Below are 57671 nucleotides of genomic sequence, written 5' to 3' on the forward strand. Positions count from 1 at the left end.
GCCGTCTTTTTTTCAAAGCCCGCCGTCTTTTTTTCAAAGCCCGCCGTCTTTTTTTCAAAGCCCGCCGTCTTTTTTTCAAAGCCCGCCGTCTTTTTTTCAAAGCCCGCCGTCTTTTTTACAGGCGGCCCTTATATATCCGTGCCATTGCTTTTTGGTATTGGTTTTCCAATTGCAGCAGATTTTGGCGGCTTTGGTAAATCACCGAAACTTCTACGAAGTATTCGATCATGTTGATCTGCCCGCCCGTTACAGCCTGCTTCAACAAATCCAAATTCCTGCCCGACTCAAAAGTGTTTTGATACTCTTGCATCGAGCGGTAGAGCGTTTCCGCCTCCCGGTACAGGCGCATTAATTCCGCCTCCGCCTGCAGGGTTGCGTTTTCTTTCTGCAAGTCTATGTCGAGCGCTTGGGCTTTGGCGGCCTTTACTTTGTGGCGGTTTTCGAAAAGGGGGAATGAGAATCCTACCACCAGCCCGTTGAACGGAGTGCCCGACTCTGTGTTTCGCCGGTATCCCAGCTCGAACTTGGGCAACCATTGCGAACGGTTCACCGTTACTTGCTTGTGCGCCGTCAGGCTTTCCTTTTCAAACGCCGCCAATGTGTGGTCCGATGCCATCACCTCCGCCTTCAGCGCCTGATAGTCTGCGGGGAAAGCTACGTCGGGATAACGGTCGTCGTCGAAGTCGACCGGGAGGTTGGCATTCAGCGCGGTGAGCTTTTGCAGCAGGTTGTTCAGGGCGGCCTTGTTCATCGACACCTCTGTGCGCGCGTTGAGCAGCTCCAATTTAATCTTGTTCATTTCCAATATGTTGGCATCGCCCGCCTCCAGACGCCGGGCGTACATTTCCGAAAGCTCTTCGGCATTCCGCAGCCGTTCGTCCAGCAGCTTCTTCTGCCGGCGCAGCAGGATGATGTCGAGACACGTTTCTTTGGCCTGCAACAACAGCTCCTCGCGGAAAAGGAGTGCGCGGTTGTCGTAAACTCCGGCTTTCAGTCGGTTCAGTTGCCGGCGTGTGGCATACAGGCTCGGGAAGTCGAAACTCTGCGACACCACCAGTTCGCCGATGGTTTCGCTTTTGTCTTTCGATTTCCACAGATGGGCGTACGAGAGCGACGGGTCCGCGAGGTTATTCTCTGTCCGGTCTTCCAGCTTTTGCGCCGCCGTCCACTGCGCTTTGGCGCGCAGCTCTTTGTTGTTCGCTTCGATCGAACGAAGCACCCGGTCGATATTTCCGCCTCCATCGTTCCCTCTTCCATACGAAAAGGAAAGCATGCCGGTGAGTGCGAGTAGGAGTGTTTTCTTATACATAGTCTTCTTTTTCTTTTAAATGCGTGGTATCTGCGGAAAGCAGCAGATAGACCACGGGAATGATGAAACCGTTTAAAAACGTAGAGGTGAGCAATCCGCCCAATATCACTTTTGCCATCGGACTCTGAATCTCGTTGCCGGGCAAATCGCCGCCCAGAGCCAGCGGAATCAGGGCCAGAGCCGAAGAGAGGGCCGTCATGAGAATAGGATTCAGACGGTCGAGCGAACCGCGGATGACGCTTTCGTACACGTTCATTCCCTCTTCCTGTTGCAGATGTTTGTAATGACTGATGAGCAACATCCCGTTCCGGGTGGCGATTCCGAACAGTGAAATGAATCCGATGATGGCGGGAATACTGAGCTCGCCGGTAGTGGCAAGCAGCACGAATACGCCTCCTATCAGCGCCAACGGCAGGTTCAGCAGGATGACTCCGGCTTCTTTCGGGCTACGGAACTCATGATACAGCAGCAGGAAAATGATGGCGATACTGATGACGGAGGTCAGCGTGAGTGTCCGACTGGCTGCCTGTTCGCTTTCGAACTGGCCGCCGTATTCGATGTGGTATCCTTCGGGCAGGCGAACGGCACGGTCGATACGTTCGCGGATGTCGTTCACCACACTGCGCAGGTCGCGTCCCGAAACGTTGGCGGAGATCACGATTTTCCGTTTCACGTTTTCGCGGTTGATGGTGTTCGGCCCCATGCCCGACACCACTTCCGCGACGTAGCTCAGCGGGATTTTCTTTCCGTCGCCCGTGTCGATGGACAAGTCGCGTATGGCTTCCATTTCGTCGCGGGCATGATCGTTTATCTTTACCGTCAGGTCGAAACTTTTGCCCCGTTCGTACACCTGCGACACCGCTTTTCCCGCCAGAGCCACCGTGATGTATTCCGAAAACTCCGGCAGCGTGATGCCGTATCGTGCCAGCATTTCCCGTTTGGGGTGTATTTTCAGCTGCGGCCGTTCGATTTGTTGCTCCACGTTCAGGTCGGCAATGCCGGGAATGTCACCGGTGATTTCTTTAATCTGTTTGCCGAGCGAGAACATCCGGTTCAGGTCGTCGCCGAACAGTTTGATGGCGATGTTGGCCCTTGTGCCCGAAAGCATGGCATCGATGCGGTGACTGATGGGTTGTCCGATTTCAATGTTCGCGCCGCTGATGCCGCCCAGCTTTTCACGCACGTCGGCCATTAATTCATGGCGGGAACGGTCCTTCAACTCGAAAGGAGCTTCGAGTTCCGATACGTTCACTCCCAAAGCATGTTCGTCCAGTTCGGCGCGTCCTGTCTTCCGGGCTACGGTTTGTATCTCGGGAATCTGCAATAACAGCTCTTCGGCTTTGCGTCCCATGCGGTCGCTTTCTTCCAACGAAACGCCCGGCAGCGTGCTGAGATTGATCGTGAACGAACCTTCGTTGAAAGAAGGCAGGAAACTGTGTCCGAGCGTGAAGAAACATCCCAGCGCGATGAGGAATAAGACGATGGTGCTTCCCAGCGTCACCCGCTTGTGTTTCAGCACCCATACCAGCGATGTCTTATACACTCCTTTCAGCCGGCTCGCCACAAACGATTCTTTCATCTCGCCGCTTGTATGTTTCTGCCCGAGCAGGTAGGAGCAGAGTACGGGAGTGAGCGTGAGCGCCACCACGGTGGAGGCGAAGAGGGCAACGATGAAAGCGATTCCGAGCGGCGCCAGCATCCGTCCTTCCAGCCCGCTGAGGAAGAAGAGAGGAACAAAGCTCACAACGATGATAAGCGTGGAGTTCAGTATCGGCATGCGCACCTCTTTCGACGCGTTGAACACCACCTCCCGCGTGGAGAGCCGTTCGTTTGCCGGTTTCTGCCTGTTCTCCCGCAGACGCTTGTACACGTTTTCCACATCCACGATGGCGTCGTCCACCAGCGATCCGATGGCTATGGCCATGCCTCCCAGACTCATGGTGTTGATGGTCAGCCCCATGTAGTGAAGCGTCAGTATCGAAACAATCAGGGAGATGGGAAGAGTGACCAGAGAGATGAGCGTGGTGCGTACATTGGTCAGAAAGAGAAACAGCACGATGACCACGAAAAATCCTCCCTCGAGCAGAGCGTTCCTCACGTTACGGATGGAATTTTCGATGAACCGGCTCTGGCGGAAGATGTCCGTAGAGACTTTTACGTCCGGCGGCAGATTTTTCTGAAGCTCTTTCAATGAAACCTCCAGCTTGTCCGTCAGTTCGAGCGTACTGGTGGCGGGCTGCTTGGTGACCGTCATCAACACGGCTGCCTTTCCCCGTTCGGACGCCGTGCCGAGCTTGGGAACTTTCGGGCCGATCTTCACATCGGCTATATCGGCGAGGGTGACGGGAAATCCGTCGGCCGTCTTGACGACAGCTTTCTCCAGCTCTCCGGTACGGTCGGTCGAAAGCATACCGCGGATGATGTATTCGTTTCCGAATTCGTATAACACCCCTCCGTTGGCGTTCAGGTTCATGTCTTGCACGGCGCGCATGGTTTCGTCCATCGATACGTTGTAATGGCGCATCCTCTCCGGCTCCAGCAGAATCTGGTACTCCTTTATTTCTCCGCCCAGCACGGATACCTGAGCCACCCCGCCGATGGAGAGCAAGCGCGGGCGGATTGTCCAGTCGGCCAGCGTGCGCAGATCGAGCATCGAAGTGGAATCGGCAGTCAGCCCGATGATCATCATTTCGCCGAGTATGGAAGATTGCGGACCCAGCGTCGGTTTGCCCACAGAGGGCGGCAGCGATTCGTTGACTACGGCGAGTTTCTCGCTAACGATCTGGCGGGCGAGATAAATGTCGGTTCCCCAGTCGAATTCTACCCAGATGACGGAAAATCCGTTGGTGGAAGAAGAGCGTACGCGGCGTACTCCGGTGGCTCCGTTCACAGCGGTTTCCACCGGGAATGTGACGAGTTGCTCCACCTCTTCGGCGGCCATCCCGTTGGCTTCGGTCATCACTACCACCGTGGGGGCGTTCAGATCGGGAAACACATCCACTTCGGTGTGCATGGCCGTGTAGGTTCCTCCGATGAGCAGGAGGATTGCGGCAGAGAGCACCACCAGCCGGTTGTGCAGCGACTTGTATATGATTTTGTTCAGCATGATGTGTCTCCTCGTTTTAGTGATTGTGCGTATGTCCCGGGATGGCTGTGCTTATGCCTGCCAGACGAACTTGGTTGGCTCCTTCGACAACGACGCGGTCGCCGGCTTTCAGTCCCGAAAGAATCTGTACGTTTTTCCCGTTGTCGGCGCCTAAAGTCACTTCCTGCTTGCGGTAGCCCTCTTCGTCCACGTTCAGGTACACAAAGAAAGAACCCTGTTCTTCCGTGAGCGCCGTTCGGGGGAGCGAAAGCACGTTCTCCATGTCCGACGATAACAGGTAGACCTCGACAAATGAGCCGGGAAGAACATCGACCGTATTGTCGAACTCGAAAGTCACAGGCACGTAAAACGACTGGCTGCCGGAAGATTTTCCGAAAGAAAGAAGTCTTCCGTTGAGCTGCTTCAGCTCATACACCCGGTTGTGGTAGGGGGTGCGGAAATTGGCGGAGCGGATGTTGCGCAGGTGGGAGTAGTATTTCTCCGACACTTCGGCGCGCAAGAAAAGGCGGCGGTTCTGAGTGACACTCATTAACGGCTGTCCCACAGATACATAATCGCCTTCCCGTATCAGGATGTTTTTGACGTATCCGCCAAGCGGGGATGATATTTCCTGTCCCTTGGGCGAATAATTTTTGGAAAGCGCCTCATAGGCAATGTGCGCGTTGTCGTGGTTCAGTTTGGCTTGCTCGTATTCTTTCTTCGATACGATCCGGCTCTCCACCAGCGCTTTTACGCGTTCGTATTCTTTTTTGGCGCTTTCATGAACGATGAGGGCACGTTGTGCGGCATCGCCTTCGGCGGTCTTGCTCGACGAGATGTTGACCAGAGGCTTACCCCGGTTAACCGCCATCCCTTCGGTGATTTGCCCGTGGAAAGAAACGATTCCCGACACTGTGGCTACAATGACGGACTCGTCTCCCTGCGCTGCTGAAATTTGCCCGCTGGTTTTAATGACTTGCCGGAAAGGGGCGGGTTCGACGATGCTGCATTTCACGCCTGCCGCTTCGGCTTTTGCGGCAGAGAGAATGATTTCGTCTTCATTTCCGCCGCAGGTACTTTCTTTTTCATGATTGTGGCCTTCTTCCTCATGGTTGTGGCCTACTTCTTTCTCATGGTCGTGTTCATCTCCCTCTTCATGTGTATGGTTGTCGCCGATGGCATGAGTATGGGTGCTTCCGCACGTTCCCTCTTTGTGTTTATGGGTGCATGATCCCAGAATAAACAATCCGAGGAATGCGATATAAATTAGTTTTTTCATAAATATATTCTCCTTGTTGAATAAAGCCCGGAGGCTTGAATTTTTGAATGGATTTTGCCGTATGCGTCAAAGGTGCCGATGTGTGGAAGAACGCTGATGAATGCGGGTTGACGTGCATAACGAACCGACTTCGTACAGGTTTCTGTGAATCGGACTTCAGATACGCTTTGGCTTTGAGCCGTATAATCCTTTCCGGAACAGACGGATTATGCGGGAATCGTGCAAGGAGGGGCACGAAGAGAGAAGGTACGGGCAATATTCGTACCGTGCAGGGATTCTCGATATACGGAATAGTCTTTCAGTTGTTTCTCCTGCGGATGGAATAATCGCTCGATGATTTGATGCGTAAACAGAGTGGTAACGAACAGGTAATGCGGTCCGCTATCCGTTTGTCTCGCCGGAGTGGGAGAGTGGAAGCGAGTCATGCACTCGCTGTCGCAGCAAGAGTCTTGTCCGGGATGGTGGTGATGTGCGGGACAGCCGGGTACTTCGGACAGGTCTTGCTTCATGCAAATCATTTTGTCGGGATGATGGTGATGGGGAATAACGGGAATCACCAACATGAAAATGTTGATTATAAGCAATATGGTTACTGTTATCCGCTTTCTCCTTATCATCCTGCTTTTATGTTATGATTGGGCAAAGATATGATATTTGTTTGAATTTAAAAAGTCTGTTTGGGTTGAATCTGAGAAAACGTCCGGGTTTGCTTTAATTTTCATTTCGGAACAGATCGTTTCATCGTTATTTTAACAGGTTGGTTTTTATATTTTCCGGTTCATTTGCATATATTTGTCGGGAGGAACTGTGTTTTCATGTATATAATCAGAGAATGATGAAAAATACCGGTTTGTATTGGTATGTCATGACGGGGGCATGGTGTGTGCACAATCTGGAAGAAGCGTTAACAATGCCGGCATGGATGCGGGAACACTATGACATTTTTTTTGCTTGCCTGCCGGTTTCCGAAAAAATGCTGATTGGAGGGTTTCCTTATGCGATCGTTATTGTAACGGCTTTATTGATGATTTTCGCATATATGGTGGCGGGACGCGAGTGGGACAATCGCATTCTGGCTGTGGCTTTGGGAGCTTTTGCTTTAAACTCCATTCAGCATGTGGCTGTTTCGGTAATTGTCCGGGGGTATTCTCCCGGGGTAGTTACAGCATTGTTCGTAAATCTTCCGCTCTCTTTCTATATTCTTAAGAGACTTTTCAGGCATAAGCTTCTTAAGAATTTTACTTGGTTGGGAGTATTTCTTTACGGGGCGTTGGCTTTGCTCGCCGCACTCTCGGTGGTCTGGCTGTTGGCCTTGGGGCTTTATGCTCTTTTTCGTCCACAGTGATTACTCCTGTTTAAGGCTTTTCGGGCAGAGCTCCATCATTCCTTCTTTGTTTCCTTTCCGCCATGGCAGTAATTTGCTTCCGGACTGCTTGCTTTCCGTCGGACTTGTGCTTATCACCTTTCCGGTCCTACAAGCTCGACGAAAAACCTGTTCAACCGACAGTCAGCCTTGTGCCTATTTCCTTTCCAGCTCTTGCAGCGAATCCATCTTCTTCTTTTCGAGAAATTCGTAGATGCCGCACAAGTGTTCGGTGACTTTTTTGTTTCCGAATTCGTAAACCTTGCTCACCAGACCGTCGAGAAAGTCTCGGTCGTGCGAAACGACGATAAGCGTCCCGTCGAAATCTGCCAGCGCTTGCTTCAAGATATCTTTGGTTTTCATGTCCAGATGGTTGGTGGGCTCATCGAGAATGAGCAGGTTCACCGGTTCGAGCAGCAGTTTGATCATGGCAAGCCGGGTACGTTCGCCGCCCGAAAGCACTTTTACTTTTTTCATCGACTCTTCCGGTCCGCCGAACATGAAAGCGCCGAGCAGATCGCGTATCTTGTTTCTGATTTCTCCCTTTGCCACATCGTCGATAGTCTGGAACACCGTCAGGTTTTCGTCCATCAATGACGCCTGATTCTGCGCAAAATAGCCGATTTGTACGTTGTGTCCCAGTGTCAGCGTGCCGGTGTGCTCTATTTCGTTCATGATACATTTCACAAGCGTGGACTTGCCCTCGCCGTTTTTCCCTACAAAAGCTACTTTATCTCCCCGTTCGATGGTCAGGGTGGCGTTTTGAAACACAATATGGTCACCATACGATTTTCCCACTCCTTCCATCGTCACCGGATAACTCCCCGAGCGGGGAGAAGGAGGAAACTTCAAACGCAGGGCGGAAGTGTCTTCCTCGTCCACTTCGAGCAGTTCGAGCTTTTCGAGCATCTTCACCCGGCTTTGCACTTGCAGTGTTTTAGAGTAGGTTCCCTTGAAGCGTTCGATGAACTCTTTGGTTTCGGCTATGAACTTCTGCTGCTCGTCGTAAGCTTTCTGCTGTTGTTCGCGCCGTTCCTTGCGCAGTTGCAGATACTGCGAGTAATTCACCTTGTAGTCGTATATCCGTCCCATGGTCACTTCAATGGTGCGGGTGGTGATATTGTCCACGAATTTCCGGTCGTGGCTGATGACGACGACCGCTTTTCCGTTGTTTATCAGAAACTCTTCGAGCCATTGGATAGATTCGATATCCAGATGATTGGTGGGTTCGTCGAGCAAAAGCACATCCGGTTTCTGCAACAACAGCTTGGCCAGCTCTATGCGCATGCGCCAACCGCCGCTGAAATCGCTCGTCTGGCGTCCGAAATCTTCTCTGGCAAAGCCCAGTCCGAGCAATGCTTTCTCCACATCTTCTTCATAGTTGGTGGCGTCGATGGAATAAAACTTCTCGCTCAGAGCCGAAACCTCTTCGATTAGTGCCATATAACTGTCGCTTTCGTAGTCGGTGCGGGTCTCGAGTTCTTTGTTCAGCCTGTCTATCTGTGCTTCCATCTCATGGAGATGAGCAAAGGCCTGCGCCGTTTCTTCAAACACCGTGCGTCCGTCTTCGGTCATCAGGTGTTGCGGCAGATAGACCACGACGCAATCTTTGGGCGCCGACACTTTACCGCGCGTAGGCTGCCTCACTCCGGCAAGAATCTTGAGCAAGGTACTTTTTCCCGCTCCGTTTTTCCCCATGAGGGCGATGCGGTCTTTTTCGTTGATTACGAAGGAAATGTCGCTAAATAAAGTCGTGCCGCCAAATTCTACGGCCAGTCCGTCTACAGAAATCATATGTTTTTTAAAATTTGAGGCGCAAAGATAGCAGTTTTTATTGTTTTTTGTTATATACAGAAGAGATAAACAGGAACATACGAATATAAAACTGTCATTTAAGCCTGTATATAAAGGGGAAGATAACAATAGACGAAAAACCTCTTGTTTTAGTTGCCGGAGACAATGAGAACAGTTTTAAACTGAAAAAGCCATTATAGAGAAAAAGTGTGAGCTGCATTGGGGCAGACGGACGAAGAAACGCTCAACGCAGGAGCCGATGAGATGTTGGTGAAGCCTGTCTCATTGGAACTCCTGCGTGGCACGTTGAGCAAATATATTCCGGCAATAGCCAGGTGAATCTCTGTTTATGCCGTCTTTGTATCGGTTTGGAACTTACGGCTAACCTTCATCAGGTTGATTACATAGTTTACCACATTCTGTGCTTCTTGTATCATGGTGAGGTAGACGATGCTGACACGAATACTGCCGGTCTGGTCTTGAATCCTTTGCAACTCTTTATGTTTCAGCTGTAAGAGCTGTTCGTTCAAATTGCCGGCGCGTCCGATCTCCTCCTCCAGATTGCCGTAATCGTTGTTTTCCAGTTGTCGTCGGCACTGCTGAATGAGGTAAGTGATATCTTCTGCCACATCTCCGAATTCTCCTTTCTGAATAGCGTCCAGCGGATTGAAGTTGTTGTCGATATGTTCAAGGCAAGGTTCGCAGAGTCGGGAGATACTGTATACCAGCTCGCTGGCAAAATCATTCCCCTGATAGTAATACAATCCTTTTTCGAGCGCAACGGCGTTGTCGAGCCGGTACATGGCTACCGCTCCGGTACGTTTCATCTGTTTGATCAGTTGCTTTTGGAATTTCGAGGCCCCCATTGCCCGGCGGAGTCCGCGCAGGTTTTCATGAATGAACGATGTAACTGCCAGCTCGAAGTTGTTTTCGGCGTATTGCAATACTTTGCCTAATTCTTCGCGCGTGTGCCGGCGCATCAGTTGCAGAGCTTCCTTGCTGTCGGTAGATTTCATCAGCTGTTTCAGCGTAGTGTTGTCGTTTTCTTTCGCTTTGCGTTTCTTGTATACTATTTGGCTGCGTATCAAGATAAACACTGCCAGCCCGATGAGTATGAAGATGGAAGTATTGCCTCCGTAATAGAGAATCAAAGCTACGAAAAAGCTGATGGTGAAGGCTGCTCCCGCTGTGATGAACCACCCGCCGATAACACTCAGTACACCGGTGATGCGGTAAACGGCTGAGTCGCGTCCCCATGCCCGGTCGGCCAATGAAGTACCCATGGCTACCATGAAGGTGACGTATGTAGTAGAGAGCGGAAGTTTCAACGAAGTTCCCAAGGCGATAAGCAAACCTGCCAGCACAAGGTTGACGGAAGCTCGCACCAAATCGAATGCCGCCCCGTCGGCTATAATCGCTTCGTCTTTTCGGAAGCGGGTTTCGACCCACTTTTTGGTTCTTTCGGGTGCGATGCGGGCCATCCCGTTGGCAAGTCCCATGCTGAAACGTACAAGCGTACGTGCCATCGGTGTGCTTCCGAAGTTTTCTTCGCCTTCATCCTGTCGGGAGAGGTCGACCGATGTTTTAATTACAGCATGTGCTTTTTTTGAGGTCGACAGGGCGTACACCATGATGGCGCCGGCTCCGACCAGAAAATACCAGGGCGTTTTGGCAGGCCCCAACAGCGAACTCATCAGGAAACCGTCTGCTCCGGCTTCGGTGCCGTTGGCGGTATAATCCATGAAAGACGAGAAGCCTGCCAGCGGCACGCCGATAAAGTTGACAAGGTCATTGCCCGCGAAAGCGAGGGCGAGCGCGAAGGTTCCCATCAGCACCACTACTTTGAATACATTCACTTTGAGCCAATGGAGTATTTGCATCAATATGGTGAAAAACGCGAAGAAAGAAGTAATCAGCAGGAAAGTGTTACGGTGTATCCATTCTTTATTTTCTGGAGTCATGAACGAGCTGTCTTTCAATCCTTTTATCAGCATGAAGTAAATGATGGAGGTTGCCGCTACGCCCCCGAAGAGGGCGATGCTGTATTTCATCTTCTTTGTGTAGTTGAACGTGAAGATTACGCGGGCAAGCCATTGCACAATCATTCCGAAGAAGAAAGCAAGAGCTACCGACACAAAGATACCCATGATAACGGAAAGGGCTTTGTCGGTATTGATCAGATCGCCCAAACCGAGCGTGTCGTTGTTGTGTACTTTGATAAGCGATAGGGCGAACGTACCTCCCAATAGCTCGAATACCAGTGAAACGGTGGTGGAGGTGGGCATGCCCATTGAGTTGAACACGTCGAGCAGCACTACGTCGGTAAGCATCACAGCCAACAGAATGCACATCAGCTCGGCGAAATAAAAATGCTGGGGCTGATAAATTCCGTGCCGGGCAATATCCATCATGCCGTTCGAGAGAGAAGCGCCGATAAAGATACCGACTCCGGCGATGAACAGAATGGTTTTGAAAGAAGCGGCTTTGGCTCCTACCGCAGAATTGAGAAAGTTTACTGCGTCATTGCTTACTCCGACCATTAAGTCGAATATGGCGAGGGCAAACAGAAAAATGATAATACATAAGTAAATTGTCTCCATAAAATAATGTGTATGTTATTTTTTGGAGCAAAGGACGAGTTTTGACGTTGCAACAGAATGTCATACTTGTTACATTTGTATTACCGTGTCCGTTGTGTCGGTGTTTTTTCGGGGGACACGGGCCTTTTGCGCAAGCAGTTCGGCAAATGTATATTGCGCTCTCACGGCGGGCTGGCTCGATAAGCGTTTTTTGAAAATATTTCGCAACTGACCGTCCACCCAACAAGCTTTCTGATTGTCGGCCAACTGGATGTCGAGCATTTCGATCAGGCTGTCGCGCAAATCATCATCGAGTACGGGAGTAACGGCTTCGATGCGCCGGTAGAGGTTGCGTCTCATCCAGTCGGGAGAGCCCAGAAACAGCAGCGGATTGCCTTCATTGCCGAAGTACCAGATGCGGGCATGCTCCAGAAAACTGTCTACAATTCTTGTGATACGGATGTTGCGGCTGTAAGGCTGTTCGGGCATCAGGCAGCAGATACCCCGGACGATCAGGTCGATTTGCACGCCTGCTTCTGAAGCTTCATAGAGGCGATCTATCATTGTGGTATCCTGAAGCGCGTTCATCTTAAGAATGATTCGTCCTGCTTTTCCTGCTCTGGCAAGCGCTATTTCCCGGTCGATCAGCCGGTTCAATTCCGGAATCAGGTTGAAGCGGGTGACCAGGAGGGTAGAGAACGCCAAGTCTTTTTCTCCGCGCAGCGTACGGAAAAGATTGTGCAGGTCGTTCACTATTCCCGGGTGGCAGGTGAATAATCCGCAATCGGCATAAAGGGTGGCGGTTTTCTCATTGAAGTTACCCGTACTAACGTAAGCATAACTCGGAACGGCTTCTCCGTGAGTGCTTTCCCGGCGGATAAGTGCTACTTTGGCATGTACTTTCAGTCCCGGCAGGCTGTAGATGATTTTGATTCCCGCCGCCTGCATCATCTCTGCCGTTGCCAGATTGTGCTCTTCGTCGAACCGTGCCTTCAGTTCTACGAAAACGGTTACTTCCTTTCCGTTCCGGGCGGCGGCTATCAACGTATTTATCACTGCCGAATTTTCGGCAACCCGGTATTGGGTTACCATGATTTCTCTGGTATCCGGATCGTGAACCGCTTCATACAGAAAGTGGATGAAGTGTTCGAATGAATGGTACGGGTAATACAACAGCAGGTCTTTCTTTTCTACATATCGGAAGATCGACTCTTTCTCACCGAAAATATTGAGTTTCACCGGTTTCGGTTTCTCCATTTGTGGGAGAGAACGATTGGGGTTTGGCAAGCGGCTCAGGTCTTCCATGTTCAGATGCTTGTCTCCCGGTACGAGTTCTTCGCGATGAATTCCGAATGCGTCCACCAGAAAGTCGAGGAAGTCTTTCGGCATGCTTCGGTTGTATACGAACCGGCAGACGGCTCCTATCTTGCGCTTCTTCACCTTTTCTTTCATCTGCTTTACGAGCGATGCGCTGTCTATGTCGTCGTCGATCAAAATATCCGCGTCGCGCGATATCTTGATGCTGTAGCTCGAATCGATGTCATAACCGGGGAAGATAAGAGGGAGGTTTGCTTTGATGATATCTTCTATGAACATGAGGTAGTAGTTCGTGCCGTCTGACGGAAGCTCGATGAAGCGGGGAACCTTGGCATACGGTTGCTTCATCACGAAATAATGAGCTTCGCGGCAGGAGGATTCATTGTTTTCACCCTCTGTGGGTGTTGCGTGTCCTTCATTGTCTTTTCTGTTTTCTTTAAGATAAAGCCGGATGGCCAGATAAATCCGGTTATCTCGCAGAAAAGAAACTATTCTATTTTTGACTACGGGAACAGGCTGGAGATAAGGGAAAATCTCTTCCTTGAAATAATCTCTGATAAATGATTTGTGAAAATCTTCTATGTGATGGCTGTCCTGATAAAAGATGATATGATTGCGCCGGAGCGCAGGAAGTATTTTCTGCTCGTAGATGAAGACGCGGTCGTCCAACTGGCGGGTTACTTCCCGGTTGATCTCTTCTACCAGCTCACGTGCCGAATGCACGGTTTCTTCATCGTTTTGGGTTACGCCCGATGCCACCGCTTTATGATCGGCTACCCGTATTTTGTAGAACTCTTCGAGATTCGACGAATAGATAGATATAAAGTTAATTCGTTCGTACAGAGGCAACTGTTCGTCAAGGGCCTCCAACAACACCCGGTAGTTGAAAGAGAGCCAACTGATATCCCGTTTGAAATAACTATATTTGCTTTTCATGTAAGTTAAGATTTGCCCAAATATAGTATCTTTGCAGGACTAAACAAAGGATTTATGACAAGAATTGGTCTCTTATCGGATACCCACGCTTATTGGGACGAAAAGTATCTGGAGTATTTCAAACCGTGTGATGAAATCTGGCACGCAGGAGACATCGGTTCGCTGGAAGTAGCCGAAAGGCTGGCGGCTTTCAGACCGTTGCGGGCCGTGTATGGAAACATCGACGGGCAGGATATCCGCAGGCGTTTTCCACAAGTCAACCGTTTTACCGTCGACGGAGCGGAAATCTTGATGAAACATATCGGAGGCTATCCGGGGAAATATGACCCTTCGATTGTCGGCAGCCTGATGACGCGTCCGCCGAAGCTTTTCATTAGCGGACACTCTCATATATTAAAGGTGAAATACGATAAGACGCTGGATATGCTGCACATCAATCCCGGTGCGGCGGGCATGTCCGGCTTCCATAAAGTACGTACATTGGTTCGTTTCGCGATCGATCAGGGAGTGTTTAAAGATTTGGAAATCATTGAACTAGTGGGGTAGAAAGCTTTCTCATTCTTTGGAAAGGTTGCAGGGTGACGACATAACCGCTTCGGGTTATATTGTCATGGTTATAATCAGATGGCAGGCTAGAGACTGTAATTTAAACTGCGTCAGTAAGGAAAATTAATTATCTTTACTAACACAGTTTTTTATTATGTATCCTCAATGATGCATTAGAGGGCGAGATGGATGCCCACTTGGATGTTGAAGAACGTTATAGTGGCAATCGTCGCAATGGCAAAATGCAAAAACAAGTCCAAACTCCCTTTGGTGCGGTAACGGTTTCAACTCCTCGTGACCGTAATGCTTCATTCGATCCTCAATTTATCAAGAAACGTGAAACCATCCTAGCTGAAGGCGTTGTTGACCGTATTATCGGATTATATGCAATGGGCAACAGTACTCGTCAGATTAGTGATTGGATGGAGGAGAATCTAGGAAATCGTGTGTCTGCCGAAACCATCAGTTCCATTACCGACCGTGTGCTTCCTGAGATAAAAGCTTGGCGATCTCGCGCTCTAGATGCTGTTTACCCTATTGTTTGGATGGACGCCATTCATTATAAAGTGATGGATGATTCGGGGCGTGCTGTCTCACGTGCCATTTATAATGTACTTGGCATAGATAAGGAGGGACACAAGGATGTTCTAGGTATGTACATTGCTAAAAGTGAAGGTGCTAACTTCTGGCTATCCGTTCTTACAGACTTCCAAAATCGTGGTGTACAAGATATTCTTATCGCTTGTATTGATAACCTCAAAGGCTTCTCTGATGCCATCGCAAGTGTTTTTCCGGCAACAACAACCCAGCTTTGTGTAGTACATCAAATTAGAAATAGCTACAAATATGTGGGCAGCAAGCACCAAAAAGAGTTTCTTAAGGATTTGAAGCGCGTTTATCAAGCGGTCAATCGAGAAACTGCTGAAGATTTTTGGACGATTTAGAACTCAAATGGGGCGAACAATACCCTATTGTTATTAAGTCCTGGCGTGACAATTGGATACTGCTTTCTGCCTATTTTGAGTTCACAGAGGGCATCAGGCGCATGATTTACACCACTAACACGGTAGAGGGATATCATAGGCAGCTACGAAAGGTTACCAAAAACAAAGGAGTTTTCCCAAGCGACACAGCACTGAAAAACTCGTTTATTTGGCCTACCGTAATATCCGCAAGAAATGGAGTATGCCATTGTCTAATTGAGGAACGACGGCTCAGCAACTTGCCATTAAGTTTGGAGACCGATTCAAAATACTATAACTTTACGCTCGTCGGGACGGGTGCTCCCGCCCCTTGCCGCTAGGCGCTCCCCGAGCGATGAGTATAGAGTAAAAAGAGCATTGACACAGTTTATTTTACGCTCCCGAAAATATTCCATAGGCATCCGATAAACCAGAAAATGCTTATAAATAATACTATTGGTGCATCAGTCAACCATTTGAAAATCCTATTCATTGTATCGAAGATTTATTACAAATAACACTTGGGCAGTTAATGGATTTTAACCGACCCAAGTGCCATTTGCGGGTAATAGATTATCTGCAGAACTATGTTCTTATAGATTAATGTTTAGAGAATTTATTTGAAAGGCATTGTTGAAGCATGTCCTCCTTGTTGCATTACCATTTCTGTATGCTTTTCCCATACGTATTTAACTCCTCTTCCAATAGGAACCTACACCATATGCAACCCAATACCACAGGGATTCACCTCCATTACATTCAACAATTTCATTGAGAGTGAGTTCTTCAATCCGTTCATTTCGGAATTTTCAAATAAATCTAGTTTTGCCATAATATTCTTTGTTTTTAATACCTTTGTCTTTAAACCTATTTCTTAGAGAAAACACTAATGATTCCTCGAACAATATCAGGACCGTAAATAATTATCACATAAGCCAAAAGTCCTACGACTACAGCGACCCCAAAAGAGATGAAAGACATCATTTTTTTTCTTCTGTTCTTAGTGTCTTGGTTTCCGTCCTGCATAGCCATCACTAAGTCCTTCTCTAACATCTTTAAACTCCGTTATGAAAGTGCCTACCGCTACTGCGATCAACACAATAGCAAATGGCCCTATACCTCCATACACAGACTTAACTTCTTCTTCGTGCAAGGGTTCCAAGCCCGCTACGTTTAATTCAAATTCTTTCATTGCATTTAATTTAAACCGGTTAAACTTAAAAATACCATCTTCTTCCTGCAATAATATTACAGAGAAAAATCGAGAACGCCAAAACTTTCATGATATATTTTTGTGATTCTTAAAATTTCCCCACTCTTCCTACGAAATCCTTGGCTTGTAAAAACTCCGATTTCTACTTATATATTTGCTGTTCGATAGCGATTTGTTCATCTTAAACATAAAGAATTATGGAGTTGAACAACAATAACAACTATGTATTGGTTTTAGAAGATCGCACAGATGTGAAGAACGGACAGGAGGCAGGTAAGCTCTCCGTCGTTTTCGGGATTGACGAGAAGGACTATTTCAAAACCACAGAAGCCGAAGCGACAAATCAGACTTTGTTCTTGAAGTTCAATAGCAGGGACGGACTGCAGAAGAACTACATGAGCAATTCCCTCAAACAGTTCAACGACCCGACCCGTTTTGGACTGTACAAGGTCTTGTCCAGCAATGTGGAGTAAGGCGTGGATAATCTCCGCATCATGCTCCAAAGCCGAGAGAAGCCCGAAACGCAGGAACAACTGGCAAAGATGGGCGTATCGTTTGAGGACTTTCTGCCCCGGCAGAAGAACGCTACTGCCATCGATCCCGAAAAGGTGGATTGCTGTCCCGTCGGTGATACCACCATCTATACCGAAGCCCGCCTCGCTTTTCGTACAGACGACAATGGCAACATCGGCTTGGCAGTCCACTCTATGCGTAAAGAGTCATAACTTGACTATCCCTATATGGGTTACAAGTTCTCTCCTGAAGAGAAGGGTAACTCCTCACTACGGATAATCTGGGCAAGACCATTGACGTGACTCCCAAGAACGGAGAACCTTTCTCTGCCTGTGTCTCCATTGACCCGCAGACAAATGAAATCATCGTCTTGCGTGCCGACCGAGTGAACATTCCCACAGAGATTAAGGGCGTAACGCTCTCTGATGCCCAGTACAAAGACCTTGTGGAAGGCAAAGTCGTGAAAGTGGAAGGTATGATCGCCAAGAGCGATAAGTCTTTCTTTTTATCAAGTTGCAGGAATATAGAGGGGGCCTCAGCCTGGATATGGCATTGATAATACAATGTCAGATGTGAATTTATTACAGCTTTTTGTAACATCAATCATAGAAAGTAGCAGATATATCAGTTCTGAAGTATAGCCAGACTTCTTTGAAGCTACTAATGTTCGGTTGGAAGAGTTAAATATGGGCTAATTTAATACTGCCGATAGGTTATATTAGCCGTTTGGTATTAACAGATAATTCGTCTTTCGGTTGTGTTTTATTCGTCTGCCGAACGGGAGACGAATAAAACACAACCGAAAGACGAATGCGACACGAACGGCAGACGAATAGATTTTGCTAAAAAACAGGCTAAAGTATGCGGTGCGGGAGGTTAGAATATAATTATTACTGTTCGCTAAACCATAATTATCTACTCCCAACTCGTTAACTATTACGTGTTTGAAGTATTTCTGCTTGGGGACAAGTCCCCTTATGTCAGATTCTCTTCTTCCGGAGGTTCTTCCGCTGCTTGTTTTAGGAGTAATTTCAAGCCTTCGTCAGGTCGTTCGAAGAATGTATCCATATTGATGTCGTACATCAGAACGATTCTTACCATCGTGGCTAATCCCGAGAAGCTCCAAGGGCGTGTCAGCCGTCTTTGCAGAAGTGTCATAAGCCGGTTAGCAATGAGTGTCACCCAAACCTGTATCTTGATAGCATTGGCACTTTCTCCATAAAAGTATCTGAGTGGAAAATTCTGCTTGATTTGCTTGAAGAGTGATTCTATGAGCCATCGTTTGCGGTATATTTCCACGATGGTTTGAAGTGGCATGTCAAAATCGTTGGTCAGCAAGCTCACAAGTTTAGGCTGCCTGCCCTTTTTGATATCCACGTATGTAACGATACGCGCCTTATGCCGGGTGTTCCCCTTGTTGAACACCACCGTTTGTTCCCGATACTCCATCACTCCTTGCCGGGTCATATACATACGGTCAGAAAGTAATTTGTAGGTGAGATTTTTCTTCATCTTGGTGACATACTTCAGCCTGCATAGAAGCCTCTATCTCATGCAGGGAGTCGAAACGCATAATGACAGCATAAAGCATTGTGAGCAGATGATGCCAACCGTCGAACGATTTTACATAGCGTTCACCACCCTGTGTCCGACTCATTTGAACTATTTTATCACGATCAAGCGATTTTATCAACTGACCATACACCGGCTGTCCGAAGAAATGTGTACTTTTACCCATGGTTATACTTTTTTGTTTTGCAACTCAAAGATAGCCAACAGGGCTGATACCTCGTGAGAAGTGTCAGCCCTGTTTTTTTATGAACTCAAAAGGTTTACCGGACAGCAATAATATTTTATTTTCCAATGGTTTTTCCGCCAAGATAAAATAAAATTTTCAGTATAATTTAAATTTATAAGGAACGACTATATATAAAAATGCGAATGAGCACCGATTTCCACTACCGAATTTGATTCGTTTCGTGTCAATCTGCGTTCATCCGCATTGCGTTGTCTTATCCGCTACTATATATAATGTATAGCCGATAGACCTGTGTTGTCTGCGCCGGTTTCTTACAGTGCGCCTACTTCTTTCAAAGCTGCGTTTGTAGCATGAACAGCTTTTGCGCTGGCTTCGAATTTGGCTTTTTCGTCAGCGTTCAGTTCCAGCTTGACGATCTTTTCGATGCCGTTTCTGCCAAGGATTACAGGAACACCGATGCAAATGTCTGATTCGCCGTATTCGCCTTCCAGATATACTGAGCATGGAATCATCTTTTTTTGGTTGTGAAGGATGGATTCTACAACGAATGCTGCGGCAGCTCCCGGTGCGTACCATGCTGAAGTGCCCAGCAATTTGGTCAAAGTTGCACCTCCAACCATTGTAGCGGAAGCTACTTCGTTCAGCTTTTCTTCAGACAGGAAGTTGGTTACGGGCAACCCTTTGTAAGTAGCGAAACGGGTCAACGGAATCATGGTCGTATCGCCATGCCCGCCGATGACCATGCCTTCTACTTCGTTGGCATTGCATCCCAAAGCCTGAGAAAGGAAGTATTTGAAGCGAGAGCTGTCAAGAGCGCCACCCATGCCGATGATGCGGTTTTTCGGCAATCCCAGAGATTTCAATGACAAATAAGTCATGGTATCCATCGGGTTGGAAACTACGATGAGGATGGCATTGGGAGAATGCTTCAGGATGTTTTGAGCCACTGATTTTACGATGCCGGCATTCACCCCGATCAACTCTTCGCGGGTCATACCCGGTTTGCGGGGAATACCTGAAGTGATGACCACTACGTCCGAGTTGGCTGTTTGAGCATAATCGTTCGTGCAGCCCACTAAGGTAGTGTCGAAGCCCAATAGTTGAGCTGTCTGCATCATATCCATTGCTTTACCCTCTGAAACGCCTTCTTTTACGTCCAGCATTACTACTTCGTCTGCTACTTCATTGAAAGCAAGCACATTTGCACATGTAGCGCCTACGTTACCTGCGCCTACTACGGTTACTTTTGACATAATACGATTTATTTAAAAGTTGATAATTGGTTTTTCTTCTCGTATCCGCAAAATTACAATGTTATTCCTGATTAAAGAAATTTTTCCACAATAATTTTCGTTAAAGAAAGAACTCCTTTCCGGATGAGCCGAGTAGAGGGCTCGTCAGAGGTAATAACGCAGTCCTCCGATGAATGCTATTTTTTTTATGCCATACGATTCGTCTTTGTCGATTTGGAAGTGCTTCGGCTTTTTTAAGGCGCAGATTAATAACGAGAATTCTCCACCTATGCCTATGTGTTTGGAGATCATATATTCCCATCCGACGGAGGTGCTGAACACAGGGCCGTTTTGCTGCTCGTACGAGTTGTTGAAACTGCTGTATCCCAAACCTAAATCTGCTTTTACCATCCATTTGGGGGCTAATTTGGCTCGGGCTACGAATGTAGGGGTAATTATTTTTTCCTGAAAACTGTCGTCTGAGATAGTGGTGCTTGAGCTGAAGAATTTCAATCCGAATCCCAGTCCCGATTTGAATATGCAGTTGTACTCTGCCTGCCATTGTGTCATCATTTTGCGTTTGTATCTTCTTGTTGGTGTTTCTATCGTGCTGGTGATTAACCCGGCTCCTGCGTTGACAGCCATTGTATGGCGGGGCACTTGCTTTTTTCGTGTTTTCCTTGCCCCTTTTTCTGCGAATGCCGTAGCAGTTGAGGTTTGAGTCTGTCCGGCGGAACTGAAAGCGTTTTCATCCGAATTGCACACATTGACCGAATCGGTCCGGAGTAAAGGAGGCATGTTGGTTGTTTGAGCGGCGATGTATGGGCTGCAAACCATAAGTGTGGCCGTCAGGCCTGAGAGGAGGCAATGTTTAATGTGTTTCATGTTTTTTGTTTGATTTGGTCATAATTCTTAAATAGGTCGCAATACTTAAAATGTCGCAAAAGTAATTTTTTTTTGGAAATAGAATGATAGAGCATTCGCAAAATGAACTGAAATGCTTATTTTTGCGTTTGTTATCCGTTTAATTATTAGATTTATGAATAAAAAGGGCTTTCTGGTTGCCGCTGTAGCTGTGCTGGTAATAGCAATGATCGGCATTACATATTTATTGATCACTGAAAAGCGTGCGAATCGTGAGTTGGTGCAGGAGTTTCAGTTGGATAAGGAAGATTTGGAAAAAGAATATACCCGGTTTTCACAGCAATATGACGAACTGAAGATGACGGTTTCGAACGATTCGCTTGCCCAATTGCTGGAACAAGAGCAACTCAAGACCCAACGTCTGCTGGAAGAGTTGCGTACGGTGAAAAGTTCGAATGCTTCCGAAATCCGGCGGTTGAAGAACGAACTGGCCACGTTGCGTAAGATAATGGTTGGGTATATCAATCAGATCGACTCGTTGAACAGGCTTACCGCAGAACAGAAAGAAGTGATTGCCGAAGTGACCCGGAAATACAACGATGCTTCGCGCCAGATCAGCAACCTTTCGGAAGAAAAAAAGAATCTGGATAAAAAAGTGACGCTTGCCGCACAGCTGGATGCTACGAATATCCGTGTAGAGGCGCGAAACAAAAGGGGAAAGGTGGCGAAAAGAGTGAAGGATGTGGTGAAAATGGCGGTCAGTTTTACCATTGTAAAGAACATTACGGCGGAGAACGGCGAGCGAACCCTTTATATCCGCATAGCCAAGCCCGACAACGATGTGTTGACGAAGAATCCCTCCAATACGTTTCCCTATGAGAACCGCGAATTGGGGTATTCCATTAAAAAATACATAGAATACGATGGTGAAGAACAGAATATCACCGTCTATTGGGATGTGGAAGAGTTTTTGTATGCCGGAACCTACCGGGTGGATATTTTCGAGGGCGGTAATCTGATCGGTTCCCGGAAATTCGAATTGGAATGAAAAGTGACTCGTCAGTTCCTTCCGTCAGCTCCCCACATCATCTTACTGCGAAGTGTATCGAAAAATACATGCTTGAAGCGTTTCACAACTTTGATGCTGTAATCTGCTTTCCGAATAGTAAGCCGGGTGGTCTCTTTGCACGATTCGCTTCTTCCGTCCACAGCTACGAGAAAATTGTGGCTGCGGCTTTCTACCTCCAATGATAGCTCCCAGTCGTCGCGAATGACGATAGGTCGTACGTTGAGGCTATGCGGAGCTACCGGGGTGATGGCAATGGTGTTGGAGTGGGGGACGATGATCGGGCCGCCTACGCTCAGCGAATAGGCGGTGGAGCCTGTAGGAGTGGCTATCACCAGTCCGTCCGCCTGATACGTGTTCAGGTACGCTCCGTTGATGGCGGTGTGTATGCTGATCATCGAAGAACTGTCTCGTTTGAGCACCGCTATGTCATTCAACGCATAAGGCGAAGATTGCAGTTGCTTGTCGTTGCAGATGAGTTGCAGTACGCTTCGTTCTTCTATCCTGTATCTGTGGGCATAAATCTCGTCGAATGTGGCTTCCATTTCTTCGGGTGATATATCTGCTAGAAACCCCAAACGCCCGGTGTTGATTCCTAAAATAGGAATGCCTTTCCGTCCTACCCGGCTGGCTGTCCTCAGAAATGTGCCATCGCCTCCGATACTGATTACCATATCCGCATTGAAATCTTCTCCGTCGAACAAGCTGTCTGCATGAGGTCCGATGCGCAGGTCTGAAGTCAGAAAACGATAAAACTCTCGGCATACATGAATCTCGGCTTGTCTCTCCTTGAGTATCCGGAACAAAGTTTCGGCATGCGATGACTTTTTGGCTTGATATGTATTCCCGATAATAGCAAATTTCATAAGCGATTTAGTTATATGTGTTTGCAAATTTGGCATTTTTTCTTGGATTTCTACTTTAAATAACAAAAAAAGAACGGATAATGCGTTTCCCATTATTAGGCAACTAATAATAATATTTGTATTTTTGCACCAAACATTGCGTGTTGAGCTATGACTAAACTGAGTGTAAATATAAATAAGGTCGCTACGCTGAGGAATGCGCGCGGAGGAGATGTGCCGAACGTGGTGAAGGTAGCGCTTGATTGTGAAAGCTTCGGGGCCGATGGTATTACGGTGCATCCGCGACCGGACGAACGCCATATTCGTCGGACGGATGTATATGATTTGCGACCGTTGTTGCGGACCGAATTCAATATTGAAGGTTATCCGGCTCCGGAGTTCATCGAACTGGTCTTACAGGTGAAGCCGCACCAAGTGACGCTGGTTCCCGATGCCCCTTCGCAGATAACCTCTAATTCCGGTTGGGATACGAAATCCAATCTGGATTTTCTGACGGATGTGCTCGATCGTTTCAATAGCGCAGGTATACGCACTTCCGTATTCGTTGCTGCCGATCCGGAAATGGTGGAGTATGCTGCCAAAGCGGGAACCGATCGTGTCGAATTGTATACGGAGCCTTATGCCTCGAAATTTGCGGAAAACCCGGAAGCGGCTGTCGCACCTTTTATAGAGGCGGCAAAAAAAGCACGCAGTCTCGGCTTGGGGCTGAATGCCGGACACGACTTGAGTCTTGTGAACTTAAATTATTTTTATAAAAACATTCCCTGGCTGGACGAGGTGTCTATCGGGCATGCGTTGATTAGTGACGCATTGTATCTCGGACTGGAGCGTACCATTAGGGAATATAAAAACTGTTTACAATAATGAATGCATGGATGTTATTGCTACAGGGAACTGTGAGTATGGCCGACTCTTTGGCAACTGCCAATCCGGTCCTGACTTCGGTCGGTGAACCTGAAATGAATATGCTCGATATGGCAGCTAAAGGAGGTTGGATAATGATTGTGCTCGGTCTACTTTCCTTGATTTGTTTCTATATTCTGTTCGAACGGAATTATATTATCCGTAAGGCAGGAAAAGAAGATCCTATGTTTATGGAACGCATAAAGGATTATATCCATAGTGGGGAGTTGAAAGCGGCTCTTGCTTATTGCCGAAATATGAATACTCCTTCGGCACGTATGATTGAAAAAGGAATTAATCGCTTGGGACGCCCTATTAATGATGTGCAGGTTGCCATTGAGAATGTCGGAAATATCGAAGTAGCTAAATTGGAAAAAGGACTGACCGTAATGGCTACGATTGCGGGAGGCGCTCCGATGATTGGCTTCTTGGGTACGGTGACCGGTATGGTTCGGGCTTTTTATAAGATGGCGAATGCCGGAAGCGGCAATGTAGATATCACATTGCTTTCGGGAGGCATTTATGAGGCGATGATTACTACGGTGGGTGGTTTGATTGTCGGAATTATCGCGATGTTTGCTTACAATTATCTGGTGATGCTGGTGGATCGTGTGGTGAATAAGATGGAGTCGCGTACCATGGAATTTATGGATTTGCTTAACGAACCGGCACAGAAAAAGTGAAATTCCCGGACAGGATTTCCGGATCGGGCGGGCTGACAAAGATTATTCCTTATCGCTTTATCCGATTGCCGGACGCTGGAGTAGAGCTTGCCGGTTATTTGTCACTCATTAAAAACTAACCAAGTGGGACTAAAAAGAAGAAATAAAATATCGCCCAATTTCAGTATGGCTTCCATGACGGATGTCATTTTTCTGTTGCTGATCTTTTTTATGATCACCTCTACGGCCGTTTCTCCCAATGCTATTAAAGTGCTTTTACCGCAAGGGAAACAGCAAACTTCTGCAAAACCGCTGACAAGGGTCGTTATTGATAAAGACCTGAATTATTATGCCGGTTTTGGAAATGAAACGGAAAAACAACTGACGTTGGATGAACTGACTCCGTTCTTACAGCGTTGCGCTGAAAAAGAACCGGAAATGTATGTGGCGTTGTATGCCGACGAAACAGTGCCTTACCGTGAAATTGTGAGGATACTCAATATTGCCAATGAGAATCATTTCAAGATGGTGCTGGCTACACGCCCGCCCGGGAAGAAATAAAAGAATGCAGATATAAAGGCAGGAGCACAGATTGGACAAAAGGAACTTCTTTTGCTTGTCTTGTGACTCTGTAGGCTAAAAATGACGAAAAAATGGACAGAAGAAAAAAGAGTGAATATATCGGCGCGCTGGGTACACTGTTGGTGCACATGGCGGTGATTGCTCTTTTGCTTCTGATAGGATTTACTGTTCCTCCGCAGGATGAGGAGATGGGCGGAGTGCCTGTTATGTTGGGAAATATAGAAGAAGCGAGTGGATTAGACGACCCTTCTTTGGTTGATGTGGACCTATTGCCAAAGGAGTCCGTCAATGCCCCGGATGAGGGACGAACACTTCCTCCAGAAGAAGATTTGCTGACACAGACTGAAGAGGAAACCGTTGCTTTGAAACCGAAGCCGACAAAAAACAAAGAGACTGTAAAGCCCAAAGAACCGGCAAAGAAACCGGAGAAAACCGAGGCTGAAAAAGCGGCGGAAGCCAAGCGGATGGCTGAAGAAAAGGCTGAACGTGAACGGAAAGCAGCAGAAGAGCAGGCGCGAAAGAAAGTGGCAGGCGCTTTCGGGAAAGGAGCTCAGATGGAAGGGGATAAAGGAACTTCCAGTCAGGGAGCCGGAACCGAAGGCAGTAAGGGGGGGGACTCTTCTGTCGGATCGAAGACCGGCAGTGGCGGTTACGGTACGTTTAACCTCGGAGGCCGTTCTTTGGGTACGGGTAGCCTGCCCAAGCCTGTTTATAATGTGCAGGAAGAAGGACGGGTGGTAGTGAACATTACGGTGAATCCTGCAGGACAAGTGATTGCAACCGGTATCAACCCTCAAACGAATACGGTAAGCTCCGCTTTGCGCAAAGCGGCGGAAGATGCTGCAAAAAAAGCACGCTTTAATGAGATTGACGGGCTGAACAATCAAACCGGAACCATTACGTATTATTTCAATTTGCGATAAAAGAAGAGCTATTGCCTCGTTTTCTTGTTTTGAGGCTTGAATTTTGAATGTTGAAGTGAATGTGAGGTAAAATAATCACTCAAAACACGAATAGATATGAGAAATGTCGCTTTTTCGACGGTAATCGAGTTTGCTCTTTAAAAGGGACCTTTAAAGAGGTTTTTATACAAAGAACGAATTTATTGTTTTACTAAATTATAAAAAGTGCGCAACTGGCTTGAGGTCCTTACTTGCCGGTAATGAGCACAGAAGGAGGCTTATGGGAACTGTATATGTTTTTTTTGCGGATGGCTTTGAGGAGATCGAAGCCTTGACTGCTGTTGATGTGTTGAGACGCGCCGGATTGAATGTGAAAATCGTATCTGTTACTCCGGATGAAATTGTGGTAGGCGCTCATGATGTATCTTTACTATGTGATGTGAATTTTGATAATTGTGATTTTCGTGATGCGGAGCTTCTGTTGTTGCCGGGCGGGATGCCCGGAGCGGCTACGCTCGGAGAACACAAGAAATTGTGCGAACTTTTAAAGGATTTTGCTTCGAAGAACAAACCTCTTGCCGCTATCTGTGCCGCTCCTATGGTGCTTGGTAAGCTGGGACTGCTGAAGGGAAAGAAAGCAACCTGTTATCCGGGATTTGAAAACTATCTGGAAGGAGCCGAATACCTGAAACAACCGGCTGTCTGTGACGGGAATATAGTAACAGGGAGAGGACCGGGGGCCGCCATGGACTTCGCCTTGGCTGTTGTAGCCCTGCTGATGGGACAAGCCAAAGTAGACGAGCTGAAGGCTGCTATGTGTGTGAAAGGTTAGAACCCGGCTTATGAAACAGTATGCTATCATTGTCGCCGGCGGGAGGGGGCTGAGAATGAGGAGCGAGCTTCCCAAACAGTTCTTGCCTGTCGGCGGAAAACCTGTTTTAATGCATACCATCGAAGTTTTTCGCCATTATGATACATCGCTTCAAATCATTCTTGTTCTTCCGAAAGATCAACAAAACTTTTGGAAGAAACTTTGTCGTGAATGTGCTTTTGAAGTGGAGCATCAGCTGGCTGATGGGGGAGAAACACGTTTTCATTCGGTTAAGAACGGATTAGCGTTTGTGCAGGAGCCGGGCTTAGTGGCGGTACATGACGGAGTTCGCCCCTTTGTGTCGTTGGAGGTGATTCGCCGATGTTATGATTTAGCGGCTAAACGAAAGGCGGTGATTCCGGTAGTAGATGTGTTCGAAACCCTTCGTGTAGTTACGAAAGACGGAAGCCGGACGGTAAACCGTGCCGAGTATAAATTGGTGCAAACCCCGCAGGTGTTTGATGCGGAGCTTCTAAAACGGGCATACATGCAAGACTTTAATCCGATTTTTACAGATGATGCTTCTGTTGTGGAAGCAATGAATATACCTGTTTCTCTCACTGAAGGCAATCGGGAAAATATTAAGATAACGACTCCTTTTGATCTGAAAATAGGAACTGCCCTTCTACATGTTTGATTTAACCACACGCGACATCAAGTTTATCTCCGGCGTAGGCCCTCAGAAAGCAGCAGTGTTGAACAAGGAGCTGGGAATACACTCCTTGCGAGATTTGATTTATTATTTCCCTTATAAATATGTCGACCGGAGCCGCATCTATTACATTCATGAAATAGATGGGAACATGCCTTATATCCAGTTGAAGGGTAAAATAGTAGGATTTGAAACGTTCGGAGAAGGACGCCGCCGTCGCCTTGTTGCTTACTTCTCCGATGGTACGGGAGTTGTTGAGTTGGTATGGTTTCAAGGCTTAAAATATGTGCTTAATAGGTACAAGCTTCACGAGGAGTACATCGTTTTTGGAAAGCCGACTGTGTTTAACGGCAGAATCAATGTCGCTCATCCGGATATGGATAAACCTGATGACGGGCAATTGTTTTCTTCGGGTTTACAGCCTTATTACAGTACAACGGAGAAGATGAAACGGAGTTTTCTTAACTCTCATGCCATTGAAAAAATGATGGGAACTGTCATTCAGCAACTGCAAGAACCACTCCCCGAAACTCTTTCTCCTCAAATTTTGACGGGACACCATTTGATGTCTTTGACCGAGGCCCTTAAAAACATCCACTTTCCCGGTAGTCCCGATTTATTGCGCAGGGCACAATATCGTCTGAAATTCGAAGAGCTTTTTTATGTGCAGTTGAACATCCTTCGATATGCGAAAGATCGGCAAAGAAAGTATCGCGGCTATATTTTTGAAAAAGTTGGCGATGTTTTTAATGCGTTTTATACGAACAACCTCCCTTTCGAACTGACCGGGGCCCAAAAGAGGGTGTTGAAAGAAATCCGAAATGATGTAGGCAGTGGCAGGCAAATGAACAGGTTGCTGCAAGGAGATGTAGGAAGTGGGAAAACATTGGTTGCCTTGATGAGTATGCTGCTGGCAATGGATAATGGTTATCAGGCTTGTATGATGGCACCTACCGAAATATTGGCCGGTCAGCATTATGAAACGATCAAGAAGCTCCTTTCCGGCATGGACGTATGCGTGGAACTGTTAACGGGCTCTGTGAAAGGGAAAAAAAGAGAAGCTGTCTTAAAAGGATTATTGACGGGCAAAGTGAATATTTTAATAGGTACTCATGCCGTAATCGAAGAAACCGTTCATTTTTCTTCATTGGGGTTGGTCATTATCGATGAGCAGCATCGCTTCGGTGTGGAGCAGCGTGCCCGCCTTTGGAGCAAGAACACCCAGCCTCCGCATGTGCTTGTCATGACTGCCACGCCTATTCCACGTACATTAGCCATGACCTTGTATGGTGACTTGGATGTTTCCGTTATTGACGAGCTTCCGCCGGGACGGAAGCCAATAACTACGATTCATCAATTTGATAATCGGCGAGAGAGCCTTTATCGTTCGGTACGGAAGCAGATTGAAGAGGGGCGCCAAATATATATCGTATATCCTTTAATAAAAGAGAGCGAAAAGATTGACCTGAAAAATCTGGAAGAAGGATATTTGCATATTTGCGAAGAATTTCCGGAATATACGGTATGTAAAGTGCACGGCAAAATGAAAGCATCTGAGAAAGATAGGCAAATGCAGCTGTTTGTTTCGGGTGAAGCGCAGATAATGGTGGCTACTACGGTGATTGAGGTAGGAGTGAACGTCCCTAATGCTTCGGTCATGATTATAGAGAATGCCGAGCGGTTCGGGCTTTCCCAATTGCATCAGTTGCGCGGAAGGGTCGGGCGTGGGGCAGAGCAATCGTACTGTATCCTTGTGACAAACTATAAACTGACCGAAGATACCCGGAAGCGGTTGGAGATTATGGTGCGTACCAATGACGGGTTTGAAATTGCCGAAGCCGATCTGAAGCTCAGAGGGCCCGGAGATCTGGAAGGTACTCAGCAAAGCGGCATCCCTTTCGACTTGAAGATTGCCGATATTGCCCGCGATGGGCAACTGCTGCAATACGTCCGTTCGGTAGCGGAAGATATTGTGGAACGCGATCCCGGAGCGCAGCATCCGGAGAACGAAATCTTGTGGCAACAACTTAAATCGCTTAGAAAAACAAATGTTAACTGGGCGGTAATTAGTTGAAATATGGGTTAAACAGGCCGCTGATTTTATGGATATGTTGAAAAACATATTCCTCTGCTATCTTCCCTGTTTATAGACTTTTAGAAGCTTATGAAGGCTTGATGAATCACATAGATGTTGAAAAATAGTTAATAACTTAGTGGTTGTTTCATCAGAAAACATTACTTTTGGGGGAATTTTTAAGTGAATGTATTCGTTTAACCATCTAAAAAGTCACATAATATGCTTGAAAAAACACTGGTCATTTTGAAGCCGTGTACCCTTCAACGGGGACTGGTTGGAGAGATTACTCGCCGCTTCGAACGTAAAGGTTTGCGGTTGGCCGGTATGAAAATGATGCATCTGATGGATGAACTGTTAAGCGAACATTATGCGCATTTGAGTGCCAAACCCTTTTTTCAACGAGTAAAAGATTCGATGATGGCAGCTCCTGTCATCGTTTGTTGTTATGAGGGTGTAGATGCTGTTCAAACCGTGCGTACACTGACCGGGCCGACGAACGGACGTTTGGCTGCGCCCGGAACAATCCGTGGAGATTATAGCATGAGCTTTCAGGAAAATATTGTTCATGCTTCCGATTCACCGGAAACGGCAGCCATCGAATTAAAGAGATTTTTTAAACCGGAAGAACTATTTGAATACAGGCAGATCGCTTTCGACTTTCTGTATGCGAATGATGAATATTAATCGAACAATTGACAAAGACGAATGAATTTCAGTTGTATTATTAAGACAGGACTTACTGCCGTGGCGGCTATGATTAGTTTGAGTTCTTTCTCTCAAGATCTGATTGCGCGTCAGGCTCCCATTGATAAAAAATTAAAAGCAGTAGACTCTTTGACTTTACAAAGGCAGATTCGCATTGAGCAGTCGGAATATCCTGCTTTGGATCTTTATCCGAATTGGAACAATCAGTACGTACATGCTTATGGAAAAGAGGCTATTATTCCGGAGACTTACAATATTGATCTGACAGGTTTCTGCATGCCTACTCCGAGTACGAAAATTACTTCGCCTTTCGGGCCTCGCTGGAGGAGAATGCATAATGGTTTAGATTTGAAAGTAAATGTCGGAGATACAATTGTTTCTGCTTTTGACGGAAAGGTACGCATTGTAAAGTATGAACGCAGAGGATATGGGAAATACGTTGTAATCCGACATGATAACGGTTTGGAAACCGTATACGGGCATTTATCGAAACAGTTGGTTGAAGAGAACCAGTTGGTGAAAGCCGGCGAAGCGATTGGATTGGGTGGAAACACTGGGCGTTCCACAGGTTCGCATCTTCATTTTGAAACCCGCTTTTTGGGTATTGCCATCAACCCGGCTTATATGTTCGATTTCCCGAAACAAGATGTGGTAGCTGATACATATACTTTCCGCAAGACGAAAGGAATGGAGCGTCATCGTGCGGGTTCTCATGACCGAGGTGATGTTGAAACGGCTATTCGTTATCATAAAGTGAAGAGTGGAGATACGCTGTCGCGTATAGCCAAACTACGTGGGGTTTCTGTAAGCAAACTGTGCAAGCTGAACCGTATAAAGCCGACAACTACCTTGCGTATAGGACAGGTATTGCGTTGTTCATAAAGAATAGTATCTTATTCATAATACAAGAGGGCACTTTAATATTATTTAGAGTGCCCCTCTTTCTGTTTTTACTTAATTATTGTTACCTTTGCGTTCTATTTGGAAAGAAATGAAAGATACCAAGTTACAGTTTGAACATGTCATTGCTTTTTGTCGTGAGTTGTTTTCTAAGAAACTACATGATTACGGTCCCGCATGGCGCATTCTGCGTCCGGCTTCCGTAACCGATCAGATTTTTATTAAAGCCAACCGCATCCGCAGTATTGAAACAAAAGGGGTGACCTTGATAGACGAGGGCATCCGTTCGGAGTTTATAGCTATCGTTAATTACGGAATTATTGGGTTAATCCAGCTTGAATTAGGGTATGCCGAATCGGCTGATATCGGCAATGAAGAGGCTTTGGCTTTGTATGATAAATATTCGCACAAAGCATTGGATTTAATGCTGGCAAAAAATCATGATTACGATGAAGCGTGGAGAAGCATGCGAATCAGCTCTTATACCGACCTGATTCTAATGAAAATATACCGGACCAAGCAGATTGAGAGCCTGTCCGGAGATACGTTGGTTTCCGAAGGAATCGACGCCAATTACATGGATATGATCAATTATGCCATTTTCGGTCTGATTAAAATAGAGTTTGAAGGATAAGAATTTACATATTATTCGAAAGACAGGAGTCAATTTGTGCCGCTTCTTTCTATCCGCAGTTTTTATCTTTTCCGGTTTCGTTAAAGCTGTCGACCCTTTAGGTGTGCAGTATAAGATACAGGATTATCTCGCTGCGTTTGGCATACTGTCTTGGTTTCCTTCCTTTTTTCCTTTACTCACCGGTATCGTCTTGTCGGCAGTCGAATTTTCCATCGGTGTTTTCTTGTTCTTTGGAGTTCGTAGGACTGTTTCCTCTACGCTGGCACTGATATTCATGGTTTTCATGACTCCACTGACTTTATATCTGGCCCTTTCCAATCCGGTGCAGGACTGCGGCTGTTTCGGAGATGCATGGAAACTCACAAATTGGGAAACGTTCCTGAAAAATGCAGTGCTGCTTATGCTTGCCGTTGTAGTGTTCAGGCATCGTAAATCGGTGATTCGCTTTATTACCTTCAAAATGGAATGGTTGGTTTCTTTGTATACGATATTGTTTGTTTTCGCTTTGTCGTTTTATTGTTTGAATCATCTGCCAGTTTTAGACTTCCGTCCTTATAAAATAGGCAACAATATTCTTGAGGGAATGACCGTTCCCGATGGGGCACAACCGAGCATATACGAGAATATCTTTATATTGGAGAAGAATGGAGTAAAGAAAGAGTTTACACTGGAGAATTATCCCGACAGCACATGGACATTCGTAGATGCCCGTTCAATTCTTAAAAAGAAAGGTTATGAGCCGCCTATCCGCGATTTCTCTATGATTGAATCGGCTACGGGAAACGATATAACTGAGGATGTGTTGACTGATATGAATTACACATTCCTGCTGATAGCCCATCGCATCGAGATAGCGGATGACAGCAATATCGATTTGATCAATGAAATTTACGACTATTCGATGGAGCATGGTTACGGGTTTTATTGCCTCACTTCTTCATCGGATGAACAGATAGAACAATGGAAAGATAAATCCGGAGCAGAATATCCTTTCTGCCGGACGGATGATATTGCGTTAAAAACAATGATCCGGTCTAATCCGGGGCTGATGCTGATAAAGAACGGCGTGATTTTGAATAAGTGGAGCGATGAAGAATTGCCTGACGAGTATGTGCTTACAGACAGACTGGAGAATCTTCTTTTGGGAAAGCAGAAGGTTAAGAGCGACCTCCATACCGTAGGGTACGTCTTCTTATGGTTTATCGTACCGCTGCTGTTCGTGTTGGGAGCAGATATTCTGATTATCCGTCGTAAAGAGAGACGGCTTGCCAAGAAGGCGGCGGAGGCGGCCGGATCAATAAAGGATGATGAATAAATAAGAAGTTATATTAGTAACCCTTTAAATAAAAGTAAAAATGAGAAAGAATATTGTTGCAGGAAACTGGAAAATGAACAAAACCCTTCAGGAGGGTATTGCTTTGGCGAAAGAGTTGAATGAAGCGTTGGCTAACGAAAAGCCTAATTGTGATGTAGTAATCTGTACTCCGTTTATTCACTTGGCTTCTGTCACTCCGTTGGTGGATGCTGCGAAGATCGGTGTAGGAGCTGAAAACTGTGCGGACAAGGAATCGGGCGCATACACCGGTGAAGTTTCTGCCGCCATGGTTGCTTCTACCGGCGCCAAATATGTGATCTTGGGTCACTCTGAACGCCGTGCATATTACGGCGAAACGGTTGCTATTCTCGAAGAAAAAGTGAAGCTGGCTCTGGCAAACGGACTGACTCCCATCTTCTGTATCGGCGAAGTGCTGGAAGAGCGCGAGGCGAACAAGCAGAATGAGGTTGTTGCCGCTCAAATGGCATCTGTATTCTCCTTGTCGGCTGGAGATTTTTCTAAGATTGTTTTAGCTTATGAACCGGTTTGGGCTATCGGTACAGGTAAGACTGCTACTCCGGAACAAGCACAGGAGATACATGCTTTCATCCGTTCAATCGTTGCCGACAAATATGGCAAAGAAATTGCGGATAATACCTCGATTCTTTACGGCGGGAGCTGCAAACCTTCCAATGCAAAGGAACTGTTTGCCAATCCTGATGTAGACGGTGGCCTGATTGGCGGCGCGGCTTTGAAGGTCTCCGATTTCAAAGGAATCATCGACGCATTTAACGCATAATTAATTTTATTGCGGATTTCGCAGAATTGCACAGCCTCATATTTCCGTTGTGTGATTCTTCGAAATCCGTTATACTCTTTATTAAACTCCGATGAAGAAACTTTCTTTACTTATTTTATTGTTTGTCTTGATAGGAGCGAGTGCACAGGCGCAAAGCATTATCAAGAGTCTGGAACGTACGGTGCCGGGGCAAGGCAAAGTGACGATCCATCAAGATCCCCGCATCGAAGCGCTGTTGGGTGTGGAACGTTCATCCATCGGCGAGCAGAAAGTAATAAAGACGACAGGATTCAGGATACAGGCTTATGCCGGCAACAATACTCGTGCAGCCAAGAATGACGCTTACGGAGTTGCTGCCCGTGTCAGGCAATATTTTCCGCAGTTGGCTGTGTATACTTCTTTCAATCCGCCTCGCTGGATTTGCCGTGTGGGCGACTTCCGCAGTATCGAGGAAGCGGATGCCATGATGCGAAAGCTCAAAGCAACGGGTGTGTTTAAAGAGGTCTCTATCGTCAGAGATCAAATTAATGTTCCTTTATAATACGATCATGTTTGAAAAAGAAAAGAACTATTCTCCTAATTTGGAGGAACTGAAAAGCCATTATCGCAGTGTTATAACTTTGTTGGGCGAAGATGCCGACCGTGAAGGATTATTGAAAACACCGGAGCGGGTGGCGAAAGCGATGCTGAATCTTACCCACGGTTATCGTGTAGACCCGCATGAAGTGCTCCTTTCGGCGAAGTTTAAGGAAGAGTACAGCCAGATGGTTATCGTAAAAGATATCGATTTCTTTTCTCTTTGCGAACATCACATGTTGCCGTTTTACGGGAAAGCGCACGTGGCTTATATTCCCAACGGCTATATCACGGGGTTGAGCAAAATAGCCCGTGTGGTAGATATATTCTCTCACCGCCTTCAAGTGCAGGAGCGTATGACGCTGCAGATCAAGCAATGTATTCAGGATACGCTAAATCCATTGGGTGTAATGGTTGTCGTAGAAGCCAAGCACATGTGCATGCAGATGCGCGGAGTGGAAAAACAGAACTCCATTACTACCACTTCCGATTTTACCGGAGCATTCAATCAGGCCAAAACCCGCGAAGAGTTTATGAACCTGATTCAGCACGGCAGCTTGTGACCCGTTGCCCCATTTTCATCCGGTTGTGCCGATTCGGTTTTTGCCGGCGGAAAAATTGCTCGAAGCCGCTTTCATTCCCTTACAGAACAAGTCTTTCCGACTTTATTCCGGATCGGGAAGGTTGAAGGTGTCTCCGTCTTCGATGGTTCCCATCCGATATCCTTTTCTCAGCCACGAAGATCGTTGCTTCGATGTTCCGTGGTTGAACGACTCCGGCACTACATACCCGCGCGATTTCATTTGCAACCGGTCGTCTCCGATGGCGTTGGCGGCAATGAGTCCCTCTTCCAGATCGCCTATCTCCATCGAATTGAACATGTCATCGTCATGATGCGCCCATACCCCCGCATAGTAATCGGCCTGAAGTTCGAGGCGCACGCTGATGGCGTTGGCTTTGCTTTGGTTCACTTGCCTCATTTGCGCATGCGCTTTGTCGAGCGTTCCCAACAGGTATTGTACGTGATGCCCCACTTCATGGGCAATGACGTAAGCATACGCAAAGTCTCCCGATGCTCCGAGTGTCTTTTTCATGTCTCTGAAGAACGAGAGGTCGATGTATAAAGACTGATCCGCTGAGCAGTAGAACGGTCCCGACTGTGCCGAAGCGCTTCCGCAACCGCTGTGGACGGACTCGGTGAATAAAACCATTTTGGGAGGCCGGTACGTCAGTCCTTTTTGTGCGAACACTTTGGTCCATACATCTTCCGTTCCTGCCAATATTTGTTTGGAGAATTGCGCCAGCGCCTCCTCTTCTTCCGTAGGGACGTACTGCCCTTCTTGCGATACTGCCGATGATCCTCCCTGCAAATCGCTGTTGACAACGTCGAGCGGATTGCCTCCCATCAGCCAGATTAAAAGTCCGACAATGATCGTGCCCCCGATTCCTAAAGAGGCTTTACCAACTCTGCGACCTCTGCGGTCGTCTACATTGCTGCTTTCTCGTCTACCGTCAAGTCTCATATTCTTCCTCCTTTACTTATTCTTTTATTATCTGAAAGTAAAGATACTGTTTTATAGAATATTCTGTTTTTTTCAAGGGATAAAAAACGTTTTTACCTAAGAAAAATTTCGCGTTTGATTAAAAAGATTGAGGTTGTATGCTGCACTCTGAACTGCATCCTCAAAGTTTTGTGCTCGGTGGTGTGCCGAAAAGGTCATATTTCCTCCAACGCATAATACTGGTAGTCGCGGAGAACCGTGCGGAGAAAGTTTTCCGCACTTCCTTCGCGGGGAGTAACGGAGAGGCTGTTCCGTACTTTTTCCGACAGCTGGGCGATGTGCCTTTCGCGGTCTTTTTGCTTCGATGCCAATGTGCGGCCGATGAGGTTGATCTGTTCCAGAGAGAGGTCGGACGATTGGGGATAGACCGGATGATAATTTCGTGCCAGATGCTCGAATTCGTCGAGACTCACTTGTATCTTGCGGTAATTCTTTTCCTTGATCACCATTGTTCCCGCAGCCAAGTCGCCCAACCGCCGGCTGTTTTTCGTAAGCAGTATCACTAAAACTCCCAAACCTCCGGTCAGCGGGCCGTCGATCGGCATCAGAAGCCAGCGAAGCAGGTACGCGCTCAGTCCCGGTGTTGAACCGTCTGCCTTCACTACCCGTATTTTCATGATGCGCTTGCCCAGACTCTGCCCGCGGTTGAATATCTCGCAAAGCAGATGGTAGCACAGCGCCGGCAGATAGATGGCCGCCATGAATATAAACAGGTTCGTGCCCGAAGGAAGAAGCATGCGGAACAGCAAAGTCGTTGTAGAATATACATAAATCACAATAACGAGAAGGTCGATAAATCGGGCGATCAACCGCTCGCCGATACTGGCGGGCGTCTGACTGATGCGCACAAATTGTCCGGTAATGATCGTAGATTCTGCCATTGCTCTATCAAATCTTTTGAAGATTAGGTTGCAAATATATCATAAATCTCTTACTTTTGCTTCCACTTTCGGACAAAACTTCTCCGGGATATTTTACAAACACGTATGAAAGAGGTCACATTTATTCGTCGGAACATCGATAAGTGGAAAGAAAGCGAGAAGAGGCTGGAGGAAGCCAAGTCGCTGTCTCCCGATCGGCTTGCCGACGTATATATGGAGCTCACCGCCGATCTGGCATTTGCCCAAACCCATTTCCCCACTTCGCGCATCACCGTTTATTTGAACAATCTGGCTTCGGCCATGCACAATGAAATATACAGGAGCAAACGCGAGAAGTGGAGTCGGCTCGTCACTTTCTGGACACGGGAAGTGCCCGATATAATGTATGAAGCCCGTAAGGAACTGTTGGTTTCTTTTCTGGTTCTCCTTGCCGGTGTGTTTATCGGCGCGGTTTCGGCATTGAACGATCCCGATTTCGTACGTTTGATTCTGGGCAATCACTACGTAGACATGACACTCGATAACATTGCCGCAGGAAAGCCCATGGCGGTTTACGGCGGAATGAGCGAAACTCCCATGTTTCTGCAAATCACCCTGAACAATGTGATGGTTTCGTTTTCCTGTTTCGCCATGGGAGTGCTGACGAGTTTCGGCACAGGATATATACTGGTGTCCAACGGAATCATGCTGGGAGCCTTCCAAACCTTTTTCTACCGGCACGACCTGCTTTGGGAATCGGCATTGGCCATCTGGCTACACGGTACTTTGGAGATTTCCGCCATCATCGTTGCCGGAGCGGCAGGGCTGGCTTTAGGAAACGGATGGTTGTTCCCCGGCAGCTATTCGCGCGGCGAATCTTTTCGCAGGGGCGCAAAGCGCGGAGCGAAGATTGTTGTCGGCACTGTTCCCGTATTTATCGCGGCGGGGTTCATCGAGGGCTTTATTACGCGTCACACCCATTTGCCCGATGCGTTGAGGCTCAGTCTGATTTTCGTCTCTTTGGCTTTTGTCATATTCTACTATATTTATTTACCTAACAGGAGAAAACATGGAATCACAAAAAACTAAAATCGCATTGTACGCGAAGCGCTCTTTCGGCGCGAAAATGAATGCTTCTTTCGACTTTATAAAAGAGAACTGGAAACTGCTGTTGAAGTTTACCGTCTACCTCCTTTTACCCGTCTGTCTGGTACAAGCCATCGGTTTGAACGGAATGATGGCGGGAGCCTTCTCCATGGAGAAGATGGCGGCGGAAGGCGCGAATGTAGCGGCGTTGTCGTATCTGATCATTTACTATGCGGTGTATCTGGTGTTCTATTTGATAGGCGCCATTCTCATTGCGTCTTTGGTTTATGCGTTGATGCGTACTTACCGCGAGCGTGAAGAAGGCTTGCAGGGAGTGACGCTCGGATTCCTGAAGCCTTTGTTGCTGCGCAATGTGAAACGGATGATCGGACTGATGCTCCTGTCGGTCGTGCTCGTAATCGTTCTTCTGCTTCTCATCGGCGCTCTTGCGACATTGTCTCTGTACACTTTGATATTCACCCTGCCGTTTATGTTTGCAGTAATCGTTCCGCTGATGCTGTGGGCTCCCGTTTATCTGTTCGAAGATATCGGACTCATCGCTTCTTTGAAGAAAGCGTTGCGTTTGGGTTTCATGACTTGGGGAGGCGCATTCCTGATCATGTTTGTCATGGGATTGATAGGAAGCATCCTGCAAGGCGTCACCATGCTTCCTTGGTATGTCGCTTCCATTATCAAAGCCGTCTTTGTCATGAGTGATGCCGGTGCCGGCGCTGTATCTCCCGCATACAACTTCATGCTTTATCTGCTCGGAGTGGTTCAAGGCTTCGGAACCTATCTCGCGATGATTTTCTCTTTGGTGGGAATCGCTTATCAATACGGGCATGCTTCGGAAACGGCAGACAGCGTAACGGTAGAGAGCGACATCGAAAACTTCGACACCCTTTAAGAACAAAGCTGGCAGATGCAGATTACTTCCTCCGTCGATACGTTGGTGTGCGATACCGCGCAGATTGCCGTTTGGCAGTCCGACAAGCGGTTTGCCTATCATCGCGAGCTGGTCACTCCCGATATCAATGTCTTCGAGTGGCTTTTCGAGAAATTCTTCGGCTTGCTCCGCAGAGTGTTCGGGAGCCGTTTTGTCGAAGAGTATTCGGCGGTTGTTTTAATCGTGATTGCCATCATCATTCTTGGGTTGCTGGGGTGGCTTGTTTATAAGAAATACCCGGGGCTTTTCGTCCGTACCGGCAAAAAAACTCCGGCTTATGCGATAGAGGAAGACACCATCTACGGAGTAGACTTTGAGAAAGCCATCGATGAGGCGCTTTCCCGCCCCGATTACCGCGAGGCCGTGCGGCTGCTTTATTTGCAGACACTGAAGCTGCTCAGCGATGAGGGGCGCATCGACTGGCAACTGTATAAGACGCCTACGCAATATGTGCATGAAGAACGGACACCTGCCTTTGCCCGGCTGACCAACCATTTCCTGCGGGTGAGGTACGGCAACTTCGATGCGTCGGAACAACTGTTCGACGCGATGCGGACATTGCAGGCGGAGATGAAGGAAGGAGGCGAGAGATGAATGGAAACCGCTGGTTCGTAGGCTTCGTACTTGTTTTCATTGTTTTGGTATTTGCCTTCCAATACCGGTTGCCGAAGAAGTTTGTCTGGAGTCCCACTTTCAGCCGTTACGACGAACAGCCTTTCGGTTGCGCGCTGTTCGACAGCCTGCTTCGCAAATCTCTTCCCCGCGGATACGACGTGTCGAGAAAGACATTTCCGCAATTGGCGCGCGAAGATTCAACGCAACGCCGGGGCGTATTGCTTGTTGCCAACAACCTTTCATTCACGGATACAGACGTCAAGGCACTGCTCGAAATGGCGGAGCGAGGCGATAAGATAATGCTTGCAAGCACTTCGTTCGGCCGTGCCCTCGAAGACACTTTGCGGTTCGCATGCGGCTATTCCCGTTTTATTCCCGCCGTTTTGAAGAAAATGGCCACTTCCTCTGCTTTCGCGAAAGATACCGTTTGCTGGTTGGGAGACTCGGCACGCTATTCCCCACAGGTTTATCTCTTCTATCCTCCTTTCTGCCAGTCGTTCTTCTTGCGTTACGATTCCGCGTCGGTGCAGGAGCCGCTTGCAGTAAAACAAGAGGGGAAACCGATTCGAGGAGGAGCATACGATAAACACGCAACAGGTGTTCCGGTTGCGGCGGACAGCGTGACGGCAGACAGCATAACGGCGGAGAACGTTACAGCGGACAGCGTGACAGCAGACAGCATTATTGCGGAGAGCGTGACGGCGAACCACTCTGTTCGTCACGAAGGGAAGCTTCATTCGTCAGACATTACCGCGGACAGCGTGATGGCGAACCGCATTACGGCGCAGAAAGCGGCGGCTGACCGCGTGACAGCGAACAGCGTTACGGCGAAGAAAGCGGCAGCGGACCGCATGACAGCAGACAGCATGACGGCGGAGAACGTTGCAGCTGACCGGGTGACAGCAGACGGCATAACGGCAAACAGCGCGGCGGCGACCGATACTGCGGCACGGGCTGCGATTCCCGAAAAAGAAGAAGTTCCGATGCCCGTAGCCTTTGCGCAACCTTGGGGCAAAGGAGAGATTATTCTTGTTTCCACTCCGCTTGTTTTTACCAACTACGGAGTGCTCGACAGAGAGAATGTAAATTACATCTTCCGCCTCCTTTCGCAGATGGGAGATGTTCCGGTGATTCGCTTGGAAAGCTATCTGAAAGAGACTGCCCAAGAGCAGCAGTCGCCTTTCCGCTATTTCCTTTCGCGACAACCGCTCCGATGGGCTTTGTACCTCACCGTGGCGGGAATAGTGCTCTTTATGCTGTTCACCGCCAGAAGGCGGCAGCGTGCCATTCCCGTTATCGAAGAACCCGCGAACCGCTCGTTGGAGTTTACGCAACTCATAGGAACCCTTTATTATCAGCGCAAAAGCCATGCCGATCTGGTGCAAAAGAAGTTCGTCTACTTTGCCGAAGTGTTGCGGCGCGAGATTCAGGCGGATGTCGAAGATGTGGCGGAGGACGAGCGTACGTTCGGCAGAATCGCCTTGAAGACAGGAATGGACGCTGCGGAAATAGCCGCCTTCATACGCGAACTTCGTCCGGTAATCTACGGCGGTCGCGACATTACGGTGGAAGACATGAAGAAGTATATAGATAAAATGAATGAAATAATCGAACACATATAAAGAAGAACTTATGGAAGAACATGCAGAACAACGGGTGGACTTGACACTCTTTTCGGGAAAGATCGGCGAGTTGAAGAAGCAGATCGCCGCTGTCGTTGTAGGACAGGAGCGTACGGTGGACTTGCTGATAACCTGTATACTCGCCGACGGGCACGTGCTGATAGAAGGAGTGCCGGGAGTGGCGAAAACCTTGCTGGCGAAACTCATCGCCCGGCTGATAGACGCACGGTTCAGCCGCGTGCAGTTTACGCCCGACCTGATGCCCAGCGACGTGTTGGGCACGACGGTGTTCAACATGAAGACCAATGATTTCGACTTCCATCCCGGTCCGGTATTCGCCGATGTGGTGCTGGTGGACGAAATCAACCGTGCTCCCGCCAAAACGCAGTCGGCATTGTTCGAAGTGATGGAAGAGCGGCAGGTGAGTATCGACGGGACGACCCGGCGGATGGGCGAGCTTTATACCATCATGGCTACACAGAATCCGGTGGAGCAGGAGGGAACCTACAAACTTCCCGAAGCCCAGCTCGACCGTTTCCTGATGAAAATAACCGTCGACTATCCTTCTTTGGAAGAAGAGGTGAGCATCCTCGAACGCCACCATGCTAATGCTGCTTTGGTGAAACTGAAAGATGTTTCGCCCGTCATCACGCGCGACGAGATACTCGCCTTGCGCGCAATGATGAACCATGTGTTTGTAGACCGCACCTTGTTGCAATACATCGCTCTCATCGTGCAGCAGACACGTACCAGCAAAGCGGTGTTCCTCGGCGCTTCGCCCCGCGCGTCGGTGGCGATGATGCAGTGTGCCAAGGCCTACGCCCTCTTGCAGGGACGAGACTTTGTGACGCCCGAAGACATTAAGTTCGTAGCTCCGTACGTACTTCAGCACCGTCTCATACTTACGGCAGAGGCGGAGATGGAGGGTTATTCGCCGGTGAAAGTCACCCGGCGTTTGATCGATAAGGTGGAAGTGCCGAAATAATTTGGAAAAGATTTCGCGTCATCGCCCGATCATCGAGTATGCAGCGTCGTCTTAGCCTGCTTTTCTTTGAAAGTTTTGACTGAATTTAGCCTGATTGTATCACCATTATATCGTTGCCCCTTGTACCTTACCCGTCGTTTCTATATAGCCCTCACGTTCGTTATCCTCCTGCTGGGTAGCGGCTATGCGTTCGCTCCGTTGTTCGTTGCCGGGCGGTGGGCGTTGCTCCTGCTCATCCTGCTTGTGGCGGCGGACGGCTTCCTGCTTTACCGTGTGCGGGGCATACGGGCTTTCCGCAGCTGCGCCGACCGTTTCTCCAACGGCGATGAGAATGAAGTCCGCATCCGCTTGGAAAGCAGTTACCGACATCCGGTGCGGTTGGAGGTAATCGACGAAATCCCTTTCATCTTTCAGCAGCGCGACCGGCAGATGCGCGTCGCGCTCCGCCGCGAGGGAGAAAAAACGCTTGTCTATTCCCTTCGCCCTACGCTACGGGGAGTCTATTCGTTCGGGCGAATCAGGGTGTTCGCCGCTACGCGGATAGGTTTTCTTTCTCGCCGCTACACCTGTGCAGAGCCTCAGGACATCAAAGTATATCCTTCTTACCGGATGCTTCATCACTACGAACTTCTGGCTATAAGCAACAATCTTACAGAGCTTGGCATCAAGCGCATACGCCGGGTGGGGCATCACACGGAGTTCGAACAGATAAAAGACTATGTGAAGGGAGATGACTACCGCACTATCAACTGGAAAGCCAGCGCGCGCCGCCACCAACTGATGGTGAACGTCTATCAGGACGAACGTTCGCAGCAGATATACAATGTGATAGATAAGGGAAGGGTGATGCAGCAGGCTTTCCGGGGCATGACGTTGCTCGATTATGCCATCAATGCTTCGCTGGTGCTTTCGTTCGTGGCGATGAAGAAGGAAGACAAAGCCGGGTTGGCAACCTTCGGCAAGAGCTTCGATTCTTTTGTCCCCGCTTCCAAACAGACGGGGCACATGCAAAGCCTGTTGGAGAGCTTGTACAGCCAGCAGACGGATTTCGGCGAAACCGACTTCTCGTCTCTTTGCGTACATCTGAACAAATACGTGGGCAAGCGCAGCCTGCTGGTGCTTTATACCAATTTCTCGACCATGAGCAGTATGAACCGCCAACTGACTTACCTGCAACAGCTCAATCATCGCCACCGTCTGCTGGTGGTTTTCTTCGAAGATGCCGAACTGAAGGCTTACATCTCCCGTCCTCCGCAGGGCACGGAAGAGTACTATCGACACGTCATTGCCGAGAAGTTCGTCTTCGAAAAGCGGCTCATCGTGTCCACCCTGAAGCAACAAGGCATTCCGGCGCTGCTCACCACGCCGGAGAATCTTTCGGCGGATGTGATCAACAAGTATCTCGAAATGAAGTCGAGGCAACTGATTTAGGAGTTTAGCGGGGATGAGGCGTACGGTTTGCCGGACCGGAAACCGTTGTCCGGGAGCATTGATTTGCGGGCTGAAACCCTTTGCCTGTGTTTGCGTTGGGTTTTCGTTCGGTGAAACGTTTGTTTTCTTTTCGGCGAATCGTCCGCTTCTTTTCAGCGAATTCTCTGCTTCCCTTCAACGAATTCTCTGTTTCTCTTCGTTGGGCCTTCCGCTTCTCTTCGGTGAAGTTTCTTTTTCTCTTCAACAAATCTTCTGTTTCCCTTCATTGAATCCTCTGCTTCCCTTCGTCGAATCATTTGTTTCCCTTCGGTGAAACTTTTGTTTCCCACCGGGGAAACTTTTGTTTCAATAGCGGGAAACTTTTGTTTCCCCAGTGGGAAACTATTCTTTCCTATTTGACTTACCGCTTTGGCTGTGGTTTAACGTTTCGGATTCACTTTTTCCTTTTTCACTTGTAAGTGGTTTTGATGCCGCTTCCTGCTATTTGCGTTTGGGGCCGACGCCCTTTGAATATCGGTTGAATGTCTTTTACTCTTTGGTTGTCGATTCAGAAAGAAAAGTCGGTCCGACTCATGCAAAACGGTATGGCATGCGGCGGGTGAAACGACGGCGTGGCTTCTTCGGAGGGGTGCCGGGCGGGAATGGGGCTTTTTATGAAATGAGGTTCGGAACACTGTGCCGTTCGCAGGCAGAAACAGCGTTGCTTGATGACAAGGCCTCCGTTGACATCAAACAAAGCCTCTGTCACTTCCGAACAGAGCCTCTGTTGCCATCAAATAGAGCCTCCGTTGCTATCGAACAGAAGCTCTGTTGCTATCAAACAGAAGTTCTGTTGCTATCAAACAGAGCCTCTGTCCCCGTCATTCGGATATAGCCGCCAATAGCACCGAATGTCAGCATGGCGTGCATGGAACGATATTCCGCAATATCCGGAACCCGGCATCGCCGACGGACTAATGCCCCGATAAGGGGAGACTCCCCGTCGCCTTCAGTGTTTCTACGAAGAAAAAGATTCCCATGCCGATGAGGATACAGCCCAATACGGCGTAGAAGAGCCGCGCCCTGCCTCGTCCCACGTTGCGAACGATGCTTTGCGCGTTTCGCGTGGTGAAGAACCATTCCCAGTTGAACACGGCCGCCATCAGCGAAGTGATTCCCGCCAATACGAATATCCCCTGTACGATGTATTGCCCGATCATAGTTTTATCACTCTGCTGCCGTCTTCCTGTTCCTCTATCGTCACCTTCACGGCATCACCGGGCAGCAGTTCCTCCACCAGTTCGGGCCATTCGATGAAGCAGAGCGCGCCGCTGTAGAAGTAATCCTCGTATCCCATGTCGTACACCTCGCTGAGCTTCTTGATGCGGTAGAAGTCGAAATGATAAATCAGCTCCCCCGTTTCGTCCGAGCGGTACTCGTTCACAATGGCGAAAGTCGGCGAACTGATAACGTCCGATACGCCCAACTCCTCGCACAGCGCCTTGATGAAGGTCGTTTTGCCGGCTCCCATCTTTCCGTAGAAGGCAAAGACGGAGCTTTCACCCATCGCGGCAATGAATTGGCGGGCAGCCTCGCGGATGTTCTCTAATGATTGAATTTTGATTTCCATATCCTCTGTGTGTATATATTATGATAACTTTCTCGTCAGGCAGCTTTTCCCCGTCTTGCAACCGGCATAAATCAAGATGGAGAAGAAGATGATGGAAGCTCCCGAAGGAACTTTCCAGTGGTAAGAGATGAACAGGCCACCCAGACAACCAAGGAAGCCGATGGCGATGGACAGCCAGATAATCTTTTTAAAACTGTAAGTGAACAGGTTGGCGGTCATCTGCGGAATGGTGAGCAGCGAGATTGCCAGCACGATGCCTACCATCCGCAGGCACGATACGATGGTGAGGGCGATGAGCATCATCAGCAGGTATTCGAACCGCTCCACGGGAATCTTTTGCGAGCGGGCGAACTCGCGGTCGAAGGCGATGCAGACGATGGGACGGATAAAAAGGCTGAAAAACACCGCCAACACGACGGACAGTATGCCGAGCATCCATAAATCCGCCCGGTTGATGGTGAGAATGTTCCCGAACAGATAGGAGGACAAGTCGGGCGCGAATCCCGGCGAGAGGAAGCTGAAGATGATTCCCACCGCCATGCCGAACGTCCAGAAGACAGCTATTGCCGAATCCTCGCGCATGTCTTTCCGTTTGCTGAGCCATTCCACGCCGAAAGCCGACAAAACGGAAAACACCGCCGCCGAAAGTATGGGTGAAACTCCGGTGAATAAGCCCAAACCCACTCCGCCGAAAGAAGCGTGCGTGATTCCTCCGCTGATGAACACCAGCCGGCGCGTTACGATGTAAGTGCCGATAATGCCGCAGGCAATGCTTGCCAGAAGGCTTCCGAGCAAGGCATGCTGAAAAAATGTATAATGTAGGAGGTCCACTGTCTTTTGTTTTATTTTCGATTTATCAGGTTTGCCGGACCATGCGGAGCTTTCCTTTTACTCCTTCCAGATTCCTCTGGTTCTTCTTTCTCCGATGATCAGATACACTTCGTCCTTCAATACGTCGGGAAACTCGATGCCCCGCAGTTGCAGGCTTCGTATCCATCCTGCCACTTCCACTTCCTGCATGGTGTAAAGCACATCGCGGAACAGTTCGGCCTCTTCTTCCGTATATTCGTCGCTGAAGCGCCCGACGAATTCATCCAGCTCTTCGTCGTCGTAGTACTCTATCTTCTTGCTCACGGCAGCCAGCAGACTGTCCTTCTCGCAAGTTTCGTGCTGTCCGCAGCATTCCGTATCCACTTCTTTTACTTCCGGCATGCTGTCCAGTTCGCCCTTCTCTATTTTCTTTTGCAGCTTTTGGTTGCGCACGCTTCCGGCTATCATGGAGACAACCCCAAGCAGCATCAGACCGATGATGAGTATCCACATAATTCTACTAAATCAATTCCCCGCAAAGTTACTTATTAATTTTTAATTAGAAAGAAAAAGGGGTGCAGAGAGTATAAGAAACCTTTCGGGCTGCTGAAGATGCGATTGAAAAAGGGCATATACGATTAGTGCAGGGAGAGTAAGAAACCTTTCGGGCTGCTGCAAGGATGTACGGAAGCCGGAACGTAAAAGCGGAGCATCGAAAGCGGGGGTGCATAAAAAAAGAGGATGTCCGTAAGGGGTGTCCGGACATCCTCGAGATAGCGGTATAAGTACAAACGTTTAAAAACTTTACGGGGCTATCTCTTTTTCTCTATATCGGAAGATCGATAGGGCATCAATCTTGTCGCTTGGGCAGCTTATCCCAGTATTCCGACTTGGTGATCCGCTCGATGGTCACCTTGCGGTCGCCCAGACGGACGTTGACGGATTCGCTTGCGGGAACCGATACGGCGCGCTTGCCCACACCTCGCCACTTGAGCATATCCGCTGGTACACCTCTCTTCACGAGCCCGTCCACAACGGCTTTCGCCCTGTTGCGCGAGAGCTGCATGTTGTAGGCGTCCGTTCCCCGGGCGTCGGTATACCCCGTAATCAGGAAGCGCGAATCCCTATGCTCCTTTAGCATCTCGGCAGCTTTGTCGAGAATCGTTTCCGACTCGGCGGTAAGCACATATTTGTCGAACTCGAAGTTCACGTTGTCGAACATATCGCAAATCTTCTGCTCGGCGGGAACACGCACCTCTTTCTCCACGATGCGTTCTACCACGCGTTCCACCGGCCTGTCTATTTCCACATATTGAACCACCGGCGCCGGACGCTTGTCATGTCCGCCGATGCGCCACATCACACGCAGGGTGATTTGGGCAAAACGAGGAGCCTTCTTATTGAAGGGAGTGAGGTATTCGCCCTGCAAACCCAGTCCGAGGGAGTTGTTCAGCCATGCGTTCACGCCTGCTCCGAACGATACGGGGAAATAAGTTTTCTTGTCGTGCGAGTAACCTTTCTCGTTCCATGTATCATCGGAAATCCAACCCGCCTGCCCTGTGGGATCGTTGTAGAACACTCCCGTTCCGGTGGTCAGGAAGTTTTTGTGCAACACGTTTCCACCCACACGCAGGTAAGGCTCTACGTACTTCGACCTGAACATGGGGCTCAGACGCCATTGCAAACCGAGTCCGCCCATGAGCGTATAGTTGTTCTTGTTGTCGTTGGAAGTGCCCTCTTCCTTGCCGGCGAAGCCTGCTGTCCCTTGCAAGTCGAGGTAGAACCAGCGGTTCAATTCACGGGCTATATAAAGATTGCCCCCGCCCAAGAGATGTTTCACCTTGAGGTGATAAAGGTACTGATCGGGAGTGCTTTGGAATCCTGTCACCGAAACCCGGTCCCAGTTGATCAACGCGCCGCCGACACCGATTTCCCATGCACGCTTAGGCTTGCGTTCTTCTCTCGTCATATCCTCCTTGTTGTTGTCTTGTGCAGACAACGGAGCAATATTAATAAGAGTACATGCCAATAAGGATAATAATGTCTTTTTCATTATTTTTTTACTTTATGTTCGTTAATTTAAATAATCAGAAGGCATTTTCTCATACTTCACTTCCATCTTATCCGATGGGTTCAGGCGATTTACCAAATAATATTTTTCTCCTTCCTTAGTGAATTTATAATAGTGCATGCTGCGGTAGTACCAAGCGCCTGAGGCTTCATAAACGTAAATGTTGCTGTTGTTGGGGTATGCGCCCGTCAGTTGGAAGCGTTTCTTGTTTTTGGCTACCCTTACATACGAATCTATTATAGAACCTCCTACATTTGAAACCGATGCTACACGCAAGATGAAGTCGGGAGCCAATGCGCTCACTTGTTTTCTTTCGGTTCTCCACAGTTTCCCGCCGGCTGTTTGAGTGAATTCCCTCTCATAGAAAGTCTTTAAGCCGTCAAAGTCAACTTCTCCCCAGATGTAGGTGATTCCATGTTCGACATGCACCTTTATGTTGTTCTGAAGTCCCGGATAAGGCTGTATCTCGGGCGAGAGTACGGCTGCGTCCGTAATGGGTGTTTCTCCGTAGAAATTTTCTTTCCCGCGCAAAGCGAAGTACATATCCGTTCCTTTCCACTCTCTTTTCCTTAGCTCATGGTTCGGATTTGAAGCATAATAAGTCTGTTCATCAGGCAGTAAAACATGAGGTCTGAAAATCATGATGTATGAGCCCTGATCGGAGCGGAACCATGTTTTATGTATTTCCTGGCTATCGTCTATGTTGGCGCCGTTAAACTCTTTCTGAGGATCTTTAACCTGAATCACCTGAAGTAACGGTTTCGGCAAAGTGTTGGGATATTGGCTCCACGCGCCGTCCACCTGACGTTCGTAAATAAAGTTTGCGTTAGTCCAACTACTGTTGGCGCCGATGGCACGTCCGCGATCACCTTCCAGTGTGGCTTCGGTCATCCTGATGCGGGTATTGATCCTGTTCGGTACGTACGTATTGTTAGCAGACTCTTCCGTCACACCGTTGATAGTCACAGCAGCGGTAACTCCGCGCCTTTCGGGATCTTTCAGGTTGTCCGGAAGAAGGTTTCTGGGCACAATGATGATACCGTCGGCATTGGTTTTGAACTCATGGTTTGGGTCTGTCACTCCCGGAAGCCCTCTTACGATGGAGTTTTCAGGAGCTTTGTTCCCTTCTTTATCGTATATCTGAAACTTCACGCTACCATCGACTGGAGTGACATACTCATTCAAATCGGCGTTGTAGTACTGTGGAATTACATTGAATTTGCCTTTCACGATTTCGATCACAGTACTTGTTCCGTCTTTTCCGCTCAAGTATTGCCAGAAGTTCGTTTGCGAAGTCATGCTGCATGGCCAGTCCTCGGTCGGTTTATGCGGATGCTTGACTTTCGGACCTGTTCCGGCACATCCTGCGTCAACCTCTTCTTTCCAGAGTTCGTACGCGCTCTTGCCGTCTTTACCGTCCTTGCCGTCTTTGCCGTAGGCGGGTTTACCGGTATCTACACCGTTTATCCACCAATTATTGTTGTTGCCGATAATGACTTCGGGAGCTTTCCCGTCTTTACCAATCGCCGGTTTACCGGTATCTTCACCGTTGATAAACCAGTTACCGTTAGTACCGATGGTAGGTGTCGCTCCGTCGTTGCCGTCGGCCCCTTTCGAAGGTTTGCCGGTATCCACTCCATCAATGAACCAGTTGCCGTTAGCGCCGATGGTCACCACAGGAGGTTCGGCATCCTTGCCGGGCTCTCCCGGTTTGCCGTCCTTACCGCGAGCGGGAACATTAGTATCCACGTCGCCTATCCACCAGTTGCCGTTCTCGCCGATGTGCGGAGTCTGTCCGTTCTCGCCGGTGGCTCCCGTCAGGAATTTCCAGAAGTCGGATATCGTGTTCTTGTTCGGATCCCATTTATTCCCGGGGTTGTGCGGATCGTCCACGTTACCCGTAGCGATTTCCTCCTTCCACACCTCGTAAGCGCTCTTGCCGTCTATGCCGTCTTTACCGTCCTTACCTTTCAGGAACTTGAAGAAGTCGGTCACTTCCACTTCATCCTTCGGCCAGTCGATCGTGCCGTCGAGAACCTTTTCTTTCCAGATTTCATACGCGCTCTTGCCGTCGGCTCCGCGGAGGAATTCCCAGAAGTCGGCTTGAGAAACTTTATCCTGCGGCCAATCCTCTGTCGGGTTCTTCGGATCTTTCACCTTCGGTCCCGTTCCGGCATAACCTGCCGCCACTTCTTCTTTCCAAAGTTCGTACGCGCTCTTGCCGTTGTCACCTTTCTTTCCGTAAGCCGGTTTGCCCGTGTCTTTGCCGTTGATCCACCAGTTGCCGTTCTCGCCGATAATCACCTCAGGCGATTTGCCGTCTTTACCCAGAGCCGGTTTGCCCGTGTCTTCGCCGTCGACGAACCAGTTGCCGTTGTCACCGATGGTAATCGTAGGAGTCTTGCCGTCCTTACCGTCGGCTCCTTTCGAAGGTTTGCCGGTATCCACACCGTCCACAAACCAGTTGCCGTTAGCGCCGATGGTCACCACAGGAGGTTCGGCATCCTTGCCGGGCTCTCCCGGTTTGCCGTCCTTACCGCGAGCGGGAACATTAGTATCCACGTCGCCTATCCACCAGTTGCCGTTCTCGCCGATGTGCGGAGTCTGTCCGTTCTCGCCGGTGGCTCCCGTCAGGAATTTCCAGAAGTCGGATACGGTACTCTTCGCCGGATCCCATTTCTGTCCCGGATTGTGCGGATCGTCCACGTTACCCGTAGCGATTTCTTCTTTCCACACTTCGTAAGCGCTCTTGCCGTCTTTACCGTCCTTACCTTTGAGGTATTTGAAGAAGTCGGTCACTTCCACTTCGTTCTTAGGCCAGTCGATCGTGCCGTCGGCCACTTTTTCCTTCCAGAACTCATACGCTGAAAGTCCTGTGTCTCCTTTCGGCCCCTTGGGCATGGTAATGTCGACATCCGTACAAGATGTTGCCCAACCTATCAATAATACGCTGATTATCGACAGAAAAAAAGTTTGTTTGCTTCTCATTTTTTTGTTTTTAAATTTAGTTAAGTTTAGCAATTACAATTAATTGGTGATAAATATCATTGTTTTTGAAATAATATAACAAAAAATATCTCCATTCTCATAAAATCTCAAAAGGAGTAAGCAAAAATCAATCCGTTACTTCGTAGGTAACGGGAAAACCTTTATCTGACAGCTTTTAGAAACACCTTTTTGCGAAAAAAATCTTTGAAAAAGATAAAAATATCTCATTTCTGCTTCTGAACAGTAGCAGAGATAGGGATGCTATTATCCAAAAAAACAAAAAATAAGCCCCTTCGATAAGGAGCTTATATGCTTTTTAAATTCGAGATGCCGTCTTGGTATATTCCTTTTTATCAGTCACATGTTCTAATCTTTTTTTTGCTGGTTGTTTTAAAAAAAGCGTTTTTATTTGTTTTTTTTCAGAAATATACTCATATTTGCAGCATTATCACCCCGTTACCTACGAAGTAATGGGCAGAGAATCAGATTACTAATCCACAGGATGAGCGTTTTACGAAATCTACTACACGCTTGTTGGCTTCATCGATTTTCTTATTTCTGAAAGGTTTTAAATAAGTCTCGGTCACGGTGATGGAAGAGTGTCCCATGGCTTCCGAGATTATTCCCGGATGTATCTCGCAGTAGTAAGCTGTCGTAGCCCACGTATGGCGGGCGGTGTACGAGCTCAGCCGCTCGGAAAGTCCCAGCGCCTTGCCCAGCAACGCCAGACGGTAATTGAAATTGCGCAACGCCAGCTGGTATTCGCGGTATGCCTCGCGGCTGCCTTCTTTGCTGCGGAGGATGGGGAAAAGGTAAGGGCTGCGCGGATTGCGGTCCATGTGCTTATTTAGCAGCAGCATGGCATCGGGCGTGAGTGTGACCGACAAGGGACGCCCGGTCTTCCGGCGGCGGTAGGTGATTACGTTGCCTCGCAAATCGCTCTTGCGCAGATAGGCCAGATCGACGAAGGGCAATCCGCGAAGCATGAACATGAGCGCGAAAAACTCTTGCGTGCACTTCAGCGAAGGAGGTACGGAATGGCCCTCGCGAAGGCTGCCGAGCACTCTTCGCATCTCCTCTCCGTCGAGAGCCTTGCGGCGGTCGGCGCGTGTGCCGGTGTAGACCGACCGGAACAAGCGAGGCACGTATTCCGCCATGCCGCGGTCTACGGCGCGGTTGTAAACGGCGCGCAGCGTGCGCAGGTAGGTGGATACGGTGTTCCAACTGCATCCGCGGGCGCGGAGGCTGACTTCGAAACTCTTCAGCCATTCGGGGGTGATGTCGCGAAACCGTAAAGGCTCGCCGTCCCGGAAAGCAAGGATAGCATTCAGGCTGCTGCGGTACACGTGCACCGTGCCCTGATTGCCCGAATGCTGAAGCTCGCCGATCACCTCTTTCATGAAAAAAATAAAGTCCTTCATAATTAAATTAAATTAAATTACATTTTTATTGGTTGCCCAATACTATAAATTATAAGCAGTAAAAGATAAGTATTTACAACGATCGATTGGTTATTAAAATTGACAGCTAAAATGATAATAACTAATCGTTTTTTACTCTGTTTGTGTTGTGTTTTTAGATATTAAAAACCTTAATTAACTAAAGGTTTGATTTATGAAAGACAATATTTCGGCAGGAGAAAGCTGCGAGACAGTGAGCCTAAGTATTTCTCCAAGCCGGAAGTGAAATAGCTTATAAGCTATAATTAATAACAATGGTGTAGGAAAAAAGGTGCGGGCGAATGTCGAAAAAAAACAAAAAACTGAAAGCGGAGCCGGAAACTGCACGTTATGCCCGGCAAACCAACATGCCCGACTATACCCTCACGGTGCTTTACCGGGGCAGATTGCGGGTTATACCCGGCAATCCGTCCGCCGTGTGGGGAGATGCACCCGGCAGTCCGGGAAAAACCGCCGAAAATGCAAAAATCGATCAGAATATATTTTATTAAAATATATTATTATTATTTCTTTATATTATTAAGTGTTCCACAAAGCGTTCCAGGGTAAACTACGAAATTATCGTAATAGTATATTATACATAATGTTACGAAGGTGTAAGAGTGTTTCACTTAGTGTTCCACTTTTACGAGCCTTTTTTCATGCCCGACAGAGACTCTGTTTTTGCGTTGCAGAGGCTCTGTTTGATCCCGGCGGAGTTTCTGTTTGCTTTCTGCTTCTGAAGCAATCCCGTCCACACCGTCAATCGCCCGTTGCGAGGAATCCTCCGGGCAGCGAAATTGTGAGGATTGTGGCGCCGGTCGAAAAAACATTCCGTAGGGTATTGACAAACGCGGTTTGATGATATATCTTTGCTGGAAAAAGAAAAGACGCTCAAGAGCGGAAGCCTCTCAAACGCCTTATTTTTTGTTGGTAGCGGGACCCGGGATTGAACCGGGGACCTCATGATTATGAATCATGCGCTCTAACCGGCTGAGCTATCCCGCCATCGTTTCTCGATTGCGGGTGCAAAGATAGATGTTTTTCTATAACCTCCAAAATAAATGATTATTTTTTTGGAAAGTTTTTTGGCCGACACTCTCTTTTTTTGTAAATAGACTGCCGTTTGTCTGAAAAACGGATAAAATATTCAATAAAGTATATGCATTATGCTTTGTTTTCAGAAAAAAGTATTTATCTTGGCACGCACAAAAACAAATAAAATCTGCTATGAAAAAAGAAAAGATTCATTTGGAATATCTCTTGAACGCGACATCGAAGACTATTTTATGGGAGGCTATCAGCACGCCTACCGGTTTGGAGAACTGGTTTGCCGATAAAGTCGTCTCCGACGATAAAAACGTCGAGTTCCATTGGGGGAAGATCGAGCGGCGGCTTGCCGAAATAGTGGCGATCCGCTCGTTTGCATTCATCCGCTTCCGTTGGAAGGATGATTCCGATGAACGCGACTATTTTGAAATGAAGATGAATTATAATGAACTTACGGGCGACTATGTGCTGGAGATCGTAGACTTCGCTCATCCCGACGAGGCGGATGATATGAGAGAGCTTTGGGAGTCGCAAGTGGCTAAACTGAGAAGAACGTGCGGTTTTTAGTTAACTTTCAACCAAATATTTTCGGGGCTTCTTTTTTTCTGCTAATTTTGCATCTTTAAAAGTATGAGAACCGTATTGAGATGCTACGCATAAAGAAATTGGATATATTTATCGTAAAGAGCTTTCTGATGCTCTTTGTCGGTACTTTCTTCATTTGCCTTTTCATCTTCATGCTTCAGTTTTTGTGGAGATGGGTGGAAGATTTGGTAGGAAAGGGATTGGGTATGGACATCCTGGCCAAGTTCTTCATCTATTCCGCATTGGCTATGGTTCCGTTAGCCCTGCCGTTGGCGATACTGTTGGCATCTTTGATCACTTTCGGAAATTTCGGTGAGCGTTATGAATTGCTTGCCATGAAAGCGGCAGGCATTCCTTTGTTCAGGATCATGCGTCCGCTTGCCCTGCTGGTCTGTCTGTTGGCAGGAGTCTCTTTCTACTTTCAGAATGTGGTGGGGCCGATGGTGCAGGTAAAGTTGAACACGCTTCTTCTCTCCGTGAAGCAGAAGTCGCCGGAGCTCGATATCCCCGAAGGAGTGTTTTATACAGCCATCCCCGATTATAACCTGAAAATATCCAAGAAAAACAGGAGAACGGGAATGCTGCACGATGTGCTCATTTATAATATGAAAGACGGGTTTGAGAATGCGCACATCATTTATGCCGACTCCGGACGCATGGAGATGACGGCGGACAAGCAGCATCTTTGGCTGCATCTATATAGCGGCGATCTGTTCGAAAACCTCAAGAGCCAGAACATGAAGTCGGACAATGTGCCTTACCGGCGCGAGTCATTCCGCGAAAAGCATATGATCATCGAGTTCGACTCCGATTTCAATATGGCGGATGCAAGCATTATGAGCAACCAGTCGTCTGCCAAGAACATGAGGGTGTTGCGGGCATCTATCGACTCTATGAAGCTGGTGGGCGACAGCGTGGGAAGACAATATTATCTTGAACTCTCGGAGGGGGCTTTCAGGCAACCTTACGGATTGAGCGAAGAGGATACCGTGAAGATAAAGGAAGCAAATCTCCGCGACTACAATACCGACAGCCTCTACAGAGTGGCCCCTCTGGTGCAGAAGCAAAAAGTGATTTCCGCCGCCGTGGGCCGTGTGGAGAATCTGGTCAGCGACCTGACGTTCAAGAGCTATACGATGGACGCCAACGATTATAGCATGCGTAAGCACGAGACGGAATGGCACAAGAAGATCACCATCTCGCTCTCCTGCCTGCTGTTCTTTTTCATCGGCGCACCGCTGGGAGGAATCATCCGCAAGGGAGGCCTGGGCATGCCGGTCATCGTGTCCGTGCTTTTGTTTATCATCTATTACATCATCGACAATACGGGATACAAGATGGCACGCGACGGCAAATGGATCGTATGGATGGGGATATGGACGAGCAGCGCGGTGCTGGCCCCGCTCGGCGCCTTCCTCACCTATAAATCGAACAAAGACTCCGTGGTGCTGAACGCCGACGCATATATCAACTGGTTCAGGAAAATAGTGGGCATCCGCAGCGTGCGCCACTTGTTCAAGAAAGAGGTGATTATCAATGACCCCGACTATGCCCGCATCCCCGCCGACCTGGAAGCCCTGACCGCCGATTGCCGGAGGTATGCCTCGAACAACCGTTTGACTAAAGCCCCCAACTATTTCCGCCTGTGGATGTCGGCCGCGAAAGACGACGAGATGATAGCCATTAACAGAAAACTCGAGGCACTGGTGGAGGAAATGTCGAACACGAAATCTGCCGCTTTGCTCAATGCGTTGAACAATTACCCGATTATTCCCGTTTCCGCTCATGTGCGCCCGTTTCATACATATTGGCTCAATCTGGCGGCGGGCATTGTTTTCCCCGTAGGCCTGTTCTTCTATTTCCGCATCTGGGCCTTCCGTCTTCGGTTGGCGAAGGACATGGAGCGTATCATAAAGAACAACGGGCAGGTCAGGCTTATTATAGAAGAGAAGATTAATAAATAAATATACAGTATGGAAAAAATTGAATTGGATAGGATAGAAGACGCGATTGCCGATTTCAAGGAAGGCAAATTCGTGATAGTGGTAGATGATGAAGACCGTGAGAACGAGGGTGATTTGATCATCGCCGCCGAAAAGATCACCCCCGAGAAAGTCAACTTCATGCTGAAGCATGCGCGCGGGGTGCTGTGTGCTCCCATCACCGTTTCGCGGTGCAAAGAGCTCGACCTGCCGCATCAGGTAAGCGACAACACTTCCGTGCTGGGAACCCCCTTTACGGTGACTGTGGATAAACTGGAAGGATGTACCACAGGCGTTTCCGCTGCCGACCGCGCAGCCACCATCCGGGCACTGGCGGATCCCTCTGCAACGCCTGCCACCTTCGGTCGCCCCGGACACATCAATCCCCTGTATGCACAGGAGAAAGGCGTGTTGCGCCGTGCCGGACATACCGAAGCCACCATCGACCTGGCCCGCCTGGCGGGGCTCTATCCCGCAGGGGCCTTGATGGAAATAATGAATGAAGACGGCACGATGGCCCGCCTGCCGGAACTTCGCAAGATGGCAGACGAGCACGGGCTGAAGCTGATTTCCATTCATGATCTGATCGCCTACCGCCTGAAGCAGGAGTCGATCGTGGAGAAAGGCGTGGAGGTAAGCATGCCTACCGACTATGGAATGTTCCGTCTCATCCCTTTCAAGCAGAAACTGAACGGACTGGAGCATGTAGCCTTGTTCAAGGGCACATGGAAAGAGGACGAACCGATTTTGGTACGCGTACATTCTTCGTGTGCTACGGGCGACATATTCGGCTCCAAGCGCTGCGACTGCGGCGAACAGCTGCACAAGGCGATGGAGATGATCGATAAGGAAGGAAAGGGAGTGATCATTTACCTCAATCAGGAAGGACGCGGAATCGGCTTGATGGAAAAAATGAGGGCTTACAAACTTCAGGAAGAGGGCATGGATACTGTGGATGCGAACATCTGTCTGGGACATCTGGCGGACGAGCGCGATTACGGGGTAGGGGCGCAGATGCTGCGCGAACTGGGCGTGCACAAGATGAAGCTTCTGACAAACAATCCCGTGAAACGTGTAGGCTTGGAAGCCTATGGGCTGGAGATTGCGGAAAATGTGCCGGTGGAAACCGTCCCCAATACATATAACGAGCGTTATCTCAGGACGAAGAAAGAAAGAATGGGGCATACCCTTCATTTCAACAAGTAAACTTTCTTTTGTTTTTACCCCTCGAATATTATTGTTTATATTTACAACAAAATTCACTCAATAACAATAAAACAGATACGAAATGACTCAACTATCAGACCGTTTGAACAGTTTGTCGCCTTCGGCGACGCTTGCCATGTCGCAAAAGAGCAGTGAACTCAAGGCGCAAGGCATCGATGTGATTGACCTGAGCGTGGGGGAACCCGATTTTAATACTCCCGACCACATCAAGGAAGCTGCGAAAAAAGCTATCGACGATAACTTTTCCCGTTATTCTCCCGTTCCCGGGTATCCGGCCTTGCGTAACGCGATTGTGGAGAAGCTGAAGAAAGAAAACGGTCTTGAATATACCGCCGCCCAGATCTCTTGCGCCAACGGAGCGAAGCAATCCGTATGCAACGCCATTCTGGTATTGGTGAATCCGGGCGATGAAGTAATCGTTCCGGCTCCTTACTGGGTGAGCTATCCCGAAATGGTGAAGCTCGCGGAAGGGACGCCGGTCATCGTGCCGGCAGGCATCGAACAGGACTTCAAAATCACTCCCCGGCAGTTGGAGGCTGCCA

48 protein-coding genes, 1 tRNA gene and 3 pseudogenes (1 of these 52 cut by a window edge) are annotated in these 57671 nt (G+C 48.3%); 30 read left to right on the plus strand and 22 right to left on the minus strand.

All coding sequences use genetic code 11. The annotated features are described in order from the left end of the window. Nucleotides 1-115: 115 nt before the first annotated feature. The 4 genes from GGR07_RS05400 to GGR07_RS05415 form a co-directional block, all read right to left on the minus strand. A complete protein-coding gene (locus tag GGR07_RS05400; protein ID WP_122056693.1) occupies nucleotides 116-1273 on the minus strand; it encodes a TolC family protein in 1158 nt (385 codons plus the stop codon). A 28-nt stretch (nucleotides 1274-1301) separates the two neighbouring features. After that, a complete protein-coding gene (locus GGR07_RS05405) occupies nucleotides 1302-4415 on the minus strand; it encodes an efflux RND transporter permease subunit (protein WP_122056494.1) in 3114 nt (1037 codons plus the stop codon). A 16-nt stretch (nucleotides 4416-4431) separates the two neighbouring features. Further along, the gene (locus GGR07_RS05410; protein WP_021647208.1) at nucleotides 4432-5673 is read right to left on the minus strand and encodes an efflux RND transporter periplasmic adaptor subunit; all 1242 of its coding nucleotides are present in this window, start codon (nucleotides 5671-5673) and stop codon (nucleotides 4432-4434) included. Between the two features lie 206 nt (nucleotides 5674-5879). Continuing rightward, a complete protein-coding gene (locus tag GGR07_RS05415; RefSeq protein WP_021647207.1) occupies nucleotides 5880-6290 on the minus strand; it encodes a DUF6769 family protein in 411 nt (136 codons plus the stop codon). 215 nt (nucleotides 6291-6505) lie between these two features. Here GGR07_RS05415 and GGR07_RS05420 point away from each other — a divergent pair, with 215 nt between their 5' ends. Further along, entirely contained in the window at nucleotides 6506-7018 is a 513-nt protein-coding gene (locus GGR07_RS05420) for an HXXEE domain-containing protein (protein ID WP_021647206.1), read from the plus strand. A 174-nt stretch (nucleotides 7019-7192) separates the two neighbouring features. Here the strand turns inward: GGR07_RS05420 and GGR07_RS05425 are convergent, their stop codons facing one another. The 3 genes from GGR07_RS05425 to GGR07_RS05440 form a co-directional block, all read right to left on the minus strand. After that, complete coding sequence (locus GGR07_RS05425; protein WP_021647205.1) at nucleotides 7193-8830, minus strand: ABC-F family ATP-binding cassette domain-containing protein; 1638 nt, start codon at nucleotides 8828-8830, stop codon at nucleotides 7193-7195. A 347-nt stretch (nucleotides 8831-9177) separates the two neighbouring features. Continuing rightward, nucleotides 9178-11430 (minus strand): inorganic phosphate transporter, encoded by a 2253-nt coding sequence (locus GGR07_RS05435; protein WP_021647203.1) that lies wholly within the window; start codon nucleotides 11428-11430, stop codon nucleotides 9178-9180. A 69-nt stretch (nucleotides 11431-11499) separates the two neighbouring features. Continuing rightward, nucleotides 11500-13662, minus strand: a complete 2163-nt coding sequence (locus GGR07_RS05440) for an RNA degradosome polyphosphate kinase (RefSeq protein WP_051990583.1) — start codon at nucleotides 13660-13662, stop codon at nucleotides 11500-11502. A 54-nt stretch (nucleotides 13663-13716) separates the two neighbouring features. Here GGR07_RS05440 and GGR07_RS05445 point away from each other — a divergent pair, with 54 nt between their 5' ends. After that, a complete protein-coding gene (locus GGR07_RS05445) occupies nucleotides 13717-14208 on the plus strand; it encodes a metallophosphoesterase family protein (RefSeq protein ID WP_034542866.1) in 492 nt (163 codons plus the stop codon). Between the two features lie 158 nt (nucleotides 14209-14366). Continuing rightward, nucleotides 14367-15411 (plus strand): annotated as a pseudogene (locus GGR07_RS05450) (IS256 family transposase); the annotation flags it as partial. 759 nt (nucleotides 15412-16170) lie between these two features. Here GGR07_RS05450 and GGR07_RS05455 read toward each other — a convergent pair. Continuing rightward, nucleotides 16171-16362 (minus strand): class IIb bacteriocin, lactobin A/cerein 7B family, encoded by a 192-nt coding sequence (locus GGR07_RS05455; protein WP_147298129.1) that lies wholly within the window; start codon nucleotides 16360-16362, stop codon nucleotides 16171-16173. A 218-nt stretch (nucleotides 16363-16580) separates the two neighbouring features. Here GGR07_RS05455 and GGR07_RS05460 point away from each other — a divergent pair. Continuing rightward, nucleotides 16581-17398: pseudogene (locus tag GGR07_RS05460) on the plus strand (DUF3945 domain-containing protein); the annotation flags it as partial. Nucleotides 17399-17871: 473 nt separating this feature from the next. On the opposite strand, the pseudogene GGR07_RS05465 reads toward GGR07_RS05460, so the two are convergent. The 3 genes and pseudogenes from GGR07_RS05465 to GGR07_RS05475 all read right to left on the minus strand — a co-directional run bounded on the left by GGR07_RS05465 (nucleotide 17872) and on the right by GGR07_RS05475 (nucleotide 20772). Then, nucleotides 17872-18634 (minus strand): annotated as a pseudogene (locus GGR07_RS05465) (DUF4372 domain-containing protein). Between the two features lie 332 nt (nucleotides 18635-18966). Further along, the gene (gene mdh, locus GGR07_RS05470; protein WP_021647189.1) at nucleotides 18967-19908 is read right to left on the minus strand and encodes a malate dehydrogenase; all 942 of its coding nucleotides are present in this window, start codon (nucleotides 19906-19908) and stop codon (nucleotides 18967-18969) included. Between the two features lie 144 nt (nucleotides 19909-20052). Then, complete coding sequence (locus tag GGR07_RS05475; protein ID WP_021647188.1) at nucleotides 20053-20772, minus strand: hypothetical protein; 720 nt, start codon at nucleotides 20770-20772, stop codon at nucleotides 20053-20055. A 154-nt stretch (nucleotides 20773-20926) separates the two neighbouring features. On the opposite strand from GGR07_RS05475, the gene GGR07_RS05480 reads away from it, so the two are divergent. After that, nucleotides 20927-21799, plus strand: coding sequence for a hypothetical protein (locus GGR07_RS05480; protein WP_034542872.1), 873 nt, complete (start codon nucleotides 20927-20929; stop codon nucleotides 21797-21799). An 11-nt stretch (nucleotides 21800-21810) separates the two neighbouring features. Here the strand turns inward: GGR07_RS05480 and GGR07_RS05485 are convergent, their stop codons facing one another. Continuing rightward, entirely contained in the window at nucleotides 21811-22683 is an 873-nt protein-coding gene (locus GGR07_RS05485; RefSeq protein WP_034542873.1) for an NAD kinase, read from the minus strand. A gap of 150 nt (nucleotides 22684-22833) precedes the next feature. On the opposite strand from GGR07_RS05485, the gene GGR07_RS05490 reads away from it, so the two are divergent. The 14 genes from GGR07_RS05490 to folE all read left to right on the plus strand — a co-directional run bounded on the left by GGR07_RS05490 (nucleotide 22834) and on the right by folE (nucleotide 34824). Beyond that, complete coding sequence (locus GGR07_RS05490) at nucleotides 22834-23547, plus strand: pyridoxine 5'-phosphate synthase (protein ID WP_021647185.1); 714 nt, start codon at nucleotides 22834-22836, stop codon at nucleotides 23545-23547. Beyond that, nucleotides 23547-24269, plus strand: a complete 723-nt coding sequence (locus GGR07_RS05495; RefSeq protein WP_034542875.1) for a MotA/TolQ/ExbB proton channel family protein — start codon at nucleotides 23547-23549, stop codon at nucleotides 24267-24269. Before GGR07_RS05490 ends, GGR07_RS05495 begins: the two co-directional genes overlap by 1 nt. A 123-nt stretch (nucleotides 24270-24392) precedes the next feature. Next, nucleotides 24393-24809, plus strand: coding sequence for an ExbD/TolR family protein (locus tag GGR07_RS05500; RefSeq protein WP_034542877.1), 417 nt, complete (start codon nucleotides 24393-24395; stop codon nucleotides 24807-24809). Between the two features lie 92 nt (nucleotides 24810-24901). Beyond that, nucleotides 24902-25753 (plus strand): cell envelope integrity protein TolA, encoded by an 852-nt coding sequence (locus GGR07_RS05505; protein ID WP_021647181.1) that lies wholly within the window; start codon nucleotides 24902-24904, stop codon nucleotides 25751-25753. A 259-nt stretch (nucleotides 25754-26012) separates the two neighbouring features. Continuing rightward, nucleotides 26013-26564 (plus strand): DJ-1 family glyoxalase III, encoded by a 552-nt coding sequence (locus GGR07_RS05510; protein WP_021647180.1) that lies wholly within the window; start codon nucleotides 26013-26015, stop codon nucleotides 26562-26564. 10 nt (nucleotides 26565-26574) lie between these two features. Beyond that, the gene (locus tag GGR07_RS05515; RefSeq protein WP_021647179.1) at nucleotides 26575-27240 is read left to right on the plus strand and encodes a 2-C-methyl-D-erythritol 4-phosphate cytidylyltransferase; all 666 of its coding nucleotides are present in this window, start codon (nucleotides 26575-26577) and stop codon (nucleotides 27238-27240) included. Then, nucleotides 27233-29329 carry an ATP-dependent DNA helicase RecG gene (gene recG, locus GGR07_RS05520; protein WP_021647178.1) on the plus strand — a complete coding sequence of 699 codons (2097 nt, stop codon included), beginning with the start codon at nucleotides 27233-27235 and terminating at the stop codon, nucleotides 29327-29329. The genes GGR07_RS05515 and recG overlap by 8 nt, the downstream gene beginning before the upstream one ends. A 222-nt stretch (nucleotides 29330-29551) precedes the next feature. Beyond that, complete coding sequence (gene ndk / locus GGR07_RS05525) at nucleotides 29552-30016, plus strand: nucleoside-diphosphate kinase (RefSeq protein ID WP_021647177.1); 465 nt, start codon at nucleotides 29552-29554, stop codon at nucleotides 30014-30016. 21 nt (nucleotides 30017-30037) lie between these two features. After that, nucleotides 30038-30919 (plus strand): peptidoglycan DD-metalloendopeptidase family protein, encoded by an 882-nt coding sequence (locus GGR07_RS05530; RefSeq protein ID WP_021647176.1) that lies wholly within the window; start codon nucleotides 30038-30040, stop codon nucleotides 30917-30919. A 109-nt stretch (nucleotides 30920-31028) separates the two neighbouring features. Beyond that, a complete protein-coding gene (locus GGR07_RS05535) occupies nucleotides 31029-31571 on the plus strand; it encodes a DUF1599 domain-containing protein (protein WP_021647175.1) in 543 nt (180 codons plus the stop codon). Beyond that, nucleotides 31561-32886, plus strand: a complete 1326-nt coding sequence (locus GGR07_RS05540; RefSeq protein WP_021647174.1) for a BT_3928 family protein — start codon at nucleotides 31561-31563, stop codon at nucleotides 32884-32886. The genes GGR07_RS05535 and GGR07_RS05540 overlap by 11 nt, the downstream gene beginning before the upstream one ends. Nucleotides 32887-32926: 40 nt before the next feature. Next, nucleotides 32927-33685 carry a triose-phosphate isomerase gene (gene tpiA / locus GGR07_RS05545; RefSeq protein WP_021647173.1) on the plus strand — a complete coding sequence of 253 codons (759 nt, stop codon included), beginning with the start codon at nucleotides 32927-32929 and terminating at the stop codon, nucleotides 33683-33685. 91 nt (nucleotides 33686-33776) lie between these two features. Then, the gene (locus tag GGR07_RS05550; protein WP_021647172.1) at nucleotides 33777-34226 is read left to right on the plus strand and encodes an SPOR domain-containing protein; all 450 of its coding nucleotides are present in this window, start codon (nucleotides 33777-33779) and stop codon (nucleotides 34224-34226) included. Between the two features lie 7 nt (nucleotides 34227-34233). After that, entirely contained in the window at nucleotides 34234-34824 is a 591-nt protein-coding gene (folE, locus tag GGR07_RS05555) for a GTP cyclohydrolase I FolE (RefSeq protein ID WP_027324533.1), read from the plus strand. A 102-nt stretch (nucleotides 34825-34926) separates the two neighbouring features. Here folE and ypfJ read toward each other — a convergent pair whose 3' ends face one another. Beyond that, the gene (gene ypfJ / locus GGR07_RS05560) at nucleotides 34927-35784 is read right to left on the minus strand and encodes a KPN_02809 family neutral zinc metallopeptidase (protein ID WP_034542879.1); all 858 of its coding nucleotides are present in this window, start codon (nucleotides 35782-35784) and stop codon (nucleotides 34927-34929) included. A gap of 194 nt (nucleotides 35785-35978) precedes the next feature. After that, complete coding sequence (locus GGR07_RS05565; RefSeq protein WP_034542881.1) at nucleotides 35979-36704, minus strand: RDD family protein; 726 nt, start codon at nucleotides 36702-36704, stop codon at nucleotides 35979-35981. A gap of 105 nt (nucleotides 36705-36809) precedes the next feature. Between GGR07_RS05565 and GGR07_RS05570 the strand changes: the two genes are divergently transcribed. From GGR07_RS05570 to GGR07_RS05595, 6 genes are all read left to right on the plus strand, one after another. After that, complete coding sequence (locus GGR07_RS05570; protein ID WP_034542883.1) at nucleotides 36810-37772, plus strand: stage II sporulation protein M; 963 nt, start codon at nucleotides 36810-36812, stop codon at nucleotides 37770-37772. Further along, nucleotides 37753-38676 (plus strand): hypothetical protein, encoded by a 924-nt coding sequence (locus tag GGR07_RS05575; protein ID WP_034542886.1) that lies wholly within the window; start codon nucleotides 37753-37755, stop codon nucleotides 38674-38676. Before GGR07_RS05570 ends, GGR07_RS05575 begins: the two co-directional genes overlap by 20 nt. A 15-nt stretch (nucleotides 38677-38691) precedes the next feature. Next, nucleotides 38692-39309 (plus strand): DUF4129 domain-containing protein, encoded by a 618-nt coding sequence (locus tag GGR07_RS05580; protein ID WP_034542888.1) that lies wholly within the window; start codon nucleotides 38692-38694, stop codon nucleotides 39307-39309. After that, a complete protein-coding gene (locus tag GGR07_RS05585; protein WP_081724013.1) occupies nucleotides 39306-40952 on the plus strand; it encodes a DUF4350 domain-containing protein in 1647 nt (548 codons plus the stop codon). Before GGR07_RS05580 ends, GGR07_RS05585 begins: the two co-directional genes overlap by 4 nt. Before the next feature lie 10 nt (nucleotides 40953-40962). Next, complete coding sequence (locus GGR07_RS05590; RefSeq protein ID WP_027324526.1) at nucleotides 40963-41937, plus strand: AAA family ATPase; 975 nt, start codon at nucleotides 40963-40965, stop codon at nucleotides 41935-41937. Nucleotides 41938-42057: 120 nt separating this feature from the next. Continuing rightward, nucleotides 42058-43368, plus strand: a complete 1311-nt coding sequence (locus tag GGR07_RS05595; protein ID WP_034542890.1) for a DUF58 domain-containing protein — start codon at nucleotides 42058-42060, stop codon at nucleotides 43366-43368. 953 nt (nucleotides 43369-44321) lie between these two features. Here the strand turns inward: GGR07_RS05595 and GGR07_RS05600 are convergent. From GGR07_RS05600 to GGR07_RS05630, 7 genes are all read right to left on the minus strand, one after another. Further along, nucleotides 44322-44567 carry an immunity 17 family protein gene (locus GGR07_RS05600; protein ID WP_021647154.1) on the minus strand — a complete coding sequence of 82 codons (246 nt, stop codon included), beginning with the start codon at nucleotides 44565-44567 and terminating at the stop codon, nucleotides 44322-44324. After that, entirely contained in the window at nucleotides 44564-44977 is a 414-nt protein-coding gene (tsaE, locus tag GGR07_RS05605; RefSeq protein WP_034542896.1) for a tRNA (adenosine(37)-N6)-threonylcarbamoyltransferase complex ATPase subunit type 1 TsaE, read from the minus strand. Before tsaE ends, GGR07_RS05600 begins: the two co-directional genes overlap by 4 nt. Nucleotides 44978-44995: 18 nt before the next feature. Beyond that, the gene (locus GGR07_RS05610) at nucleotides 44996-45808 is read right to left on the minus strand and encodes a metal ABC transporter permease (RefSeq protein WP_034542899.1); all 813 of its coding nucleotides are present in this window, start codon (nucleotides 45806-45808) and stop codon (nucleotides 44996-44998) included. A 57-nt stretch (nucleotides 45809-45865) separates the two neighbouring features. After that, nucleotides 45866-46300, minus strand: a complete 435-nt coding sequence (locus GGR07_RS05615) for a hypothetical protein (protein WP_021647151.1) — start codon at nucleotides 46298-46300, stop codon at nucleotides 45866-45868. A 337-nt stretch (nucleotides 46301-46637) separates the two neighbouring features. Further along, nucleotides 46638-47840 (minus strand): OmpA family protein, encoded by a 1203-nt coding sequence (locus GGR07_RS05620; RefSeq protein WP_122056496.1) that lies wholly within the window; start codon nucleotides 47838-47840, stop codon nucleotides 46638-46640. Nucleotides 47841-47861: 21 nt separating this feature from the next. Next, complete coding sequence (locus tag GGR07_RS05625) at nucleotides 47862-50846, minus strand: collagen-like domain-containing protein (RefSeq protein ID WP_122056497.1); 2985 nt, start codon at nucleotides 50844-50846, stop codon at nucleotides 47862-47864. Nucleotides 50847-51328: 482 nt separating this feature from the next. Then, a complete protein-coding gene (locus GGR07_RS05630; RefSeq protein WP_034542900.1) occupies nucleotides 51329-52267 on the minus strand; it encodes a tyrosine-type recombinase/integrase in 939 nt (312 codons plus the stop codon). A gap of 320 nt (nucleotides 52268-52587) precedes the next feature. Here GGR07_RS05630 and GGR07_RS05635 point away from each other — a divergent pair, with 320 nt between their 5' ends. After that, nucleotides 52588-52797 carry a hypothetical protein gene (locus GGR07_RS05635; RefSeq protein WP_021647145.1) on the plus strand — a complete coding sequence of 70 codons (210 nt, stop codon included), beginning with the start codon at nucleotides 52588-52590 and terminating at the stop codon, nucleotides 52795-52797. 419 nt (nucleotides 52798-53216) lie between these two features. Here the strand turns inward: GGR07_RS05635 and GGR07_RS05640 are convergent. After that, a tRNA-Met gene (locus tag GGR07_RS05640) sits at nucleotides 53217-53293 on the minus strand. A gap of 222 nt (nucleotides 53294-53515) precedes the next feature. Between GGR07_RS05640 and GGR07_RS05645 the strand changes: the two genes are divergently transcribed. From GGR07_RS05645 to GGR07_RS05660, 4 genes are all read left to right on the plus strand, one after another. Beyond that, nucleotides 53516-53902 (plus strand): START-like domain-containing protein, encoded by a 387-nt coding sequence (locus tag GGR07_RS05645; RefSeq protein ID WP_021644141.1) that lies wholly within the window; start codon nucleotides 53516-53518, stop codon nucleotides 53900-53902. An 80-nt stretch (nucleotides 53903-53982) separates the two neighbouring features. Then, nucleotides 53983-55884: an LptF/LptG family permease gene (locus GGR07_RS05650; RefSeq protein ID WP_021644142.1), complete on the plus strand. Its 1902-nt coding sequence runs from the start codon at nucleotides 53983-53985 to the stop codon at nucleotides 55882-55884. 9 nt (nucleotides 55885-55893) lie between these two features. Continuing rightward, complete coding sequence (locus GGR07_RS05655) at nucleotides 55894-57108, plus strand: bifunctional 3,4-dihydroxy-2-butanone-4-phosphate synthase/GTP cyclohydrolase II (RefSeq protein ID WP_034542904.1); 1215 nt, start codon at nucleotides 55894-55896, stop codon at nucleotides 57106-57108. A gap of 82 nt (nucleotides 57109-57190) precedes the next feature. Beyond that, nucleotides 57191-57671, plus strand: the 5' portion of a protein-coding gene (locus tag GGR07_RS05660; protein ID WP_034542905.1) for a pyridoxal phosphate-dependent aminotransferase. It continues 713 nt past the right edge of the window; the window shows 481 of its 1194 coding nt (coding positions 1-481); its start codon is at nucleotides 57191-57193; its stop codon lies beyond the right edge, outside the window.

It is taken from the genome of Bacteroides pyogenes (genome assembly GCF_014196225.1).
GTDB lineage: Bacteria > Bacteroidota > Bacteroidia > Bacteroidales > Bacteroidaceae > Bacteroides > Bacteroides pyogenes_A.

Bases quoted from the DNA above. Each gene is read 5' to 3' on its own strand.
- GGR07_RS05400 (WP_122056693.1), bottom strand. From the start codon at position 1,273: ATGCTTTCCTTTTCGTATGGAAGAGGGAACGATGGAGGCGGAAATATC.
- GGR07_RS05565 (WP_034542881.1), bottom strand. From the start codon at position 36,704: ATGGCAGAATCTACGATCATTACCGGACAATTTGTGCGCATCAGTCAG.
- GGR07_RS05455 (WP_147298129.1), bottom strand. From the start codon at position 16,362: ATGAAAGAATTTGAATTAAACGTAGCGGGCTTGGAACCCTTGCACGAA.
- GGR07_RS05420 (WP_021647206.1), top strand. From the start codon at position 6,506: ATGATGAAAAATACCGGTTTGTATTGGTATGTCATGACGGGGGCATGG.
- GGR07_RS05620 (WP_122056496.1), bottom strand. From the start codon at position 47,840: ATGAAAAAGACATTATTATCCTTATTGGCATGTACTCTTATTAATATT.
- GGR07_RS05655 (WP_034542904.1), top strand. From the start codon at position 55,894: ATGGAAAAAATTGAATTGGATAGGATAGAAGACGCGATTGCCGATTTC.
- GGR07_RS05575 (WP_034542886.1), top strand. From the start codon at position 37,753: ATGGAATCACAAAAAACTAAAATCGCATTGTACGCGAAGCGCTCTTTC.
- GGR07_RS05495 (WP_034542875.1), top strand. From the start codon at position 23,547: ATGAATGCATGGATGTTATTGCTACAGGGAACTGTGAGTATGGCCGAC.
- ypfJ (WP_034542879.1), bottom strand. From the start codon at position 35,784: ATGAGACTTGACGGTAGACGAGAAAGCAGCAATGTAGACGACCGCAGA.
- GGR07_RS05630 (WP_034542900.1), bottom strand. From the start codon at position 52,267: ATGAAGGACTTTATTTTTTTCATGAAAGAGGTGATCGGCGAGCTTCAG.
- recG (WP_021647178.1), top strand. From the start codon at position 27,233: ATGTTTGATTTAACCACACGCGACATCAAGTTTATCTCCGGCGTAGGC.
- GGR07_RS05585 (WP_081724013.1), top strand. From the start codon at position 39,306: ATGAATGGAAACCGCTGGTTCGTAGGCTTCGTACTTGTTTTCATTGTT.
- GGR07_RS05645 (WP_021644141.1), top strand. From the start codon at position 53,516: ATGAAAAAAGAAAAGATTCATTTGGAATATCTCTTGAACGCGACATCG.
- GGR07_RS05480 (WP_034542872.1), top strand. From the start codon at position 20,927: ATGAATAAAAAGGGCTTTCTGGTTGCCGCTGTAGCTGTGCTGGTAATA.
- GGR07_RS05650 (WP_021644142.1), top strand. From the start codon at position 53,983: ATGCTACGCATAAAGAAATTGGATATATTTATCGTAAAGAGCTTTCTG.
- GGR07_RS05580 (WP_034542888.1), top strand. From the start codon at position 38,692: ATGCAGATTACTTCCTCCGTCGATACGTTGGTGTGCGATACCGCGCAG.
- GGR07_RS05530 (WP_021647176.1), top strand. From the start codon at position 30,038: ATGAATTTCAGTTGTATTATTAAGACAGGACTTACTGCCGTGGCGGCT.
- GGR07_RS05510 (WP_021647180.1), top strand. From the start codon at position 26,013: ATGGGAACTGTATATGTTTTTTTTGCGGATGGCTTTGAGGAGATCGAA.
- GGR07_RS05535 (WP_021647175.1), top strand. From the start codon at position 31,029: ATGAAAGATACCAAGTTACAGTTTGAACATGTCATTGCTTTTTGTCGT.
- GGR07_RS05445 (WP_034542866.1), top strand. From the start codon at position 13,717: ATGACAAGAATTGGTCTCTTATCGGATACCCACGCTTATTGGGACGAA.
- GGR07_RS05505 (WP_021647181.1), top strand. From the start codon at position 24,902: ATGGACAGAAGAAAAAAGAGTGAATATATCGGCGCGCTGGGTACACTG.
- GGR07_RS05550 (WP_021647172.1), top strand. From the start codon at position 33,777: ATGAAGAAACTTTCTTTACTTATTTTATTGTTTGTCTTGATAGGAGCG.
- GGR07_RS05600 (WP_021647154.1), bottom strand. From the start codon at position 44,567: ATGATCGGGCAATACATCGTACAGGGGATATTCGTATTGGCGGGAATC.
- GGR07_RS05515 (WP_021647179.1), top strand. From the start codon at position 26,575: ATGAAACAGTATGCTATCATTGTCGCCGGCGGGAGGGGGCTGAGAATG.
- ndk (WP_021647177.1), top strand. From the start codon at position 29,552: ATGCTTGAAAAAACACTGGTCATTTTGAAGCCGTGTACCCTTCAACGG.
- GGR07_RS05435 (WP_021647203.1), bottom strand. From the start codon at position 11,430: ATGGAGACAATTTACTTATGTATTATCATTTTTCTGTTTGCCCTCGCC.
- GGR07_RS05405 (WP_122056494.1), bottom strand. From the start codon at position 4,415: ATGCTGAACAAAATCATATACAAGTCGCTGCACAACCGGCTGGTGGTG.
- tsaE (WP_034542896.1), bottom strand. From the start codon at position 44,977: ATGGAAATCAAAATTCAATCATTAGAGAACATCCGCGAGGCTGCCCGC.
- GGR07_RS05490 (WP_021647185.1), top strand. From the start codon at position 22,834: ATGACTAAACTGAGTGTAAATATAAATAAGGTCGCTACGCTGAGGAAT.
- GGR07_RS05590 (WP_027324526.1), top strand. From the start codon at position 40,963: ATGGAAGAACATGCAGAACAACGGGTGGACTTGACACTCTTTTCGGGA.
- GGR07_RS05415 (WP_021647207.1), bottom strand. From the start codon at position 6,290: ATGATAAGGAGAAAGCGGATAACAGTAACCATATTGCTTATAATCAAC.
- tpiA (WP_021647173.1), top strand. From the start codon at position 32,927: ATGAGAAAGAATATTGTTGCAGGAAACTGGAAAATGAACAAAACCCTT.
- mdh (WP_021647189.1), bottom strand. From the start codon at position 19,908: ATGTCAAAAGTAACCGTAGTAGGCGCAGGTAACGTAGGCGCTACATGT.
- GGR07_RS05410 (WP_021647208.1), bottom strand. From the start codon at position 5,673: ATGAAAAAACTAATTTATATCGCATTCCTCGGATTGTTTATTCTGGGA.
- GGR07_RS05475 (WP_021647188.1), bottom strand. From the start codon at position 20,772: ATGAAACACATTAAACATTGCCTCCTCTCAGGCCTGACGGCCACACTT.
- GGR07_RS05570 (WP_034542883.1), top strand. From the start codon at position 36,810: ATGAAAGAGGTCACATTTATTCGTCGGAACATCGATAAGTGGAAAGAA.
- GGR07_RS05425 (WP_021647205.1), bottom strand. From the start codon at position 8,830: ATGATTTCTGTAGACGGACTGGCCGTAGAATTTGGCGGCACGACTTTA.
- GGR07_RS05625 (WP_122056497.1), bottom strand. From the start codon at position 50,846: ATGAGAAGCAAACAAACTTTTTTTCTGTCGATAATCAGCGTATTATTG.
- GGR07_RS05615 (WP_021647151.1), bottom strand. From the start codon at position 46,300: ATGTGGATACTCATCATCGGTCTGATGCTGCTTGGGGTTGTCTCCATG.
- GGR07_RS05635 (WP_021647145.1), top strand. From the start codon at position 52,588: ATGTCGAAAAAAAACAAAAAACTGAAAGCGGAGCCGGAAACTGCACGT.
- GGR07_RS05485 (WP_034542873.1), bottom strand. From the start codon at position 22,683: ATGAAATTTGCTATTATCGGGAATACATATCAAGCCAAAAAGTCATCG.
- GGR07_RS05440 (WP_051990583.1), bottom strand. From the start codon at position 13,662: ATGAAAAGCAAATATAGTTATTTCAAACGGGATATCAGTTGGCTCTCT.
- folE (WP_027324533.1), top strand. From the start codon at position 34,234: ATGTTTGAAAAAGAAAAGAACTATTCTCCTAATTTGGAGGAACTGAAA.